Source organism: Brevibacillus sp. AG (assembly GCF_028369215.1).
Lineage (GTDB): Bacteria > Bacillota > Bacilli > Brevibacillales > Brevibacillaceae > Brevibacillus > Brevibacillus porteri.
In genome coordinates this window covers 288,358-346,028 of record NZ_JAQMYO010000005.1, presented here as the reverse complement: position 1 = coordinate 346,028, position 57,671 = coordinate 288,358, and the positions used below count along the sequence as shown (strand labels likewise).

Annotated in this window: 54 protein-coding genes, 2 tRNA genes, 1 pseudogene and 1 riboswitch (2 of these 58 only partly in view); of the genes and pseudogenes, 41 read left to right on the top strand and 16 right to left on the bottom strand. The window is 47.6% G+C overall.

The annotated features are described in order from the left end of the window. The 18 genes from POF51_RS15515 to POF51_RS15430 all read left to right on the top strand — a co-directional run. Positions 1-185, top strand: the 3' end of a protein-coding gene (locus tag POF51_RS15515) for a DMT family transporter (protein ID WP_069847991.1). It extends 766 nt beyond the left edge of the window; the window shows 185 of its 951 coding nt (coding positions 767-951); its start codon lies beyond the left edge, outside the window; it ends in the stop codon at positions 183-185. Between the two features lie 189 nt (positions 186-374). Further along, complete coding sequence (locus tag POF51_RS15510; RefSeq protein WP_069847989.1) at positions 375-1,361, top strand: ABC transporter ATP-binding protein; 987 nt, start codon at positions 375-377, stop codon at positions 1,359-1,361. Between the two features lie 44 nt (positions 1,362-1,405). Then, positions 1,406-2,209, top strand: a complete 804-nt coding sequence (locus POF51_RS15505) for an ABC transporter permease (RefSeq protein WP_052168366.1) — start codon at positions 1,406-1,408, stop codon at positions 2,207-2,209. After that, positions 2,206-3,003: an ABC transporter permease gene (locus POF51_RS15500; RefSeq protein ID WP_017252039.1), complete on the top strand. Its 798-nt coding sequence runs from the start codon at positions 2,206-2,208 to the stop codon at positions 3,001-3,003. The genes POF51_RS15505 and POF51_RS15500 overlap by 4 nt, the downstream gene beginning before the upstream one ends. 61 nt (positions 3,004-3,064) lie before the next feature. Further along, the gene (locus POF51_RS15495) at positions 3,065-4,120 is read left to right on the top strand and encodes an ABC transporter substrate-binding protein (protein WP_069847987.1); all 1,056 of its coding nucleotides are present in this window, start codon (positions 3,065-3,067) and stop codon (positions 4,118-4,120) included. Between the two features lie 150 nt (positions 4,121-4,270). Next, complete coding sequence (locus POF51_RS15490) at positions 4,271-5,746, top strand: spore germination protein (protein ID WP_069847985.1); 1,476 nt, start codon at positions 4,271-4,273, stop codon at positions 5,744-5,746. Positions 5,747-5,764: 18 nt separating this feature from the next. Next, positions 5,765-6,868, top strand: a complete 1,104-nt coding sequence (locus POF51_RS15485; RefSeq protein ID WP_069847983.1) for a GerAB/ArcD/ProY family transporter — start codon at positions 5,765-5,767, stop codon at positions 6,866-6,868. Then, positions 6,865-7,968, top strand: coding sequence for a Ger(x)C family spore germination protein (locus POF51_RS15480; protein ID WP_069847981.1), 1,104 nt, complete (start codon positions 6,865-6,867; stop codon positions 7,966-7,968). The genes POF51_RS15485 and POF51_RS15480 overlap by 4 nt, the downstream gene beginning before the upstream one ends. A 65-nt stretch (positions 7,969-8,033) precedes the next feature. Then, positions 8,034-8,855 (top strand): alpha/beta fold hydrolase, encoded by an 822-nt coding sequence (locus tag POF51_RS15475; protein WP_271755690.1) that lies wholly within the window; start codon positions 8,034-8,036, stop codon positions 8,853-8,855. A gap of 162 nt (positions 8,856-9,017) precedes the next feature. Beyond that, complete coding sequence (locus POF51_RS15470) at positions 9,018-10,304, top strand: copper resistance CopC/CopD family protein (protein WP_069847977.1); 1,287 nt, start codon at positions 9,018-9,020, stop codon at positions 10,302-10,304. Positions 10,305-10,319: 15 nt separating this feature from the next. Beyond that, a complete protein-coding gene (locus tag POF51_RS15465; protein WP_069847975.1) occupies positions 10,320-10,943 on the top strand; it encodes a YcnI family copper-binding membrane protein in 624 nt (207 codons plus the stop codon). Positions 10,944-11,219: 276 nt separating this feature from the next. Beyond that, entirely contained in the window at positions 11,220-12,461 is a 1,242-nt protein-coding gene (locus POF51_RS15460) for an MFS transporter (protein WP_069847973.1), read from the top strand. 154 nt (positions 12,462-12,615) lie between these two features. Next, positions 12,616-12,840: a WYL domain-containing protein gene (locus POF51_RS15455; protein ID WP_244195713.1), complete on the top strand. Its 225-nt coding sequence runs from the start codon at positions 12,616-12,618 to the stop codon at positions 12,838-12,840. Positions 12,841-12,938: 98 nt separating this feature from the next. Continuing rightward, a complete protein-coding gene (locus POF51_RS15450) occupies positions 12,939-13,193 on the top strand; it encodes a hypothetical protein (RefSeq protein ID WP_271755689.1) in 255 nt (84 codons plus the stop codon). A 243-nt stretch (positions 13,194-13,436) separates the two neighbouring features. Further along, a complete protein-coding gene (rsgA, locus tag POF51_RS15445) occupies positions 13,437-14,522 on the top strand; it encodes a ribosome small subunit-dependent GTPase A (RefSeq protein ID WP_017252029.1) in 1,086 nt (361 codons plus the stop codon). 138 nt (positions 14,523-14,660) lie between these two features. Next, positions 14,661-14,762: riboswitch (purine riboswitch) on the top strand. A 228-nt stretch (positions 14,763-14,990) separates the two neighbouring features. Next, complete coding sequence (locus tag POF51_RS15440) at positions 14,991-15,581, top strand: xanthine phosphoribosyltransferase (RefSeq protein ID WP_017252028.1); 591 nt, start codon at positions 14,991-14,993, stop codon at positions 15,579-15,581. 32 nt (positions 15,582-15,613) lie between these two features. After that, positions 15,614-16,924, top strand: coding sequence for a nucleobase:cation symporter-2 family protein (locus tag POF51_RS15435; protein WP_017252027.1), 1,311 nt, complete (start codon positions 15,614-15,616; stop codon positions 16,922-16,924). A gap of 597 nt (positions 16,925-17,521) precedes the next feature. After that, the gene (locus tag POF51_RS15430) at positions 17,522-18,658 is read left to right on the top strand and encodes a VanZ family protein (RefSeq protein ID WP_069847966.1); all 1,137 of its coding nucleotides are present in this window, start codon (positions 17,522-17,524) and stop codon (positions 18,656-18,658) included. Between the two features lie 175 nt (positions 18,659-18,833). Here POF51_RS15430 and POF51_RS15425 read toward each other — a convergent pair whose 3' ends face one another. After that, complete coding sequence (locus tag POF51_RS15425) at positions 18,834-19,058, bottom strand: hypothetical protein (RefSeq protein ID WP_271755688.1); 225 nt, start codon at positions 19,056-19,058, stop codon at positions 18,834-18,836. 35 nt (positions 19,059-19,093) lie between these two features. On the opposite strand from POF51_RS15425, the gene POF51_RS15420 reads away from it, so the two are divergent. Continuing rightward, positions 19,094-20,197, top strand: coding sequence for a hypothetical protein (locus tag POF51_RS15420; protein WP_069847962.1), 1,104 nt, complete (start codon positions 19,094-19,096; stop codon positions 20,195-20,197). A gap of 5 nt (positions 20,198-20,202) precedes the next feature. On the opposite strand, the gene POF51_RS15415 is transcribed toward POF51_RS15420, so the two are convergent. The 3 genes from POF51_RS15415 to POF51_RS15405 form a co-directional block, all read right to left on the bottom strand. Further along, the gene (locus POF51_RS15415) at positions 20,203-21,924 is read right to left on the bottom strand and encodes a protoglobin domain-containing protein (protein WP_069847960.1); all 1,722 of its coding nucleotides are present in this window, start codon (positions 21,922-21,924) and stop codon (positions 20,203-20,205) included. 154 nt (positions 21,925-22,078) lie between these two features. Beyond that, positions 22,079-22,504 (bottom strand): metallothiol transferase FosB, encoded by a 426-nt coding sequence (fosB, locus tag POF51_RS15410; protein WP_069847958.1) that lies wholly within the window; start codon positions 22,502-22,504, stop codon positions 22,079-22,081. 99 nt (positions 22,505-22,603) lie between these two features. After that, a complete protein-coding gene (locus POF51_RS15405; RefSeq protein WP_007722024.1) occupies positions 22,604-22,828 on the bottom strand; it encodes a hypothetical protein in 225 nt (74 codons plus the stop codon). A gap of 135 nt (positions 22,829-22,963) precedes the next feature. Here POF51_RS15405 and POF51_RS15400 point away from each other — a divergent pair, with 135 nt between their 5' ends. From POF51_RS15400 to POF51_RS15365, 8 genes are all read left to right on the top strand, one after another. After that, positions 22,964-23,470, top strand: a complete 507-nt coding sequence (locus POF51_RS15400; protein ID WP_069847956.1) for a hypothetical protein — start codon at positions 22,964-22,966, stop codon at positions 23,468-23,470. Positions 23,471-23,586: 116 nt separating this feature from the next. Further along, a tRNA-Pro gene (locus POF51_RS15395) sits at positions 23,587-23,663 on the top strand. 17 nt (positions 23,664-23,680) lie between these two features. Continuing rightward, a tRNA-Leu gene (locus POF51_RS15390) sits at positions 23,681-23,763 on the top strand. Between the two features lie 165 nt (positions 23,764-23,928). Continuing rightward, positions 23,929-25,044, top strand: a complete 1,116-nt coding sequence (locus tag POF51_RS15385; protein ID WP_139135930.1) for a response regulator — start codon at positions 23,929-23,931, stop codon at positions 25,042-25,044. A gap of 190 nt (positions 25,045-25,234) precedes the next feature. Next, the gene (locus POF51_RS15380; protein ID WP_334312667.1) at positions 25,235-25,477 is read left to right on the top strand and encodes a 23S rRNA (pseudouridine(1915)-N(3))-methyltransferase RlmH; all 243 of its coding nucleotides are present in this window, start codon (positions 25,235-25,237) and stop codon (positions 25,475-25,477) included. Between the two features lie 45 nt (positions 25,478-25,522). Next, positions 25,523-26,092 (top strand): GNAT family N-acetyltransferase, encoded by a 570-nt coding sequence (locus tag POF51_RS15375; protein WP_139135928.1) that lies wholly within the window; start codon positions 25,523-25,525, stop codon positions 26,090-26,092. A 143-nt stretch (positions 26,093-26,235) separates the two neighbouring features. Then, positions 26,236-29,331, top strand: a complete 3,096-nt coding sequence (locus tag POF51_RS15370) for a hybrid sensor histidine kinase/response regulator (RefSeq protein WP_318533229.1) — start codon at positions 26,236-26,238, stop codon at positions 29,329-29,331. Positions 29,332-29,357: 26 nt separating this feature from the next. Continuing rightward, on the top strand, positions 29,358-29,882 hold the full coding sequence (locus tag POF51_RS15365; protein ID WP_069847950.1) for a type 1 glutamine amidotransferase domain-containing protein: 525 nt from the start codon (positions 29,358-29,360) through the stop codon (positions 29,880-29,882). Between the two features lie 69 nt (positions 29,883-29,951). Here the strand turns inward: POF51_RS15365 and POF51_RS15360 are convergent, their stop codons facing one another. The 4 genes from POF51_RS15360 to POF51_RS15345 are packed head-to-tail and all read right to left on the bottom strand — an operon-like array spanning position 29,952 to position 34,018. After that, the gene (locus POF51_RS15360) at positions 29,952-30,104 is read right to left on the bottom strand and encodes a hypothetical protein (protein ID WP_167403199.1); all 153 of its coding nucleotides are present in this window, start codon (positions 30,102-30,104) and stop codon (positions 29,952-29,954) included. 4 nt (positions 30,105-30,108) lie between these two features. Continuing rightward, positions 30,109-31,344, bottom strand: coding sequence for a Ger(x)C family spore germination protein (locus POF51_RS15355; protein ID WP_017250687.1), 1,236 nt, complete (start codon positions 31,342-31,344; stop codon positions 30,109-30,111). Further along, the gene (locus tag POF51_RS15350) at positions 31,337-32,443 is read right to left on the bottom strand and encodes a GerAB/ArcD/ProY family transporter (protein WP_069847946.1); all 1,107 of its coding nucleotides are present in this window, start codon (positions 32,441-32,443) and stop codon (positions 31,337-31,339) included. The genes POF51_RS15355 and POF51_RS15350 overlap by 8 nt, the downstream gene beginning before the upstream one ends. Beyond that, on the bottom strand, positions 32,444-34,018 hold the full coding sequence (locus POF51_RS15345) for a spore germination protein (protein WP_017250685.1): 1,575 nt from the start codon (positions 34,016-34,018) through the stop codon (positions 32,444-32,446). A gap of 210 nt (positions 34,019-34,228) precedes the next feature. Here POF51_RS15345 and POF51_RS15340 point away from each other — a divergent pair, with 210 nt between their 5' ends. Both POF51_RS15340 and POF51_RS15335 read left to right on the top strand, forming a co-directional pair. Beyond that, positions 34,229-35,899, top strand: a complete 1,671-nt coding sequence (locus tag POF51_RS15340; RefSeq protein WP_069847944.1) for a dynamin family protein — start codon at positions 34,229-34,231, stop codon at positions 35,897-35,899. Further along, positions 35,896-37,863: a dynamin family protein gene (locus POF51_RS15335; RefSeq protein ID WP_271755687.1), complete on the top strand. Its 1,968-nt coding sequence runs from the start codon at positions 35,896-35,898 to the stop codon at positions 37,861-37,863. The genes POF51_RS15340 and POF51_RS15335 overlap by 4 nt, the downstream gene beginning before the upstream one ends. A gap of 1,312 nt (positions 37,864-39,175) precedes the next feature. Here POF51_RS15335 and POF51_RS15330 read toward each other — a convergent pair. Next, positions 39,176-39,595: pseudogene (locus tag POF51_RS15330) on the bottom strand (DUF4280 domain-containing protein); the annotation flags it as partial. Between the two features lie 215 nt (positions 39,596-39,810). After that, positions 39,811-40,380: a GNAT family N-acetyltransferase gene (locus tag POF51_RS15325; protein WP_069847938.1), complete on the bottom strand. Its 570-nt coding sequence runs from the start codon at positions 40,378-40,380 to the stop codon at positions 39,811-39,813. Between the two features lie 114 nt (positions 40,381-40,494). On the opposite strand from POF51_RS15325, the gene pdxR (POF51_RS15320) reads away from it, so the two are divergent. Next, positions 40,495-41,916 (top strand): MocR-like pyridoxine biosynthesis transcription factor PdxR, encoded by a 1,422-nt coding sequence (gene pdxR, locus POF51_RS15320; RefSeq protein ID WP_271755686.1) that lies wholly within the window; start codon positions 40,495-40,497, stop codon positions 41,914-41,916. Here the strand turns inward: pdxR (POF51_RS15320) and POF51_RS15315 are convergent. The 3 genes from POF51_RS15315 to POF51_RS15305 form a co-directional block, all read right to left on the bottom strand. After that, on the bottom strand, positions 41,911-42,156 hold the full coding sequence (locus POF51_RS15315; RefSeq protein WP_271755685.1) for a DUF3951 domain-containing protein: 246 nt from the start codon (positions 42,154-42,156) through the stop codon (positions 41,911-41,913). The two genes, pdxR (POF51_RS15320) and POF51_RS15315, sit on opposite strands and share 6 nt — an antisense overlap. Before the next feature lie 142 nt (positions 42,157-42,298). Further along, positions 42,299-43,762, bottom strand: a complete 1,464-nt coding sequence (gene putP / locus POF51_RS15310; RefSeq protein WP_170831593.1) for a sodium/proline symporter PutP — start codon at positions 43,760-43,762, stop codon at positions 42,299-42,301. 186 nt (positions 43,763-43,948) lie between these two features. Next, entirely contained in the window at positions 43,949-44,428 is a 480-nt protein-coding gene (locus tag POF51_RS15305; RefSeq protein ID WP_017250677.1) for a hypothetical protein, read from the bottom strand. Positions 44,429-44,552: 124 nt separating this feature from the next. Here POF51_RS15305 and POF51_RS15300 point away from each other — a divergent pair, with 124 nt between their 5' ends. After that, positions 44,553-44,759, top strand: coding sequence for a cold-shock protein (locus POF51_RS15300; RefSeq protein ID WP_069847928.1), 207 nt, complete (start codon positions 44,553-44,555; stop codon positions 44,757-44,759). 116 nt (positions 44,760-44,875) lie between these two features. Here the strand turns inward: POF51_RS15300 and POF51_RS15295 are convergent, their stop codons facing one another. Both POF51_RS15295 and pdxR (POF51_RS15290) read right to left on the bottom strand, forming a co-directional pair. Next, on the bottom strand, positions 44,876-45,076 hold the full coding sequence (locus POF51_RS15295) for a hypothetical protein (protein ID WP_007728714.1): 201 nt from the start codon (positions 45,074-45,076) through the stop codon (positions 44,876-44,878). 117 nt (positions 45,077-45,193) lie between these two features. Continuing rightward, positions 45,194-46,633 carry a MocR-like pyridoxine biosynthesis transcription factor PdxR gene (gene pdxR, locus POF51_RS15290; protein WP_271755684.1) on the bottom strand — a complete coding sequence of 480 codons (1,440 nt, stop codon included), beginning with the start codon at positions 46,631-46,633 and terminating at the stop codon, positions 45,194-45,196. Positions 46,634-46,740: 107 nt separating this feature from the next. Between pdxR (POF51_RS15290) and POF51_RS15285 the strand changes: the two genes are divergently transcribed. From POF51_RS15285 to cimA, 7 genes are all read left to right on the top strand, one after another. Further along, positions 46,741-47,535, top strand: a complete 795-nt coding sequence (locus POF51_RS15285) for a thymidylate synthase (protein WP_069847924.1) — start codon at positions 46,741-46,743, stop codon at positions 47,533-47,535. Beyond that, entirely contained in the window at positions 47,532-48,008 is a 477-nt protein-coding gene (locus POF51_RS15280; protein WP_174226112.1) for a dihydrofolate reductase, read from the top strand. The genes POF51_RS15285 and POF51_RS15280 overlap by 4 nt, the downstream gene beginning before the upstream one ends. 153 nt (positions 48,009-48,161) lie before the next feature. Next, positions 48,162-49,160 carry a histidinol phosphate phosphatase domain-containing protein gene (locus POF51_RS15275; RefSeq protein ID WP_271755683.1) on the top strand — a complete coding sequence of 333 codons (999 nt, stop codon included), beginning with the start codon at positions 48,162-48,164 and terminating at the stop codon, positions 49,158-49,160. A gap of 75 nt (positions 49,161-49,235) precedes the next feature. Beyond that, positions 49,236-50,429: a M20 metallopeptidase family protein gene (locus tag POF51_RS15270; protein WP_271755682.1), complete on the top strand. Its 1,194-nt coding sequence runs from the start codon at positions 49,236-49,238 to the stop codon at positions 50,427-50,429. 117 nt (positions 50,430-50,546) lie between these two features. Continuing rightward, positions 50,547-51,653, top strand: a complete 1,107-nt coding sequence (locus tag POF51_RS15265; protein ID WP_271755681.1) for a YheC/YheD family endospore coat-associated protein — start codon at positions 50,547-50,549, stop codon at positions 51,651-51,653. Between the two features lie 88 nt (positions 51,654-51,741). Further along, entirely contained in the window at positions 51,742-52,581 is an 840-nt protein-coding gene (locus POF51_RS15260) for an alpha/beta hydrolase (protein WP_271755680.1), read from the top strand. A gap of 118 nt (positions 52,582-52,699) precedes the next feature. Further along, on the top strand, positions 52,700-54,322 hold the full coding sequence (gene cimA, locus POF51_RS15255; protein WP_271755679.1) for a citramalate synthase: 1,623 nt from the start codon (positions 52,700-52,702) through the stop codon (positions 54,320-54,322). Between the two features lie 337 nt (positions 54,323-54,659). Here the strand turns inward: cimA and POF51_RS15250 are convergent, their stop codons facing one another. Next, the gene (locus POF51_RS15250) at positions 54,660-55,523 is read right to left on the bottom strand and encodes a helix-turn-helix transcriptional regulator (protein WP_271755678.1); all 864 of its coding nucleotides are present in this window, start codon (positions 55,521-55,523) and stop codon (positions 54,660-54,662) included. A 135-nt stretch (positions 55,524-55,658) separates the two neighbouring features. Between POF51_RS15250 and fabF the strand changes: the two genes are divergently transcribed. The 3 genes from fabF to POF51_RS15235 form a co-directional block, all read left to right on the top strand. Further along, entirely contained in the window at positions 55,659-56,891 is a 1,233-nt protein-coding gene (gene fabF, locus POF51_RS15245) for a beta-ketoacyl-ACP synthase II (RefSeq protein ID WP_069847909.1), read from the top strand. Positions 56,892-57,016: 125 nt separating this feature from the next. Beyond that, positions 57,017-57,565, top strand: coding sequence for a sigma-70 family RNA polymerase sigma factor (locus POF51_RS15240; protein WP_069847907.1), 549 nt, complete (start codon positions 57,017-57,019; stop codon positions 57,563-57,565). After that, positions 57,540-57,671, top strand: the start of a protein-coding gene (locus tag POF51_RS15235) for a DUF4179 domain-containing protein (protein WP_271755677.1). Its footprint extends 942 nt past the window's final position; 132 of the gene's 1,074 nt are visible here — the first part of the coding sequence; it begins with the start codon at positions 57,540-57,542; its stop codon lies beyond the right edge, outside the window. The genes POF51_RS15240 and POF51_RS15235 overlap by 26 nt, the downstream gene beginning before the upstream one ends.

The following is a 57,671-nucleotide window of genomic DNA, read 5'->3' as shown; positions in this document are numbered from 1 at the left end:
TGTTTAACAATTTGTCTACGTTGGTTACCATCGTGGCAGGCGTCATCTTTTTGCAGGAACAACTGGCGTACTACCATCTTATTGGCGCGGTGATGATTGTTATCGGGGTGATTGGGACGAATTTCCTAGGGGCAAAAGCGAAGAACCAGAATCGCACGCCTCAACCAAAATCCACTTCTGTGTGAGAAAATAAAATGGATAAGCAACAGAGCGAATGTTTATTCATTGGCTCTGTTTGTTTTTGTGGAGGAATCTCTCATCCTTGCTAGTCGCAAAAAAATCATTCTAGACTTGGTGAAACTGTTTACAAATCGTATCATACACGATATAGTTACCTAGATTGTGAGTATAATGACATATGGTGAGATGACGGAATGAAAAAAATTATACATCTGGATTCGATTGAAAAGAGATTTGTAGATACTGTCGTCGTCCCCTCTTTTTCTCTCTCCATTGAAGAAGGGGAGTTTTTGACGTTACTCGGCCCCAGTGGCTGTGGGAAAACGACACTGCTTCGAATGATTGCTGGCTTTGAACAGCCAACGACTGGGGAAATTTTCCTGGACGAAAAACCACTCAGCCATGTGCCGCCGTATCAGCGCGATATGAACATGGTGTTCCAGCAATATGCTTTGTTTCCACACATGACAGTGGAGCAAAACATCCTGTTTGGTTTGAAAATGAAAAAAGTCAAAGCAGATGAACAACAAAAGCGTTTGGAGGAAGTACTTCAGTACGTCCAACTGACAGAATTGCGGAAGCGCACGCCAAAGCAGCTGTCTGGCGGACAACAGCAACGCGTAGCAATCGCACGGGCGATTATTAACAACCCACGCGTTCTGCTTCTGGACGAGCCTCTAGGTGCTTTGGACTACCAATTGCGAAAAAGCTTGCAGCTTGAACTGAAAAACTTGCAGAAAAACTTGGGAATAACGTTCATTTACGTCACACATGACCAAGAAGAAGCGATGGCGATGTCCGATCGAATCGCGGTTATGAACAAGGGACGAATTGAACAGATTGCTTCTCCAGCAGAGATTTACAACTCCCCGCAAACCTTGTTTGTGGCTACCTTTATTGGGGAAAACAACATTTTCCGGGAAAACGGAACGAATGCAGCCGTACGTCCAGAAAAGATCAAGTTGTACCCGATTGACTCCGACAAGGATAAGCACAAGAAGCTGGGCACCATTGCTGACGCGGTGTTCCTCGGCAATTTGCGCAAGGTATTTATCCGCCTCGAGGGGCAGGATATGACCGTAATGGCACACCAGTACGCAGGTGACGGTCTGGACTGGCAGGTGGGAGACCAAGTGGCCATTGGCTGGGCACAGACGGACGAGGTGATTCTTCCTTGTTAAACAAGAAGCCGGTAAAACTGCTCGCGCTTCCCGCCCTTTTGTGGATGGGTGCGCTTTTCGTCCTGCCTATGCTTATGATCGCCGTACTGTCTTTCCTCAAAAGAGGCACGTACGGGCAAGTTGTCTATGAATTTACGTTGAACAATTACATCCGTATTTTCGATCCGCTGTATGGTCAAATTTTTTGGGATACGCTGGTCGTAGCGGTTTTAACAACGGTATTTTCGATTTTGTGCGGTTATCCGTTAGCGTATTACATTTCACGACTGGAAAAATCGACTCAGCAAATATGGCTTTTGCTCGTGATGATTCCGTTTTGGATCAACTTCTTGGTCCGTTCCTATGCGTGGGTAATCATCCTACGTTCGCAAGGCGTAATCAATACGTTCCTGCAATCGCTGGGCATTATTTCGGAGCCGTTGCCGCTCCTGTACAATTCGGGTTCTGTCCTGCTCGGGATGGTGTACACACTCATGCCATTCATGGTCCTGCCGATTTATGTGTCACTGGAGCAGATGGATCGTCGTAAGCTGGAAGCAGCGTATGATTTGGGCGCAACACCTTGGAAAGCTTTTTGGCACGTGACTCTGCCGATGACCAAGACAGGTGTCGTCACTGGATCGATCCTCGTATTTGTTTCTTCCATCGGGATGTTCGTCGTTCCGGATGTCATGGGAGGAGCGAAATCGGCTCTGATCGGAAACGTCATTCAAAATCAATTTTTGTCCGCGCGTGACTGGCCGTTTGGTTCTGCCTTGTCCATCGTGCTGATGCTATTGTCCATGCTGTTGATTCTTCTTTATTTCCGCGCTACCAAAGCGAGTGAGACAAAGGAGGGATCAGCATGAAAACATTACGTCGAAACGCACTATCTGGATACTCGTGGCTGATGCTGGTCTTTTTGTATCTGCCAATCTTGATCCTTGTCCTTTATTCGTTCAATGATTCACGGATCAATGCTACGTGGACTGGTTTTACGTGGAAATGGTACGTTTCTTTGTTTGAAAACAGGCAGGTCATGCAAGCGCTGATGAACAGTATGACGATCGGGGTTATCAGCAGCGTCATCGCAACGGTTTTGGGTACGGCTGCCGCTCTGGCGGTCAAGCATTATTCGATTCGTTGGAGCAACATCTTCAACGGGCTGATGTACTTGCCGATCGTCATCCCTGAGATCATGATGGGATTGGCTATGCTCGTGCTTTTTAGCCAGGTACAGATGGAGCTGGGGAAAGTGACCCTGATCCTGGCGCATGTTACGTTTAGCATGCCGTATGTGATGGTCATTATCTCAGGACGTTTGGCTGATATGGGCAAAGAACTGGAAGAAGCATCTCAAGATTTGGGAGCAACTCCATGGGAGACATTGCGCTATGTGACGCTGCCTCTGATCATGCCAGGGATCATCGCAGGCTTCCTGATGGCGTTTACCCTGTCGCTGGACGATTTCATTATTTCGTTCTTCGTGGCTGGTCCGAATTCGACCACATTGCCACTCTACATTTATGGGTTGGTAAAACGAGGCGTCTCGCCAGAAGTGAATGCACTCTCGACACTTTTGATCGTGAGTACTGTGCTTTTGGTTGTGGTGGCAGAGATTTTCCGCCGTAAAGACTCGAAAAATAATCAATCTATCTTTTAGATCCATCATGGAGTTTTCATAAAAGCAATCCCATAACTGATTTGGAGGTTGAGAGGAAAAAATGAAACGTTTCAAGTCCTTGATGATCGGCGCTTTGACCGCCGTACTTGCGGTGACTGCTGTAGGCTGCTCATCGTCATCTGAGCAAGAGCAACAAGTATTGAATATTTATAGCTGGGCAGACAACTTCGACCAAGACGTCATCAAAGATTTTGAGCAAAAATTCAACGTCAAGGTTAACTATGATGTATACGGAAGCAACGAAGAAATGCTGGCAAAAGTTCAAGCAGGTGCATCCGGCTACGACCTGATTCAACCTTCCGACTACATGGTAGGCACGATGATTCAGTTGGGCCTCCTGGAAGAGTTGAACAAAGCCAACATCCCGAACATGGGCAATATCGTGTCTACGTTCAAGACACCTCCTTATGACAAAGAAAACAAGTATTCACTCGTATATACATGGGGAATAACCGGGATCGCTTACAACAAGAAATATGTAAAAGAAACCCCGACAAGCTGGAACGATCTGTGGAATGAAGCTTACAAGGGCCGTGTCATCATGCTGAACGACCCGCGTGAGGTTATGGGAATGGCACTGATCAAGAATGGCTTCTCCAATAGCACGACGAACACAAAGGAACTGGAAAAGTCCTTTGCTGATTTGAAAAAGGTAGTACCGAATGTTGTTGCCTTTGATACAGACAACATCAAGCAAAAGATGATTGCTGAGGAAGCATGGATTGGAACGGTTTGGTCTGGTGACGCCGCTTTCATTCACGCACAAAATCCAGATGTTGAGTACGTCATCCCGAAAGAGGGCGCAACGATCTGGGCAGACACGCTGGCAATTCCAAAAGGCGCTAAGAACAAGGAAATGGCTGAGAAGTTCATCAACTACCTGATGGACCCAGAGGTCAGTGTGAAAAACTACGAGTCGATTGGCTACAGCAACCCGAACGAAAAAGCATACCCACTGCACAGTGAAGAATATCGTTCCAATAAGATGGTCTTCCTGGATACAGCAGACATTGCCCGTGCAGAGTGGCTGGTGGATGTAGGAGAAACCTTGCAGCAATACGACCGCTACTGGACTGAAATGAAGAGCGGTAGATAAATAGTGGTGAATGAACCGAGATGGAGTATTTCCGTCTCGGTTTTTTTGTGTTCATTTTGTCAGGGAGCTTACTCTTTGGCTTGAAAGGGGAATAGAGAGAGGGCATTGGAAAAATAATAAGGGGACACCATATATTGGGGTACACATAAGATGACAACTAACTTGATTACTGAATCCGTTAGCGAGACGCGAGAAAGATTATGGGATCACATGCGAAATCCGCGATTGGTGTTTCGTAACCTTTCTTGTGGAACCAATAGCTTGTTGCTAGTCTACCTCCCCTATCTAGTGGATACGGTAATTCTCCAGCAGGTGTTGCTTCCCTATTTCGAAAGATTACCTGACGAGAAGATCGTTCCTGACACGATTATGGGAACTGTTCCGGTTGCTCATGTCACTCAAACCACGGATTACAGACAAATCAGCGATTATCTCGTGAGGGGATGGATTTACCTTCAAATAGAAGGAATGGCGTGTGGGATTCTTCTCTACGTAGCAAGAATACCGAGTCGTTCTTTGGGAGAGGCTCAGGTCGAAACCCAGATTTTCGGTCCCCAGGTTTCTTTTACGGAAGCCTTGGAAACCAACTTAGGGGTTTTACAGGGATATCTGTCGACTGATTTGCTTACCAACGTATCCATTACGATTGGGAAACGCAGCATGACGAATGTGGAAATATGTTACATGGAGGAAGTGGCTGCTCCTGAAAATGTTCAAACCGTCATTCAGCGTATAAGCGATCTAGATATAGACGGCGTGATTGACAGCGGAAAATTGGTTCAACTGATTGATGACAATACGTTTTCTATTTTTCCACAGCTAATCCTAACAGAACGACCTGATCATGTAAGTGAAGCCCTGTTAGAAGGAAAGATTGTCGTGTTTGTGGAGGGGAGTCCATTTGCTATCGTCGGTCCCAGTTCCTTCGTTGACTTTTTCAAGTCCAATGAAGATCTCTATATCCGGTGGCAAATGGCTTCCTTCATTCGATTGTTACGTTTCTCGGCCCTTTTTGTCTCTTTGTTTTTTACAGCTACCTATGTGGCTGCACTTACGTTCCATTATGAAATGATTCCATCTGCTCTCCTTGTATCGCTAGTAAAGTCTCGTTCTAAGGTACCTTTTCCCCCGTTGTTTGAAGCATTGCTGCTTGAGATGATTATTGAATTCTTACGGGAGGCTGGAGCAAGACTTCCTTTCAAAGTTGGGCAAACGATAGGGATCGTCGGCGGTATCGTAATTGGACAGGCGGCCGTTGCAGCGGGTTTTACCAGTAACATCTTGATCATGATTGTGGCACTCAGTGCATTAGCTTCGTTTACTTTTCCTTCCTACATGATGAGTACGGCAGTACGCATCCTCCGCTTTCCGATTATCCTGTTAGCTGGAATTTGGGGAGGTTTTGGTATTATGCTTGGCGCGTCTTTTCTATTGATACACATCCTACGTCAATCAAGTCTGGGACGTCCGTTTTTTCTACCCTTCTTTCCTTTTCGCTTGCAGGATTTTAAAAACAGTCTGATCCGGTTTCCTTTTGACTCTCTCGGCAAGCGTCCGGTTATGACACGTTCTCCTGACGATACCCGTGTGCCTGATGAAGCAGGGAAAAAAAGACCAGTTCAGTAGGTTAGGTGTTGAATGTGAATGTCACTGTCCACTTTTCGTCGGAATAGCCATATGGCTATCAGCGTATCGCTTGCGCTATTCATGGTTCATGGCAATCAGGTTGGAATCGGCATAGCGGGCGTACAACGGTTTATTTATGACAGGGTGCAACAAGACGCTTGGATTGCGGTCATAATAGCTGGCATTATGACCCATATAGCAGCTTGGTTCATGCTAAAAATCCTAGCGAAATTCAAAGACATGGATTTGTACGACATTCATCAAAGGGTGTTTGGAAAATGGCCAGCTCGCGTACTCAATTTCATCTTTATCGTATATATCATGGGCTCTGCTTTAACGATCTTGAGAGGGTACATCGAGATCATTCAGTCATGGATGTTTCCAGAAGTGCCTTCTTGGATATTAAATGCCTCCTTGCTTTGCCTGACCATTTATGGAGTGACGGGTGGCATTCGGGTGTTGGCTGGAATTAGCTTTTTTTCTGTTGGATTGACGCTTTGGCAGCTACTTCTCATGGTTTACCCCATGCAATACGCCGATTTTCATTTATTGCAGCCAGTATTTCATCACGACATTGGACAGTTGATGGACGGGGCGAGGAAGATGTCTTTTTCCACTATCGGATTTGAGATTATTTTGTTCATCTATCCGTTTGTGAAGGAAAAGAAAATACTACCACGGTATGTACATGGTGGGTTGTTTATGACCACCTGCTTGTATGTTGTCGTCATGTTGGTTACACTCTTGTACTTTCAAGGGGAACAGCTTCAGCATCTTATCTGGGCAACGTTCATGATGATGAAAATTGTAGAGTTTCCGTTTTTGGAGCGTTTTGAGTTTGTGTCCATTTCACTGTGGATGCTCGTCATGCTGGATAATTTGCTGATGGACTTGTGGATAGCCATGCGGGGGGTTCACCATATTAGTGGGGTCAAGGAAAGAATGGCACTTTTCGGGATTGTTGGTGTCATGTTTTTTGCTAGCAACTTTTTGGAAACACGCCAGTCGATTAATCTCATCACGGATATTTTCGGTGGAGTAGGCTTCTATATCATTTTTATTTATCCCATCGTGCTTTATGTAGTGATTCGGCTGTTTCGGAAGGGAGCGGTCCGGACATGAGAAGGTTACGGTTGCTTATTCACTACTTATTAGTGGTCGTGTTATTGAACGGCTGTGGGGAGCAGCACGTATTAGAAAAATTGGGACTGGCGGTTGCAGTGGGGTACGATCTTAGTAAAGACGGAAAGTTGTTAGGTACCACGGTATTTTATCAAATTGATCCGGAGGCACGTGAGTTGGTCACTGTGATTTCTGGCACAGCGCATACAAGCAAAGGACTTACCGTTGCACAGAACAGGGAGTCTTCCAAAAAAATTGTAGGCGGTCAAATTCGCGTCGTGGTCTATCACGATGAGCTAGCGCGTAAAGGGATCCTGTCTCTTGTGGAAAACTTAACGCGTGATGCCTCCATTGGAAGTAATGTTTATTTAACTGTAGCCAAAGGACGAGCTTATGATATTTTGACACATCGCTATCCCGAGAATAGCAACATTGGAATTTACCTCTATCAAGCCATACGACAGAATGTCGAAGGAGAGAATATGATCTCTTCGAAACTTCATGAGTTCATGAAAGATTATTATGCAGTCGGGAAAGATGCTGTGATGCCTTACATCGAAAGAGTAAAGAATGAGTTGCATATTAATAAAATTGCTCTGTTTCGAGATGATAGATTGGTGGCAGAGATTACAACAAGGGAAGGATTTTTCCTCAAGATATTACGTGAACGCTACAATAAGGGAGAATTGGAAATAAACATTTCCCTCGATAAAAAGCGTCTTTTTACTGTCATTGAACATATCTCAAGCAAAAAGCAAATAAAAGTGCTGGATTTGGAGAAACCCAGGTTTTCTGTGAAAGTAAAGATGACAGCGCAGATTCAGGAAATGGCTGAAAAAATTGATTTATCAAAGCCTGAGCAGTTGAAAAAGGTACAAAAAGCAATCGAACTGGCGGTGAAAAAAGAGACGGAACATCTACTGGAAAAGTTAAGAAAACACGATGTAGACCCGGTAGGATTTGGGGAAATCTACAATATAGCCATTCAAAAGAGCGGGAAAAAGAAATTGAGTCAAGAGGAAGTCCGTGAAATCATGAAAAGGGCGAAATATGAAGTGGATGTCGAGATCAAGATTTTACGTACAGGCGTCATTGGGTAATCGAAACAAAAATAAATAAACACGCAACAATCCGGGGTGAGATAGTGAGGGAGAGGTGAGAAAAAATGGAAAACAAGCAGGCTGTACAAACAGGCTTTCTCGAAGCGAATGGCGCACGTATTTACTATGAAGTAGCAGGGGAAGGCGAACCGCTCTTATTGATCCACGGCTTCAATCTGAATACGAGGCTATGGGATGCCCAGCTGCAAGCTTTTGCACAGACGTATAAGGTTGTTCGCTTTGATATCCGCGGGTTCGGTAAAACACTGGCGACTGACGTTCCTTTTACCTTGTACGACGACGTGAAAGCTGTTCTGCTAGGACTTGGTATCGAAAAAGCACATGTGGCTGGGCTTTCGTTTGGGGGAATGGTCGCGCAGGAGTTCGCCCTTGCTTATCCGCAGATGGTGAGTAGCTTGATTCTAGTCGCATCCGGCCTGTTTGGTCACCCAAGAAGTGAACAAAGGTTGCACGATGTGGAACGATTCAATCAAGTATGTCAGCGTGGCACGACAGAGGAAGCGTTGGAAATGACGACGCAAATGTGGTTTGACGGTCCTGGTCAGCCGGTAAATGAGCAAACTGTGGAAGCACGTAACCGCTTTAAAGAAATCAACAGACACGCCTTTTCGCTGCCAGAGTTTGGCGTTGGATTGGAAACGTTATCCCCCTCACCAATCGAGCGTTTGGAAGAAATCAAAGCCCCGACACTCGTTATTGCAGGAGCGCGGGATTATCCCGATTTTTTACAGATCGCCGATGTATTGACTGACGGATTACAGGCGCACAAAAAGTCATCCTGCCTGACTCAGCCCATATCCCACCGATGGATCAACCAGAGGTATTCAATAAACTCGTCCTGGAATTTCTCACACAAAGCATGGTAAGATCTTCCTAATACCGTTTGAAAAGGCATGGAACGGAGAGATTTTCCGCTCATGCCTTTTTTGTTTTCAACACTTTGCCACATCAGATAGCCCGATGGAGCCATATAGATTCTCGTACTATTTTGATAGGATTAAGGACGAAATAAGGAAGCAGGTGACAGGGTGACATACAACATCAGACATTATGCGGTTTTGGTTTTACTCGCCTTCTTACTTGTACTGACAACGGGTATGACAACTGCTTACGCCCATGCTGGCTTAATGGGCAGCTCCCCACAAGATGGTGAGGTACTGAAGGCGAATCCAGGAAAAATATCTGCGTTGTTTACCGAAACATTGGAGCCTGATCTTGTTAACGTGCGTTTATTTGACTGGAATGGCAAGGAAATAAAAGTGGAGCGGCCGACATTGCAGCCGGGTGATGCCTCGCAGTTAAATGCGAATCTGCCGAGCGATTTGGCTGAAGGGACGTATTCGGTTATCGTGTCTGTCGTTTCCGAGGATGGACATCCAATTGAAGAGAAGCTCACGTTTTCCATCGGACAAAAAAGTGCGGTCGTGGTTCCGCCAAGTGAGCAAAAAGCAGATTCAAGCTACTTGATCATGTACCGCTATTTAGCGCAAGGGATTATTCTCGTAGGTGGCGGCTTGTATCTGGTAGCGTGGGCAGCACAGCGTCATGGCTTGCCTTCGCTTACCCAGCTCATCGGGATTGGCAGACAAATCGGATGGAGTTTGGCGATAATCGGACTTATATTTTTGTGGTTCTTGTATGACGAAGCGTTAACCGCTGTATCACTTACGCAAGCACTGTGGCAGATGGACGGGAACTTGCTCAGTCAGTCTCCGTTTGCGATCATGCTGCTGGTGTCCTTTGCATTACTGCTCTTGATGGCGATCCCCAATATGGTGTCTGGCTGGTATGTGGGAATCTGGATTCTCGCGATCAGCGCACAAGCTTTTGGTGGTCATGCATGGGGCATTGCTCCTGTCTGGCTGTCCATTTTGCTGAGACTGTTGCATGTATTGACGGTCGCCGTGTGGATGGGGGCACTTGTCTACTTGCTCCTTACAGTCAAAGTGGCGGAAAGAGGACAGGAGTCGTTCAAGAGGTTCTTTTTGCAGACAGTTGCTGTGGCGGCGGTGCTTGCCGTCGTGACGGGTGTTGTCATGCTCATCGTGCAGACGGATGTCATGAGTATTTTCCAGAGTACAACGGCATGGAGCTATCTGTTATATGGAAAAATAGCAAGTGTCTGCCTCATGCTTCTTCTAGCCTTTAGGCAAACAAGACGTTGGCGGACGAAAAATACCTTGCAGCCCGCTTACTTGCGTTGGGAAATAATATTCGGGATTATCGCTGTTCTGGCTGGACTTTGGATGAGCCAGATCAACTACCCGACTGCGACGACAAATAATCAGGCCGTGATTCAAAATGATAATAACTAGGGAGGATTTCATACGATGAAAATGACAAAATGGATGAGCAGTGTACTGGTAGCAGGTGCAGTTTTGACATTGGCGACAGCAGCACAAGCACATGTGAACGTATATCCGAAAGAGACTACTACAGGCTCCTATGAAAAATACTCAGTGCGTGTCCCAGTAGAAAAAGACGTCAATACGACAAAAGTGAAGCTGGAATTCCCGGCAGGTGTTAAGGTAAATACTGTACAACCGATTCCGGGCTGGACCTACGAGTTCGAAAAAGATAAAGACGGTGTGAACACAGCGCTTGTGTGGACAGCAACAGAAGGCGGAATCAAGGCGCATGAGTTCCAAGAGTTCACGTTTGTAGGGGCAAACCCGAAAGAAGAGGGCCAATTGGCTTGGAAGGCTTATCAGACCTATGCAAATGGCGAGGTTGTGGAATGGACAGGGGACAAGGATTCCAAAACGCCAGCGTCTGTCACTACCATTAAGGCTGGTGTAGGCGAAGCAGGGCATGAGCATGGACAAGAACAAAAGCCGGCAACCGCTCCTGCCGGGGAAGCGGCTGGTGCAGGCAGCAACAATACCTTGCCATTGGTACTTTCTGGTTTGGCGTTGCTGATTTCCATCGTTGGTCTGTTTAGAAAAAAAGCGTAAGTGCTTCATAATCAAGCTGTGCAGTGTGTTCAATCATGCTGCACAGCTTTTTTCCATTGTATGACAATTAAAATCATTCTATAATAGCTGTAATTACTTTCGGAGGTGCATATCACATGTTAAAAACACTATTCAGAGCAAGCAAGTACACAGAAGGAAAAATAGGAACGGCAGCTTGACGCGTACGCATTTTGCACAGTAGAGAATTGTAGAGTAACAATCAGTATGTGAAAACGGAACGCGTCATCTGCCTAAAAAAAGGTGGATACTGCTTCCATGTCTATGAATGCGACAAAAGTATATACGATCAAAAGCTTTTTGACTTCCCTGGCCAATACGACCATGTTCACGACCTATGCGCTTTACTACATCGTGACACTGGGTTTTAACCCGTTTGAATTGCTTTTGATCGGGACGGTATTGGAGTTATCCGTGTTGGTGTTTGAAGGGATAACAGGAGTCGTTGCGGATACGTACAGTCGCCGTCGCTCCGTCATTATCGGGATGTTTTTGCTGGGAATCGGATTTGCGATGCAGGGGATCGTTCCCACGCTTGATGCTTGGGTACCGTTTATTTCTGTCTTCGGCTTGATGCTGTTTTCGCAAGTCGTCAGTGGTCTCGGGTATACGTTTATCAGTGGAGCGGATACTGCATGGATTGTGGATGAGGTCGGAGAAGAGAAGATCGGTACGATTTTCATGAAGGCCAAGCGCTACTCTTTGTTTGGGAATCTGCTCGGGATTGCACTGAGTGTGGCATTGGCAACACTCGCTCCCAACTTGCCTTACCTCATAGGTGGCCTCATGTATCTGGGGCTTGGTGTCTTTCTGATTCTGTTCATGAAGGAGACCGGTTTTATTCCTCGTGAGCGTGAGCAAGGTGCTTCCCACGTGAAGGAAATGATTCAGACGTGGACTTCGGGTGCCAAAGTGATTCGCAGCCAGCCGATTCTGATGTTGATCTTGTTCGTGACGCTATTTACGGGTGCAGCTTCTGAAGGGTATGACCGTTTGTGGGAAGCGCATTTGATCGCAGAAATTGGCTTTCCAGAGCTGGCTGCTATTTCGATGCCAATGTGGTTCGGGATCATTGCCGCACTCGCAAGCTTACTCGGCCTCATCGTCGTAGGCGTTGTGGAAAAAAGGCTGGATGTGAACAAGGAGCGGGTTGTCCTTGTGGGCATGTTCACGTTGACGGGTCTCAAAATTGCAGCGATGATTGCTTTTGCTTTTTCCCCTAGCTTTAGCTGGGCGTTAGTAGCATTGCTGTTGATCGGTGTGATCCAATCATTAAGCAGTCCGCTGTATGATACGTGGCTGAATCTGAACATTGAGAGCAGTGTGCGAGCGACGGTTTTGTCGATGATGGGTCAGTCCAATGCCTTGGGACAAACGGCAGGTGGGCCGGCTGTCGGATGGATCGGGACCCGGTTTTCGATTCGCGCTTCGCTGGTTGCGGCGGCCATCTTGTTGGCACCGATTCTGATTGTGTTCGGACGTGCGCTTAGAAGGCGCTGAGTTGTAACAAGCATAAGGCATGTGTCCATTTTGAGGGCGCATGCCTTTTTTGTTGAGGGAATAGTTGGGTGTTGAAAACAAACTTGCGAACGAATGTTCTCTTTTGGTATGATGATCTCAACAACAAGAAGACACATTTTGTGGTGGTGGCAGCATGATGATTTTGGAGTTGAGAAGGTACGCGGCCCGGCAGCAAGCAGTGGAGATCATCTATTTGAAGAAGAATGGAGAGGCTAGCAGGCGTACGATCCGTATTGTGCATATTGATGAGAGCAACGGGAGCTTGAAAGCATACTGTTATAGGAGGAAGGCGTTTCGCGTGTTTGTGTTGGATAACATTTTTGCGATCGCACCTGTGTCTGGTCATTTTGCCGGATGAAAAGGAATCATCCTCCACGCCCCCAGCCTGTTCCAGCCGTACTATGTTATACTAAATAGGTAAACAACTTCAAAAAAGAGGAAGGGCGGGGACAAATCATGGAGTTCTTCATTGTCATCGTCATCATGTTTTTGATCGTAGTATTTGTCTTGGCGTCCAAAGCTGCAAAAGGCGGAAATGGGCGCTCTCATTCCTCTTCAGACAGTGGGGGCGGAGCCTTCTATGTCGACAGCAATCACCATCATCGAAATCACGACTCAGGCGATCGTTGGGATAGCTATGACAGCGATAGCGGAAGTGGTGGAGACAGTGGTGGTGGCGGAGATAGCGGAGGCGGCGGCGGGGGAGATTGACGCTGTTGCATTTTGTTTCATTATGGTACAATAATTGGGAAATATGATTCCAAACCTGAATGGTAGGTTTGCTAAAGGAGAGATGTTTTATGGTAGTCATCAAATTTGTTCAGAGTGTCGTAGTCGGGGTCACAGGAATCCTCCTTTCAAGCGAACAGTAATATCGTTCACCAAATGAGGATTCGACTGTGACTGGTTCTGGCTGATAGCCATATATTTAACCAATTGCAGGGGGAATCCGCAGTGAATCAACTAACCAATCAACAAGTATTGCAATCTATGGGCTGGAATGAGTATTTTGCTAATCATTTTGCCCCTTATGCCGAGCAAGGCTACAGTGTGGGACGTATCACACTCGAACATAAACGTATTTATCGTCTGTGGAGTGAGCATGGTGAACTCTTGGGCGAAGTAACGGGTAAGCTTCGTTATGAAGCCATCGGACGAGAAGATTTTCCGGCTGTCGGGGACTGGGTAGTGATCAGTGCCCGTCCTGAGGAAAAGAAAGCTTCCATCCACGGACTTCTTCCACGTAAGAGCAAGTTTTCCCGCAAAGTAGCTGGGGATACAGTGGAAGAGCAGATTGTGGCTGCAAACGTCGATACCGTTTTCCTTGTGAATTCCTTAAATAATGATTTAAATCTGCGCAGGATAGAACGCTATCTCATTCTTGCGTGGGAAAGTGGAGCCAATCCGGTGATTGTGCTATCCAAAGCAGATTTGTGTGACGATTTGGATGCATGTTTGGCAGAGATAGAATCAGTCGCAATCGGAGTGCCTGTTCACGTAGTCAGTGCTGAGCAGGGAGAAGGACTGGATCAGCTCGACCCTTATCTGGGCGAGGGCCAGACGATTGCCTTGATGGGTTCCTCTGGTGTTGGCAAATCCACGTTGATCAATAAATTGAGCGGAGCGGAAATGCAAAAAGTCAGTGGCGTGCGTGAAGGTGATGACCGTGGCCGCCATACGACGACCCATCGCGAACTGTTCCGATTGCCGAGTGGTGCTCTGATGATCGATACACCGGGCATGAGGGAGCTGCAGCTCTGGGAGGCAGATGAAGGCTTCCGCGGTGCCTTTGACGATATCGAGTCCATTGCGGAAACATGCCGTTTCAATGATTGTAAGCATATGCGAGAGCCTGGCTGTGCTGTTCAAGCTGCCATCCAATCTGGATCATTGGAAAAAGCACGCTTTGACAGTTACCTGAAGCTTCAACGCGAATTGGCACATCTGGCGCGCAAAGAAGACGCAAGGCTCGCAGCCGCTGAAAGGGATAAATGGAAAAAGATCAACGTTCAAATGCGGGAGAAAAAACCGAAGCGATAAACACGAGAGCCCTTGAGAAATCAGGGCTCTTTCCTTTATTCGGATAAGTAAGCGCTTCCTTTTGTTTTCAAAAATTAACGCTTGCTCATAACGCGAGAGTTATGATAGATTTGGTCAATACTCGTTATTACACTTCGAAATAAATAGATATAGGTAGCTCGTATAATTTTGGGAATAAGGCCCATCCGTTTCTACCAGGTGACCGTAAATCACCTGACTACGAGTGAAAGTGCGTCTAGGGTTCCGTTTCTTTCCTATTCGAATAATAGGGTTGGAAGATAGCTGGTCCGAGCGACGCAGGCACGATTCATGTGTCACACCTAAGGGATAAAAGCCCAGAGGGACAGTTTCACTTGGCGTTGGTTTGTTACGTAGCCCGCTTGTGACACTGTCCGCTCTGGGCTTTCTATATTTCAGCAGGCTACAGATATAAAAGTGGCCGGAAACATACCCGAGGAGGAAGAATTGATGAAAGAATTACAAGAGCGCATCGTACAGGACGGTAAGGTACTGTCGGCATCCGTTTTGAAGGTGGATGCGTTTTTGAACCACCAGGTAGATCCACAATTGACGATGAAGATCGGACAGCGCTTTGCCGAGCTGTTTGCTGGTGAAAAAATCACAAAAGTCGTGACGATTGAGGCAAGTGGCATTCATTTTGCTATGGCGACTTCCTTTGCGTTGGGTGTTCCCTTTATCTACGCGAAAAAGAAAAAAGCTGTCACGTTGACAGAGGAAGTATACTCTGCTCCTGTTCATTCTTTTACCCGCCAGGAAACGTATCAAATCAGTGTTTCCCGTCAGTATTTGTCTAAAGAAGACCGCGTATTGATTGTTGATGACTTCTTGGCTACGGGAGCTGCTCTGGTGGGACTTACGAATATTATCAAAGATGCCGGTGCTCATCTCGTCGGGGTTGGCGCTGTTATCGAAAAAAGCTTCCAGGAAGGCCGTGGTCTCTTGGAGCAAGCTGGCGTACGAATCGAATCATTGGCACGTATTGAATCGATGTCACCAGAAGGCATTCACTTTATTGAAGAAGAGCCTGCACGCGTATAATCAAAAAATGAATAGGAGGTAAGGGTTCACTCATGCTAGCCAAACATAAGATTGTTACTTTGGGCTTACAGCACATTCTCGCCATGTATGCAGGAGCAGTCGTCGTACCGTTGATTATCGGTGGTGCTCTGAATCTGACTCCTACGCAAATCGCTTATTTGATTGCTGCCGACCTTTTCACATGTGGAATCGCGACGCTCTTGCAAGTCCTTGGCACTCGTTATACAGGGATTCGCCTTCCCGTTGTGCTAGGATGTACGTTTACAGCAGTAGGACCGATTATCGCGATTGCTTCTACGAGCAATTTAGCGACCGCTTACGGTGCCATTATCATATCGGGTATATTCGTTGTATTGGCAGCTCCACTGTTTGGCAAGCTGCTGCGCTTTTTCCCAACCGTGGTACAAGGTTCAGTCGTTACGATTATTGGACTGTCGCTTATTCCCGTTGCGATGAACAACGCCGCTGGCGGACAAGGCATGCCGGACTTTGGACAACCGCACAATTTGCTTTTGGCTTTAGGAACGTTGGTTATCATTTTGCTTATTAATCGTTTCTTTACCGGATTTATTCGTGCGATTTCCGTATTGCTCGGGTTGATTGTCGGTACGGCTGTAGCTTACATGATGGGGATGGTCAGCTTCGCGAGTGTAGCGGAAGCCTCTTGGTTTAGCGTGGTCGAACCGTTTTACTTCGGTACACCACAGTTCAGTATTGTCGCCATTGTTACCATGATTCTCGTCAACATCATCAGCATGGCTGAGTCCACAGGCGTTTACTTTGCACTCGGTAAAGTGACCGATACAAAAGTAACAGATCAAGATGTAGTCAAAGGATTGCGTGGGGAAGGGGTCGCAATTGTACTGGGCGGCATTTTCAACGCATTCCCTTACACGGCTTTTTCGCAAAACGTCGGTCTGGTTTCCCTGACTGGCATTAAATCGCGCGATGTGATGATTGGTGCCGGTGGAATCCTGGTTGTTCTCGGACTACTGCCGAAGCTGGCTGCTTTGACAACGGTCATTCCTAACGCGGTATTGGGTGGAGCGATGATCGCTATGTTCGGGATGGTTGTTGCATCTGGTATTAATATTCTCTCGCAGGTTGACCTGAACAAAAACGAAAATCTGCTGATCGCTGCTTGCAGTATCGCTGTTGGGCTAGGCTCTGCTGCAGTTCCAGCGATGTTTGATCAACTGCCTACGTTGGCAAAAATGATGCTGCAAAATGGTATCGTGACAGGTTCTTTGACTGCCGTCATCTTGAACATCTTGCTCGTTCATACGAATAAAAAAGCATCTCAGACTGCTCCGGCAAATGTAACTGTTTCGGAAGCGTCTTAACCTTATCAAACAATGAACCGCCATTTCCTGGTTAGACAGGGAGTGGCGGTTTTTCCTTTTATCGTGGCTGCGGTGGAGAGAAGAATATTTCCAGTCTAGGCTCCAGGCTCCGTCCTGCTGGGGGCCAAGACTGCCCGCGAATCCCTTCTCCGCTCGGTAGGACTCCACAAGTCGCTACGTCTGGAAATATTCTTCTCTGGCGTAACTGATCAGATTCTTCAATCTTTAAAACCCGTTTAACAGGGAAAGCTCGTAGAGGAAACAGGAGAAAACAGCGAAGATCTTTGGGACACCTGGTATTATCCCCTCATGGTAGACAGTAAAAAAAGAGAAACAAGCTTTTAGCGTCCACCTCTGAGACGCCTCCTGAATGGACCACTTTGGACGCGGGTTTCGCTTTTTTTCATGGAGCCGGGCAGTCAATCTCACAGGGGTGGCCCAAGAAGCTGAGCGTTTTCTCCTGTTTCCTCCCCATCACTACAGCAACAACTTAAGGTTCCTCATGTGAATAATTTAGTGGGAAATGGAAGAAAGATAGAAGGAATCGGATGATGAAAATTGCTGCTGTTACCCAGCTATTCAAAAAGGAGTTCTTGCATGTCTCCGTACGTTTTTCCCATTCAATATGCTTTTCTTGTTTTTATGTTAGGGTGCTATGTCTTATTTGTTCCCTGGCTTATTTACACCTATAGAAAAGATGGGTTTTTCAGTTGGTGGCGGTTCATTTTAAGCTCTTCCTTTCTGTTTTATTTGCTATGCGCTTTGTTTTTGGTGCTGCTTCCTTTGCCAGCTACAAGGGACACTTGCGCCATGCAAGCAGAGAATACCGTTTATTATTCGTTGATACCGTTTACCTTTGTCCGTGATATTCTCAAGGAAACTTCGTTTGTATGGTCACAGCCATCCAGCTATATTCAGCTCGTGAAAAAGCAAGCATTCTTGCAAGCCGCTTTTAATTTTTTGCTATTATTCCCTTTCGGCGTCTACCTTCGCTACTTTTTCCAGAAGCGGGAATATTGGAAACGGGCTTTGGGGCTCGGCTTTGCGTTGTCACTGTTCTTTGAAGTCACACAATTAACAGGGATCTATGGAATTTATCTTTGTCCGTATCGACTGTTCGATGTCGATGATCTCATACTCAACAGCAGCGGTGCTTTATTTGGTTTTTTCGTTGCACCGATTATACTGGCCTTGTTTCCGTCTACTAAGAGTATAGAAGCGAAAAGAGCCAGTGTGATGGAGAGTGATATCGTCCTCCCAGTACCGCAGTTGCTGGCGTTGTTGATCGACTGTATCGTAGTCCGGTTTATGTCCGGTCTATTTGACGTTTTTCTTCCGTTTGGCTGGCTGACAGAGCTGATCAGTACCTCACTCGGTATAGTGCTTGGCTTCTATTTCATTCCGCTATTATGGAACGGAAAGACGATTGGAACAGCGATTTTGCGGTTCAGACTGGTGAACGAAGATTCCGGAAAGCCCTCCGCAACGTCTTTATTCAAGCGATTTCTCGCCCTGTATTTCACATGGTTTATCATGTATACCTCGAATGCAATCAGTCAAATAGAAAGATGGATGGAGTCGGCCTTTTATCCATTCCTCATCCTTTTCACCTTTGGCGTCATCGTAGTAATTACGCTTGCACTCCTCATTCATGGTCTGCTCGTTTTGTTTTCCCGAGGCAGTCGCCGTTTTTATTTTGACTATGCATCCGGTCTTAGAACCAGTCGAAAATAGTGCTCGCTAGATTTTGGTTGATACGTCTGGAAAAATTCTTCTCTGGCGTAGCTTCTCGTTTATTTTCAATCTTTTAAAGCCCCTGAAAAAACCACCAGCTCGTCAGGAAACAGGAGAAATAAGCGAAGATCTTTGGGACACAGCCGAGGCGCAATGGAAAAAGAGAAACACGCACTTAAGCGTCCACCTCTGAGAAGCCTCTTTGAACCTCTACTTTGGACGCGGTTTCGCTTTTTCCATGGAGCCGTACAGTCAATCCCCCAAGCAGGTGGCCCAAGAAGCTGGAGCGTTTTCTCCTGTTTCCTCCCACCACGACAGCTCGAACAACAGGTTCTAAAAAAGGCTTCCCCGCAATGACAAGCGTCCAACAGTGCTGGCCAAGTTTTACATACGATGACATGTAAAACAAACTACCTCCAGAAAGGAAGGGGTGCCATGGCAACCTTTCAGGAAGCGCTCCTGGCCAAGAAGCATTTGGTCAAAAGGTGGAAGCGAATGCCGGGCGTAATTGGCATCGGGATTGGCTATGCAAACGGAAATAACAAAAAAGACGGCGCCTGCATTGTGATGTATACCGTAAATGCGAGTGCCGCCGTGAAGAAGGTATGCCCAAGTTGCGTCCGTGTCAAAAGTCAGGTGGCGACAGCCCATGTATCCGTTCCTGTTCGAACGGTCACCTCTGGACGGTGCCATTGTCATCCTGCTGTACGTCCCTCTGCAACGAATTATCGCAGCAGAATCAGACCTGTGATCGCTGGATACAGCATCGGCTATCCAGGGGCGTCCGGAACGGCTGGGTTAATCGTTGCGCGAGGAGGCCGACGGTTTGTGTTGAGCAACAATCACGTCCTGAATCGGAACAATACGAGTGGCTATACCGAGACCATCCAGCCTGGTGGAGCAGACGGAGGTCGTTCAGGAAGAGATCGAATCGGACGCTTGTATCGCTATGTTCGTCTTCGGAGAAATGCAGTGAATCGAATGGATGCAGCGATTAGTATCCCTACTTCCAATCGACTCCTTGCCCCTCGTTATGCAACAGTAGGCAGAGTACCAGGTGTTATTCGTTCGTATGGCATCGGGCGCAGATTGAAAAAAGTGGGCCGTTCATCAGGGCTGGCATGGGGAACGGTTGAATCGATCCACACCGATGTTGATGTCAGTTACGGAAACTACGGAGGGCTGGGGACCATCCGTTTTCAGAATCAGACGGTCATCAGAAGTACGGTTCCCATCTCCTTACCTGGAGATTCTGGCTCTGTTTGGCTGACTGCGGGCAATTACGCTGCAGCCGTGAATTTTGCTGGTTCAGCCAATGGCAGGCTCTCGATTTCGTATCCGGTTGTCTGGGCATTGCAAGCGTTGGGCGTCGGGGTAGCAAGATCAGCAGGGAGAACTGGCAGGTCAGTTGCCAAAGCCAAAAGAGTCAGGAGAAACAACGCTGGTACGAGACCACTGTCTGCCACTGAGTTAAACCGTGTCCAAACAAAAAAAGCTGCCTCCAAAAGGCAGCTGAGCAAGAAAAAGACGAATAGATAATAGCATTAGGGAACTTCTTTGGCTAACTGATCCAGTATGTGGAGAATGTGTTGTGAGATATCTTCTAGCGTATCAAACGCAGCTTCTGCTTCCTCTAGTTTTCCTTGCTTGACGAAGTAGTAAATCCGCCGAACAGTTTCGTGGAACTGTCGATGAGGCACATCTAATTGCTTGAAAGAGGGCAAGGTGCTCACGGATGGATTATTCAGGGCTTCGTCATACCAAATCCCCAAGCGGCATTGATGATGGTCGACGAGTTCTTTTTCATCAATGTGGTGGTATCCAAGCATGAAGTTGTACAGCCACCATCTCCATAAGAGATGGTCGGTTTTGACAATGCGCAAGTAATGCTTAGTCTTTAAGTGGCTCATTTGCGTGATGCTCAGCTTGTGCAGGCTGTTAATGCCAGCGCCAACATCATAGACGTTTTTACCTGCATTCGAGACGTGCGAAGAGACCTGCTCCATATTCGTCAGGACTTGAGATATGCGCATCGAAATATCATCTGTCGCAGCAGACTGCTCTTGGGCCAATGCTGCAATGTGTCCGGTGGAATGCCCGACAGTCTCAATATTTTGCACAATATCTCCTAATATCCCAATCGCATCACGTGTCTGATTCGCTTTATCGTTAAAATGGTCGCTCATGAGAGTGGCCGTTTCTTTTACCTGGACAGCCTCATTCTGAACATTGTTGATTGTGGCCGTAATGCTTTGAACGGATTGCTTGGTTTGTTCGGCGAGCTTTCGCACTTCATCTGCCACGATAGCAAAGCCGCGCCCGTGTTCGTTGGCTCGCGCTGCCTCAATCGACGCATTCAATGCAAGAAGATTGGTTTGATCGGCAATATTGCGTATGACTTGGACGACCTGGGAGACTTCTGCAATAGACGTCATTAACTGCGAAATTTTTGTTTGCATCTCTTGGAATTCATCTGCCATGGAAAGAAAGCTAGTCAATGACTCTTGGATAATATCTTTGCCAATCGTCGCTTGCTCGATTGTAGTGGAAGCACTCTCTGCAACGGAGACCGCTGATTGAGCCACTTTTTGCACAGATTCGCTTAGTTGTTCGGCAGCAGATCCCACATTGCCAGCTTCCTCAGTCGTATCCTCAAGCGTGTCCAGCACATGCTTGAATTTATCGATCTGAATCACTAACTCCAGAACTTCGCCCAGTCGATCAATAACTTTGTAATCATTATCCTCCTGATACGATTGGAGGACGATTTGCGAATCAAGCGTGATGATCTTCATGAATGCCAACAGGACGGAAGATAGTTCTTGGGGACGTTTCGAATAAGTGTTGACGATTGCGGGAATCAAAAATTCATAGACCCGCAAGTAAGAGCCCGTATACCATTCTGGCGCAAGTCCAATTTTGCTGTGGACCTCTCCGATTTTCTTACGCCCGGCTACATAGGCGTCGTCTAGCTTGGCATGTGGAAGCGATTGCAAATAGTGACGAAAGGATACAGCCAATCGATCAACCGTCGTATGCGTTTCGATGATTTGCATAAGATGGGGGTATTGGCGAAGCATGTGGTAATGACGCTCTGTAATGGCCTCTAGGTGTTGGGTTAGGAGTGGTTCAATTTGTTTCAACTGATCAAGGTCTGTCTGATTCATTTGCAAAAAATGAACTTTTCCCTGTAGCTGATCGGGCATTTGGACATCGCTTTTTTGAATTGAGGCGGTAACGGTTTGAGCGCCACGCTTACCAAACATAAAATCCCTCCATATTTTTACGAAAAACGGGCCTATTCATCAAAAGAATAGGCCGTAAGTGCTTTTTAGATTATAGCATTCACGAATGGAGTTGAATCTTTGGAACTATTGTGATTTTGTGAAAAGTATATTAAGAAATGGGCAGCGTCATCCATTATTCAAAAAAGGTCATGTGATGCTTTTCGTCCCGGTAATAAGCGAGGCGGTCCTGGAGAGCGCCTGTATGTAATTCGAACTTATGCCCATCAGGGTCGGTGAAATAAATGGAGCGCTTATCCCGCTCCGAACGATCCCGTCCATGCAAAATGGTAACGCCGTGCTTTTCTAAATGAGCGTACCACTCATCAAATGACTCTTCTGAGATCGTGAAGGCCATGTGTGTATAGGAGTGAGCGATTTCATTGCGTGGGATGTCTGGTTCCTCATTCAGCGCCAACCAGTAGCCATTCAGGTCAAAATAAGCCAGCTTGCGCCCTCGTACAAGTGGTTTGGCATGCAGGACATCCCGGTAAAAACAAAAAGATTTCTCCAGATCTGAGACAGAGAAAAGCAAATGATTCAATCCTTGAAGTTGCGGCAATACGTCCCCCACCTTTTTAGCAATAATCTTGCAACTATTGCTATTGTATGGGGAAAACAGGCAAACCACCAGTCTATCCCGGGTCTGCCTGCCATTTGTTTAGGATTGACTTTGTTGAGCTTGCGCTTGGGTTTGCAGCGTGGATTGGACTTGGGATACCATTGTTTGCGCTTGGGCAATTTCCTGAGACGCTTGCTTCAAGGCTTCTTCGGCGAGCTGTGGATTGGCTGCAGATTGCTCAATCGCTTGCGTAATCATATTTTTTGCCAGCGTGGTGGCTACCTCTGCTTTTTTAAGCGAGTCGGTGTTAATTTGGCTAGGCATGATATACCTCCTGCGGGTTTCGATGATGGGAACACCGTATTAATTTACCCCGCACGCAACGGTTTATGTATTATAGATACGCGTCCAACCGTTTTCCTCCCGTGATGCATAGTCTGACAGGGGGAGGGACGTCAGATGAAAAAGCAATGGGTGCAAGTCATTCGATTGGCAGAGCAAGCTTTCTTTACGATTATTTTTTCAGCGCATAAGCGGGTGGGGGATCGCGGAATCATTTTGCCCAAGCGGTTTAATTCCAAGTTAAAAATTCGCCGTTTCCTGCAAAAATTCATGACCCCTTGTCTGGCAAATCGAGTGATCGGCAATCTTGATTTGCGGCGAATAAACGGACGACTCGCGATCCCTGTAGGTGATACGATCGGGGCACCACCGATTGTTAAATCAAAGGTCCTGTCTTCGGGCAGCAGGTGTGCGACGCTTGTGGTCTGGTTTGCCTTCGATTCAAGTGATCGATTTTTCCGTGTGTACCAGTTGAAAAAGCTGCCGAATGGGCGCTGGATCGTTGTAGGGCGTCATCCGCTGGACTATCCGTTTAACCTTCCGCAGGATTTCCTGAAACGACAAATACCATGTGGGAAAATCTGTACACCATGGAGAGAGAAGTTAAAAACTAGGAAAAAATGACTATCTTCCAAAAAAATCCGGTATTGATATTGGTTCAATTTGCCTGTATAGTATGTAAGTGTTGCAATACTTATCGGAAATTGTCGAATGAGAGAAGTTCCGATATGGCTGGAAATCGGGAAGTAGCTCAGCTTGGTAGAGTACTTGGCTTGGGACCAAGGGGTCGCAGGTTCGAATCCTGTCTTCCCGACCATGTTTTGCTTTGAATAGGCCGGTATGGCGGAATTGGCAGACGCGCGCGACTCAAAATCGTGAGGGAAACCGTGGGGGTTCAAGTCCCTCTACCGGCACCAGCAATCTATACATATGGTTTTCGTTATAAGGTGGGGAACAGTGAGTAGGCCTGTTTCTCACTTTTTTTTTGTTCTTACAATCATTGTCCATTATACCGACAATAGATAGGAAAGATTGCATGGAAGCAGCAGGACAAACAAAGCCTGCCAAAGGAGAGGACGACAGTGATTAAGGTAATGATAGTGGAAGATGAGAAACCCATCCTTGATCTCATGAAGCATGTCATCGGACAAAACGATTACTATACGATCGTTGGAGCATTCACACATCCACTAGAGGCTCTCGCTTGTCTGCCCGATCTGTGCCCTGATGTGGCGTTCTTAGATGTGGAAATGCCGAAAATGAACGGACTTGAGCTTGGAGCAAAAATTAATGAACTGTCTGAACATACAAAGATTGTGTTTACGACCGCCTACAAAAAATATGCCCTGGATGCTTTTAAGGTGTATGCATTTGATTACATATTAAAACCGGTTACACCAGCAGCTATTGAACGGGTCACTGATCGTTTGGTCAAACAGTTTCAAATCACACCACCGATCAAACAGTCAGAAAATAGTATGTCTATCCAATGTTTTGGCGGTTTGGATGTTCGCAATTCCGCTGGCGAAGTCGTTCGCTGGCCGACACGTAAGAGCGAGGAACTTTTTGCTTACTTTCTCTGCCATCCCAAGCAAGATATCAACAAGTGGCATTTGACAGATCTGTTGTGGTCAGAGATGGATGAGGACAGAGCAACGCATAATTTGCACAACACCATGTACAGATTGAAGAAGATCATGAAAGAGCAAGAATTGGGCATCGACATTCAAAAAACCAACGAGGGCTACATGTTTCACCCGATGGATCAAAACTATGATGTATGGGCATTTCAGCAATATGATTTTTCCTTTTCGCAAAAGTCGCAAAGTACAAGTGCAGCCGAAGCATTATGCGCCATGTACAAGGGACCGCTTTTGGACAGAAAGGATTATTTATGGAAAGCGCCTCTGGAGGAAGCGTACCGGAAAAAGTATACGACACTGGTAAGCAAACTCGTGGAGTTAGACTTAGCGTCACAAGAATGGCAGAGGGGCCTGCGAAAGCTAGAAGATTATTTGTTGATCTATCCCCTGCATGAAGAAATGAATACAGCATTGATGGACATTTACGCACGGTGCGATCAAAAACAAAATATTATCCAGCACTATGCCAAGTTCGAAAAGGCATATCGGCTGGAGTTGGAAATGGACCCGCCTCGACAGATCAGGAATTGGGTAGAGAGGGTGATTGGTGAGTAAGACAGGAAGAGATCATTCTTCCTGTCTTTTTTATTCGATGATCCATGTGAGAAGTTTGGGAGAAGCAATTGCTATGATCTAACGAAAAGGAAGTGGGCGAATACATGCAATTCACTATTTTGTTTGTGGGGAAAATCAATAATGATTGTTTGCTGGGGGTGGAGGAATACAGTAGACGCCTTGCTGTTTATTGCAGTGCCGTGGACCCCCAGGAAGCTATCTGTGCAAATTGAAAATTTGTCTGGTACAGGGAGAGATGAAATTCTCTTTGTTTATTGGTGGTGCTTTTGGATTATCCGAGGAGGTCTTGGAAAGGGCAAACGAGCGACTGTCACTGCCCAAGAAAGAATATCCATACCAGTTAGCACGAATTGTGGTAATGGAGCGATTGTACAGGGCGTTTCGAATGAGCTTGGGAGAGCCGCTTTGGTAGGAAGAACTGGTCTTTGTGAGAATTTTGGGAGAGCAGCTTGATAGAATGCAAATACAGACGAATCGAGCACCCTTAGAGCAAAAAGCAAGGCAATCACTGCTTAACGGGGGAGATGAGTTTATCGTCATGTCACTGAAAGAATGGTTGCATGTTGTAGCGGCTACTTCAGAGGATCAGTCTTTCCAGTATCAGGTTTATGCTAGCACGAGAGTGGATGAAATCGATGGTTGGGGTTGGGGGGAAGCGCAGCAGGAGGCATTTCTTCGAATGCAGTTCGCAATGCAGCAGCAAGCGTATCAGTTTCAGTTCCCAAAAGCCCATTACCAACTGATTGTCGCAGACACAAAACGTGTAGGTCATTTGCTGATTGATAGGACGGAGCATGAGTTGCATCTCGTGGATATTGCTTTACTGCGCGAATACCGTAACAAGGGGATTGGCACGTTTGTCATGAAGAAGCTACAGGACGAGGCTGCACAGCAGGGTAAGCCATTGAAGCTTCAGGTGATGAAATTGGATGTGGCCAGTCATCTTCTCTATGAAAGGCTGGGGTTTGCATGTACAGGTGAGTACGGTATGCACATCGAGATGGAATGGAGTAAACGAGGTTCCTGAACAAAACGATAGGAGGAGTCTCGTAATCGCGGGAGTCCTCTTTTTTCTTTGAAAAAACATTGTGAGTTTTTTGTGAGGAATAAATGGTAGTCTTAGGCTAGATGATGGTACATATTCGAGTTCTTCTGGAAGGGGATACATTTTTGGAGCGAAGAAAATTCCTGATGCCTGCCGGGATTGGATTGGTTTTTTTACTTTCGATAGCGGTATTCGTCGGGATCTACATACAAACCTTTCCTAGTCGTGACATGCCAGTCGCGAAACGGGGAGTGCTTGATTTGTCAAACTGGAATTTTCAGAGCAAGGGCTTGGTTAATTTAGATGGGGAATGGGAGATATATCCAGGGAAAATGCTTTCACCAGAAGATTTTAGTCGAGGGCGGCCCGCAGACGTCTCTTATCTAGTCGTACCTGGAACGTGGAAGGGAGAAAGCCTCATCGACAGTATCGACCGCAAAGGCTTCGCTACCTATCGATTACAAGTAAAGCTTCCAGAAGATAAGCAAATCTATGGGCTGAAAACAAAAAGCATTCGCATGTCGCATCGGCTGTACATCAATGGAAAACAAGAAGGCGAGAGCGGGCACCCTGCCGTAGAAAGCGAAGCCCATCAGCCTGGGAATACCCCGTATACCGTGTTTTTTTCTCCGGATGACAAACACATGGAGATTGTCATTCAAGTGGCGAATTACATGTTTTTCACTGGGGGGATTGCGAGCTCGATTCAACTGGGCTTGGACAAGGATATTGCCATTTTAAACAGTACCTTGCTCGGAACGGATATTGCTTTTGTCGTAACACTGGGGATCATGGCGGCGTACCATCTCAGTTTTTATTTTCTCCGTATGAGGGAGAGAACCTATTTGTTTAGTGGTAGCTATATGGCTGCTCTTGGTATCTATCACTTGGTTTTTGGCGAGAAGGTATTGCTGCAGCATATGCCTTCCATTCCGTTTGCCATTGCTTACAAGGCACAGGATGCGTCGTTATTCGTCAGTTCGATTTTGCTAGCCCTGTTTTTCTGTTCGATTGATAAAAGGGTTCTATCTCGAACCTGGCTGATCAGGCTGACTGCTCCCATTTTTCTCTATACCCTAATGATTCTCGTTTTGCCCTATTCGTTTTATACGAACCTGAAAGGCCCGCTATTGATTTATGTACAAATCTTTCATTTCTTTATTATGGGCAGGCTGATCTATTTATCCAGCAAGAGTCAGAGAGAGTCGTCCGACCGTAAAGAAATGTTACTTTTCATCGGGGCCAGCATATCTATGTCGGTTAGTTTAATAGACGGGCTATTATACGCAGAGAACCTCGTGCCAACCGATCTTGCAGGAAAAATTGGCATCTTGTATTTCATTACCTTTATAAACATTCTTTTGGCGGTACGATTCACTAATGCCTTTGAAAAGACGGAAACTCTCTCGCATCAACTGAAGATATCCAATCAGATCAAAGACGAGTTTCTCACACAAACCTCGCATGAGATGAAGACACCGCTGCACGGGATTATCAATATTACGTCCCATTTGTTAGAGGATGAACAAAATACGCTGTCGTCCAACCAAATGCAAAATCTTTGGCTCGTCAAAGATACATCGATCAAGCTGTCCATGCTGGTTGGTGATTTGCTTGATGTAACTCGACTGAAGCATGGTGAGCTACGCCTCCATTTCACGATTGTGGATATCAAGGTCATCACGCAAATTGTCTTTGACGTACTGCAGTTCGAATTGTTGGGCAAAGATGTTCGGCTGCACAATCAGGTTCCAGCGAACATCTGGGTGCATGCAGATGAGAATCGGCTTCGTCAAATCATGTACAACCTGGTACACAATGCAATCAAGCATACAAATGTAGGTCAGATCAAGGTAACGGCAGATGTGGTGGAGGGGCGTGTACGTATTTCTGTTCAGGATACGGGTACAGGGATTTCACCCGATAAGCATGAAGGCATTTTTGATTATTTTGAGCAGGTGGATCAATTATTGCCACAGGATGGATACACAGGCATGGGTGTGGGCTTGTACATCAACCGCAAGCTGGTTGAGCTCATGGGAGGAGAAATTTGGGTAGAGAATTCAGAGCTTGGCAAAGGCACATGCATGACATTTACGCTGCCGACGGTGCATCAGGCAATGGCTACGCAGGAGGTTGCAGCAACTGTGCAGGAGAAACCGCGTGAGGTCAGTGAAAAGATTCCTCTGGACATTCTTGATCAGCACCAATATACCATCATGATTGTCGATGACGAGGCCTCCAACATTCATACGTTACTGAACATCTTGTCGAGGCATCGCTATAATGTCATTTCGGCCTTTTCGGCAAAAGAAGCCATGAAGAAAATCAAGGAGCATCCACAACCTGATCTCGTCATTCTGGATGTGATGATGCCAGGAGTATCGGGGATTGAGCTGTGCCAGCTGTTGCGAACACAGTATTCGATTCTAGACCTGCCGATCTTGTTTGCATCTGTCAGAGATACCCCTCAAGACATTGCACTCGGCTATCGAGCAGGGGCGAACGACTATGTGACCAAACCGTTTGATGCGGAGACACTCATTGCTCGCGTGCAGACACTGATCTCGATGAAGACCTCCATTCAGGAGGCAATTCGCAATGAACATGCGTTTCATCAGGCTCAAATCAAGCCACACTTTCTCTACAACACTTTAAGCAGTGTCATTTCTTTCTGTTATACCGATGGAGAAAAGGCAGCGTATCTCATCACCATGCTCAGCCAATATTTGCGCTATATTTTGGATATGGATCGAACGACGCTGTTCGTTCCGTTATTTCGGGAAATGGAGCTCATCCATGCTTATGTAGAGATTGAAAAGGCTCGTTTTGGGGAAGGTTTCGATTTTGTGTGTCACGTAGATGATGGAATTCTTGACAAAGAGATTCCTTCCTTAAGCATCCAACCGTTCGTAGAGAATGCGATCCGACATGGATTGTTCGAAAAGGATGAAAAAGGTCACGTGACGCTTACAATTGTGGACGGAGGTCATTACATCAAGGTCATGATTGAAGACGATGGAGTCGGTATTGCAGATGATCTCCTGTATCAAATGTCAAAAGGCGAGAATCAAAAAGGAAGCATCGGCATCCAAAACATCCGCAGACGATTGGATACCATTCCTGGTGCTACGTTGAGTATCACCTCTGAAATGGGAAAAGGGACCAAAGTCGTCATGTATATTCCTACTCCTGAGGGGATGCATGCTACAATAGCGTAGTATAGAAGGAAAAGGAGGCGAGAACGTTGAGACTTGCAGGAAAACAAGTGGTTTGCTTCGTCGAAAGTGAATTTGAGGATCTCGAGCTCTGGTATCCAGTGATGAGACTGCGAGAGGAAGGCGCTAGCGTCCATTTCGTCGGCCCCAAGGCGAATCACGTCTACATAGGGAAATACGGTGTACCGTGTGAGGCTGACAAAGCGATGGCAGAGGTCGATCCTGCCGACTATGCAGGTGTACTCGTTCCAGGAGGGTGGGCACCTGACAAGTTGCGCCGCTATCCGGAAGTGCTGTCGTTTGTGGTTGCGATGCACGAGGCGAAAAAACCGATTGGGCATATTTGCCATGCGGGTTGGGTGCTTGCTTCCGCAAAAATTTTGCGTGGGGTAACCACGACATCGACGCCAGGCATTAAAGATGATATGGAGAATGCAGGCGCGATTTGGGTAGATGAAGAGGTCGTGGTAGACGGTCACATTGTGGGTTCCCGTAGACCACCTGATTTGCCTGCGTATGCCAAAGCGTTTGCTGATTTGCTGGCACAACAATAGGAAAAGAAGGAATAAAGGGCTTGCTCGAAATACTGAGTAAGCCCCTTTTTGACGTTGATAGAGGTTTTGTTACGAATTGGAGTCATTGCGTTTCTTCCACGGCGGATCGCCCAGCTCGTGAATCTTGTTATTGATTTTAAAAAAAAGATAGGGAATCAAAAACGCCAAGACCGTCCCTGTGAAGGTCAAATACGGAGGGACTACGCCTAAAAATTTGAACATGGGATCACCTGTTGTTTTGGCGTTCGGTACGGTTGATCGCACCGATATTGCGTAAATAGACTTTTGCTTGAATGGTTATCTCACTTTTTTCATACAGACGCTGCCCTGTTTCCCAGTCCTGCCGAATCTTTTTCCATAGCGAGAAATGATGCTGCTTCAGATAGCTGCCAAGCTTGATGACATCCACTTTCATCTGCTTATGGACCTTCCTGATGGTGTCATTACTCATTCGCTCAATTTCTTCGGCAAACACTTTTTCAAGCTTCTCCATTGCCGTGTTATTTAAGGAATCCATTATGGCGTAAGACTCGGCCAATGTGCCTTCACATTCGATTTCTATCGTGAATTTCATGTGCTGCCGATCGCGTAAATCTGCTTTAATACTATGCTTGATTCCTTGGATGTTCATTGAGACAAGGTTGTTTTTAAACTTGCCTTTTACCATCCCTCCGCTAACTTTTCCCGTGAGAAAATTCAGTCCCTCCGTCTCTTCTTCCCCGAGAAAACCTATCATCTGATTGTCATGAGTAAAAACAGCCGCACCTGCTAATTTTACCTCCTGCTCTTCAGGTCTGATGCGCGGAACCACAAAACTGTACGGACTGAGAAGCTCCTCGTGGACATCGCCCAATCGGACCTCTGGAAGCATGCGGGAATTTTTATTGACGTTTTCTCCAATCGAGTTGACGTAAATAGCGGGCAGCTTCTCTGTTTTCGGTTTGACTTCCAGTACTTCTTTGGCAGGACCATTTGAGATAAATACCTTGCTGCTTCGTCTGGAATCTGGATCACGCAGATAGAAATCCAGTGCTCTGGCAAAACCGTTTTTCGTACGGGCGACGTCTTCGGAGACGATCAGGATTTTCATATGCTGATAAAACGGAGTTCTGCTGGTCCGAGTAGCCAATTCGCGGGAAATCTCGAAAAGAGAATCCCCCTCGGATATGAGGTTGTGGTAAGCCTCATTGGCTGTGTTTTGACCACCACCACCGCTTCCTTGGCCGCCGGAGATCAATCCACCGGGGACGACGAATTGATGTGTGACGAGAAAGCGTTCTTTTACTTGAGGTTTGTCTGGAGCTTCTTGTTTGGCTTGCTGCTCAGCTTCTTTTGTACGAGGTTTATCAATCGCTACACCTACCACAAATCCTCGTTCCTCAATTTGAACCTGATCCCAGCATCCAGCTAGCAGTGTGGAAAGAAGCAAGCAGATGCTACAGACAATGAGTCGTCTATTCATTGCTTTTGACACCTCGCAAAATGGCGATTATGAGCAGCAATATGGGACATAAATAGACGACACCGATCCCGAAATAGGTGACACTGTCAGCGAACGTAAAGAAGTCGACCAGGTTTTGTGGAAGCATCGCGACAAAATAAATGACGGGAGAGAGGATCAGGACCCACACGGTTTTGTGCACATTAAAAAACATGGACGACAAGTTCAGCACCGTAATATCGAGCCACATTGCACAAGTGTTGAAGATCGTCATGATCCAGATGGTAAAGAAAATGGATTCCACCCGTTCAAAAAAGCCCCCAGGGATTTCTACCTCTTTTGCCAGCTCAATGGTTGGATAGGTCAAATTCGTTGCAACGTCAGCAGAGAATACACCGATGATGAACATGTAGATGGTCATGTAGAGCAGAATAGGGATCGAAAGACCTAACGTAACAGCCCGTGTACCTTCTTGGGGATTTTTCATCAGCATGGTATAGAAAAGAATGATTTCAAAGCCGGAATAAGACAGCCCGACATCTTTGGAACCTGCCAAGAGAGAGCGCCAGTCCGAAGAGAAGAAGGGACGTATATTTTCGACCTCAAATAACTGAGTCGTAAAAAGCAAGACAATGAACATGACGACAAGAACCACAGGCAAAAACAGCAGGTTGAGCCGCAGCATGGCAATACGTGATCCAACCACGGAATATTGAACGATCAAGAGAAAGGAGAGCGTGATCATTTCCACCGGGGTATTGTAGAACAGGTACTGCTTGGCGATGTTTCCGATTGCCCTGATTTCAAACGAGACAAATAGCATCGTGTAAATACAGACGAGAGAGGTCAAGATGTAGGCGATCGGTTTGCTCGCAATGATCGAGCTGTATTCAAAGAAGGTTTTTCTCGGAAACCGAGCCGCCAGCTTGGCAAGCAGCCAGCCAATCAGGCACGCACAAAGACCGCTGATCACGACGGAAATCCATCCATCGAATGCTCCGGTTGCCTTGGCTAAGGAGCGGGGAAAAGTCAGGATGCCGACGCCGATTGTGACTGAGGCAATGTTAATCCCCATATGATTTTTGCTGATCATTTTCTCCGCCAAGGTTTGTGCACTCACTTACGACCCTCCTGTATTCATTCGGTTTTCATCTTTTGTGTGAAGGGCATCTGGTCGGGTTTTCAAAAAGGTAACAGGTGCGCGCAAAATCATATCCTTCCAATCCCTCGGCATATGTGGAGCAAGAGGCGCCAAATAAGGGTACCCGATGCTAGTCAGATTGGATAAATGAATCATGATGGCAATCAAGCTTAACACCACGCCATATATACCAAAAATGGCTGCCATAAGCATGGCGAAAAAACGAATCATTCGAAAGGCGATGGCAAGGTGATAAGAAGGGATGGCAAAAGAAGCGATAGCAGTGAGGGCGACGACGATGACCATGACAGGACTGACGATGCCCGCAGAAACCGCTGCGTCACCGATGACGAGACCGCCGACGATGCCGATGGTCTGGCCGATCGGTTTCGGTAAGCGTATTCCGGCTTCCTGCAACAGCTCCATCGTCGTCACCATCATGATCGCTTCTACGAAGGCCGGAAACGGAACTCCATCACGTGTGGCTGCAATCGAGAAGGCGAGATCAGACGGGATCAAGCCAGGGTGAAAGGTGACGAGAGCGATATAGAAAGCGGGCGAATAGACGGCCAGAAAAGCTGCCAAATACCGCAACAGCCTAGCTAATGAACCAACAATCCAACGCTCGTAGTAATCCTCTGGTGAATGCAGGAGCAAGCCAATTGTCACAGGCAAAATGAGCACCATGGGAGTGCTGTCCACCAATATCGCAATGCGGCCTTGAAACAATGCTCCACTGACTTTGTCGGGACGCTCCGTATTATGAATCTGCGGAAAAGGCGACAGAAAATCATCTTCAATCCATTGCTCAATAAAACCAGACTCTTCTATCTCGTCAACATCAATCGTAGAAATTCGCCGTCTCACTTCATCCAGTAGTTCTGGATCAACGATGTTTTCAATGTAGGCGATGATCACATCTGTTCGGCTGCGTCTGCCTATGATGGACCCTTCAAAGCGCAAGTTCGGGTCTTTGATACGTCTGCGTATATGAACAGTGTTGTCCCGGATACTCTCCGTAAAGCCGTCCCGCGGACCTCGAACCAAGCCTTCGGAGACCGGCTCCTCAATGGAGCGAGTTTTCCATCCCTTGCTGTCGACAATAATGACTTCGGTCGATCCATCCACAAAAATGGCTGTATCCCCGGAAAGAATGCCTTCGAGTATTTTTGTCAAATCCGTTGCTTTCGATATTTCAACGACAGAAAGGACTTCTTCATAAAGCATCCGGACAATCTCATCTGGTTCAGTCGGTACTACTTTGGAAGCAGTCGAGATCATCAACTGGATTTGTCCGAGGACTTGCGTATCCAGCATGTCGCAGTTCGCCAATCCATCAATGGCAATAACGGCACAGGAATGTTTGGTGTTGCCGATCGTAAAGGAACGAATTAATAAATCGTGTGGGCTGCCCAGCACGGTCTTGAACGTCTCCATGTTTTGCTGCAAACTGGTCGATAGCGTAAGCGTAGGATCATTTCGCTGCTGCAAACGCTGTGCGATAAGAGAGGGAGTTTTCTTTTGGCGACGCTGGGACAAAAATCTGCGCATCATTTGAAGTTCCTCCCGTTCAGAATACGAATATCATGTTAGTGCGATTTTTTCCAGATGAGAGGAAAATTATGCGGAAGAATAGGCGAATGCTAAATCTTTCATAGTTTTAAATTGAACTCATCTGTGACCTATGTTACATTCGGCATGGTAGAATAGAGTGTAGTAAATAAGGAAGTTCATGAACAGGAATTAGTAGAGAGAGTAGGAAAGATGGAGAAGGGTGGAATAGAAGTGCTTGACAGTCAAGTATTGATCCGGGAAACGGACTTTTCCCGACTGGCACATACATGGGAAGAACTCGCGGAAGTCATGAAATCGCAGGGAGACGAAACTACGCCTCACAAGCTCATTCAACTGGCTGCGAAAACAAAGCGCGCTGAGCTGAATATTGCGTTTTGCGGACATTTTTCCGCTGGAAAATCAACGATGATTAACACGCTTCTGGGTGTCAATTTGCTACCGTCCAATCCGATTCCGACCAGTGCGAATGTTGTTAAGATTCGCGGCGGAGAAAAAGCGGCTCGCGTCTTCACCCTGAACAGCGGAGTCCTTACATTTGATCCAGATACGGAGATGGAGAAGCTCAAGCAGTTTGCTGTTGACGGAGATACGGTAGAATCCGTAGAGGTTTCCTATCCGGGAACATTCCTTGACGAATACGCCAGCTTGCTCGATACACCGGGCATTGACTCCACGGATGCGGCACACAAAATCGCTACGGAGTCTGCGCTGCATTTGGCTGACGTCGTCATTTACATGATGGATTATAACCATGTTCAAGCCGAAGAGAACTTCAACTTTACGAAGACGTTGAAGGACCGTGGCAAGCCAGTCTATCTGGTTGTGAACATGATCGATAAACATATTGATTTCGAATTGGATTTTGATAGCTATAAGGAAAGTGTCGAGGAGGCATTTGCGACCTGGAACATCCATCCGGATGGTATTTTTTACACGTCGCTTGCGGAACCAGATCATTCTGAGAACATGTATGAGGAATTCAAGGGCATGCTTGCGCAGTTGATCGCTGATCGTGAAAAGCTGGTTGGCACGAGCGTTCGCAGTGCTGCCGAGCATTTGATCGACGAACATATCCAAGTAGTAAGAACAAGCCAGGCAGATCAACGCCAGCAGTGGGAAGCCCAGCTGGATGGTCTGGAAGTAGAAGGCATCGACAGTCGTAATGCAAAGGCTGTGCAGGTAGCGCTTGAGCAGGAGGAAGCGACAGCAGCGGCTCTAGAACAGCGTGCCGAGGATGCCCGAATGCAGATGGAAAAAGAGCTGAGTGTACTTTTGGACAATGCTCGTTTGACTTATTTCAGCACGAATGAAGCAGCACGAAGCTACTTGGAGAGCCGCAAACCAGGCTTCAAGGTGGGGTTGTTGTTTGCAGGCAAGAAGACAGAGGAAGAACGCGCACGTCGCGAAGAAGCCCTTCTCGTCGAGTTCCGCGAAAAAGTGGCGGGAAATCTCGACTTCCATTTCAAAGAATGGCTCGGCAAGCAGCCGCAAGTGTTTGATTTGCGGAGCGAAGAATATCACGCCAGCGTTCACGCCACCAAGATCGAGATTACGGGCGAGTTCCTGAGCAAGCACATCAAAGAGGGTGCTGCCTCGAGTGAGTACGTTCTGAACTACTGTGCGGATATTTCCAACGGGATGAAGCTGGAGTACAGACGCGTGGGTCTCTCCTTTATTGCACAAGTGGTTGAGATGATCAAGGAGCAGGTGCGTGTAGAAAGTGCAGCTCAAGGCGAGCGCCTTGGCGTATTGCGTGATATGGCTGCGCTGCATCAAAAGCTGGCAGGACTGGCAGCGAGAGAAGAAGAAACCAAGGGTCGTCTGTTGGCGATTATGCGTGGAGGAGAACAAGTAGCATGAATCAACTACGAGACAAACTAATTGCGGCAGCAGAGCGTCTGCGGCGCGCAAGTGAAGAAGTCGTTACCGTACCAGGAATGCAAGCACAGGCACAAGCGATGCTGGATCGAGCAGATCGCCTGACAGCCAATCGTTTTACTGTCGCACTGTTTGGTGCATTCAGTGCAGGGAAATCGTCTTTTGCGAACGCCTTGATGGGCGATCTCGTGCTGCCAGTGTCACCGAACCCGACAACAGCAGCGATCAACAAAATCATGCCGCCTACGGATACACACCCGCATGGCACTGTTCGTGTCGTCATGAAAGAGCGTGAAGCCATTGAGCAGGACGTGATCCGTTCCCTTGCTGTCTTTGGTATGATCGCTACTGATCTCGAAGGGGCACTGGCAGAGCTGGGCAAGATCGACGTCGCCCAAATCCCTCCGACGGCAAAACCGCATTACACCTTTTTGAAAGCTGTTACAAAGGGGTTGCCAGAGATGTCGGCTCATCTGGGCGGCGAGCTGCTGGTTGATATGCAAGCGTTCAAAGGGTTTGTGGCAAAGGAAGAAAAAGCTTGTTTCGCAGAGTACATCGAGCTGTTCTATTCTTGTCCATTGACTGATCAGGGAATTGTTCTGGTAGATACCCCTGGTGCTGACTCCATTAACGCACGTCACACAGGTGTGGCGTTCGAATACATGAAAAACGCGGATGCGGTCCTGTTCGTGACGTATTACAACCATGCCTTTGCACAGGCTGATCGCGAATTTTTGCTGCAAATGGGGCGCGTCAAGGATACGTTTGAAATGGACAAAATGTTCTTTATCGTCAATGCTTGTGACCTCGCAGCGAATGAAGAAGAATTGCAGGGTGTCCTTACCCACGTAGAGAAAAACCTCCTCTCGTGCGGCATTCGTCTCCCACGTATTTATCCAGTGTCCAGCCAGACTGCTCTGTTGGCACGGATGCATGAAAAAGGCAAGCTGGCAGCTTCTGCGGAGAAAGTATACCGCCAGCGCACGAATACGGCTGAAGGCGAGCCGCTGATGCCGGCAGATGAAGCATTCAAATTCTCGGGAATGGCTTCGTTTGAAGCAGAGTTCCTCCGCTTTACGATTGAAGAGCTGACGCAAATTGCTGTGAATGCTGCAATCGGTGAAATCCGTCGTGCCCACGATACCTTGGCAGAATTCATGCGTATGGCACAGTCCGGAGAAGACGAGCGTCAATTGCGCAAAGAAGCAGCAAGCACAGCCAAGACACAGGCTCTATCAGCTGTTGAAGCACTGTCTACCGCTTCGTTCGAGCGTGACTTGGCAAAAGAGCGCGAGGAGCTGCTCTACTACGTTCGCCAGCGCTTGTTCTTCCGATTCAACGAATTGTTCAATCTCGCTTTTAACCCGGCTGTCATCAAGGAAGATGGACGCAACATGAAGCAAGCACTGCAAGGATGCTTGACTGATCTTCTGCGTTCGATCAGCTACGATTTGGCGCAGGAACTGAGAGCGACTACCCTTCGTTTGGAGAAATTCACGAACAAGCAGGGGACATCACTTGTTGCAGCGTGGCAAAAGGATGCACAAGGCTACGCAGCAGGGTTGACCTTGGCACCATATCAGCAGCGACAGGTGGAAACACTGTCCTTTGCTAACGAACTGCCAGTAGCCGAATCTGCATTTGCATCAGCGATTTCCTTGTTCAAGAACACCAAAGACTTTTTCGAGCAGGATGGCAAAGTGAAAATGCGTGAAGAACTGGAAAAGCGCATGCAAGAACCAGTGAGCGGGTATGTAGAAATCGGAAACAAGCAGCTGGATGAGCAGTTTTCTACGCTGTTCCAAGAGCTGGTGGCGCATGAGCGCAATCGCGTCATCGACCAGATCAACGAGTATTTCACAGGTCTGTTTGCAGCTCTGGAGATGAACATTGATCTCGACGAGCTGGTGGCAAAAGTGAGTCGTGTAGCGGCTGAGTTGGCGTAGTTCCGGTTTGGTGGGAAAATGAAAAGGGCAGTTCCCAGGTCTTTTAAAGACGAGGGGATTGCCCTTTTTTCTTTTTAAGATGGTAAGTGGAGCATGTTACATGTAAAGAAAGGAAATTATTCAGTATAGGAGATAGTAGAGGGCCGATTAAATAATGAATACATGCAATACTTCACCATTACGATTCATTCAAGTTGACTAGTGTCTTCCCTATTAAATCCTCAGCCCGATAATCTCCAGGCTCAAGTTGAATTGTTATTGATTCAGTTGGACTTATGAACTCAGTCCTATTGACTAACGCAACTCCCTTAACATTGTATAATTTCAACTTATCATTAGCATCATATAAAATCTTAGAGCTAAGGTTACCATGTGGTTTCCCTTCAATTGCGACAATATTTGCTACCTTAATATAAAACGCTGCTTTTACCTCAATAGAAAACATATTCTTCGCCTCAGTCCTCTAATGTCTTAAATTCTTTTCTCATTTTCCTTAATCTATCTATAGTAGCTGTAGTTTCGATATTAGGAATTCCGTAAACCTTTCTAAATTTAATTAATTTTTCAGCGCTTCAATCTCAACTGTTAGTACTGTCCTTGGCCGTTGATCAGGAATTTTGCCTGCTCTGTATTGTGCAGTATGAATAAATTCTTCAAATACTGCTGATGTTGTAGGATTCTGCCTCAATTGGATTGTCTTTTCGTTCCAAGTCACAGCTTCTGCTCCACGATAATCTAAATATCTAATAGCTTCTTCAGATTGGTCAATGACACCACCCTGTTTTTCAAAAGCTTTTTTCATCCTATCAAATTTAACTGGATCAATAGAATCAGAAGATTGACTAGTGTTTCTTGTTAGACCATAACCTTTGCTTTTATTTCCTTTTCTTGCTGTTTCCACTATTTTTCCGATGTTCTTACTTCTCCCAAGCGTAAGTGCATGCAGGGCAAGCCCACCGATTGCAAGTCCATCCGCGATATTGATTTTATCGTCCCGCAACGTATTTAAGTCCTCTTGCATCGGCTCAATATAGCCTTCCCTTACAAACACATTCACGCCCTTAGGTAAACCCTCTGCCGCCTTCTGAAAACCTTTTGGCAAATCATTTGCAGCTTTTTCTAGGGCCCCAGGCAGTTCACTTGCCGCTTTTTGCATGTCAGCAGGAACGTCTCCCAATTTTGATATTCCTTTGACGAAATTGTCCCACATGGTTGGCTTTTCCTGTGGCTTCTCGCAAGCTGCTCCTTGTCCAAAAATGGCGGCTGGTGGTCCACTATTTCCTGACGACCGATGCCCTGTCGTAACACCACCCAAATCCTGCCCGTCGTCTTCAATCTTGATGAGTCCGCAATGGAAACACATATTTGTGGATTTGTTCAACAATGCGGGGTGTCCACCGACCATTTTGTCCGGTTTGCCATCTATCCATGGCATGTTCATCACAGGTGTGCACGGCATCGGCTTTAGTACACCATTATTAGCTGCGGTGGCAGAAGCGACGGCGGGATTCTTCAAGTTATTGCACTTTCCAAATGACATGATATTGACGTTTGGAACGAAGTCCATAATGTTCATTTGCGGCTTGCCTTTTACAAAAACACCATGACTGAAGGGCATTTTTAGCCGACTTAACTGACTTCCGCTGCTGCACGATAAAATGGCACCAACAACCACGTAGCTCTTGCGTTCGGCATTCGACTTTTGGACGGTGATATCTTCAATATGTGGCATTCAGTCTCCTCCTCACAGGCAGTTTCCTATACAGATGGAAGATGCTCATGGTGAAAAAAGATGAATGATATCCAATCTATATATAAAAAGGGAATAATACCCACACATTGAGATATCGGATTGGAATTGGTCACAAGTCATAGATAGAAAGTTGCGAATACTGGAAGTATTTATAGGCAATAAGATCTATCTGTGTATTCCTGTTATAAATATTTTTATTTCCGATTCTCCCATTCCTCTCGCAATATCCCCATCTTAATCGCATCGAAATATTCACCGCGTACAATCCTTGCTTTGCGTACTCGCGCTTCTTCCACCATTCCCATGTGAGCAGCCAGCTTGATCATCCGTTCGTTGCCGGACCACGTACCAATGCCTAAACGGACAGTATCCATGTGGGTGAACAAGTAATCGATCCACATCCGAAAGGCTTCCCGGCCATAACCATTCTGCCAATAGCGGGAGTCATAAATAACGATTCCAATTTCGCACCAGTTCGTCTCCTCAGATACCCAGTAGCGACCGACACTGCCCTTTAGCTCGCCGTCAATCTCAATCATCAGTTCGGTTCTTGGTGCACCTGTCCCAACGAGAGCAAGAGACTCCTGATGGCGTGGGAGGTCGCGATACTCTTCTTTTGTGTACGGATCAAGAGGTTTGTAGGGGCCATTCCAATTGAGATGTTCACGATCCTCTGCTTCGTACTTCCAATAGTAGATGGTATCCAAATCTTCTGCTCGAATATCCCGCAGAACGACCTTTTCTCCTTGCAAATGAATACGCATGACTTGTTCTCCTTTCGTATGGGTGAATCTGGTACAATCATTGTAAAAGAGAACTGCTCCTATACACAGTGACAGTTTAAAAGAGTTAGATGGGAACAGATTGGAGGGCCGCTGATGGAGTACATGCCGATCATGGATGCACAGAGCAAAGAACCTCTGTATCAACAGCTATACAAGCAATTGAGAAAACGGATTGCATCAGGAGAGATACGGTCCGGAACCAAGATGCCGTCGATCCGTCAGTTGATGAAAGCGAGCGGAGTCGGAAAAAATACGATTGAGGCAGCCTATCAGCAACTGCTCGCAGAAGGCTACATCGTGAGCCGGGAGCGGAGCGGCTTTTTTGCTGCCGAGATCGAGAGATGGTCAGAGCCACTGGATCAGGATGAGGAAATTGCCTTGTATTCGTCCATCTTGAAAAAGAAAAAAGGGGAGCATCTCACCTGTCGCTACAACTTTCATGGCTCTGTCATCGATACGAAGTCCTTTCCTTACGCTGCATGGCGTTCTTGCATGCTGGAAGCGCTAGATATCTATCCGGAGGACTTTTCTTTTTACGGGGATGATCAAGGAGAGTGGGAGCTCCGAGAAGAGCTCAGTACATATTTGCGCAGAGCACGTACGCTCATTTGTCGGCCTGAGCAAATCATCATCGGCACCGGATTACAGCAGGCTCTCAGCTTTTTATGTCTGCTCTTGGCAGATCGGCATCGTGTGGTGGCGATCGAGGAGCCTGGCTATGCAGATGCACGGATCGTCTTTTCCCATCACGGCTATGAGGTCGTGCCCATCCCGCTAGCGGAAGAGGGCCTGTCCATTGAAGCTTTGGAGAAAAGCAAAGCAACGGTCGTGTACACGACGCCTGCCCATCAATTTCCGTATGGGATGGTGATGCCAGTCGGTCAGCGTCAGCAATTGCTGCAATGGGCAAAGAGAAAGAACGGAATCATCATCGAAAATGATTACGATGGCGAATTCCGCTACAATGTACACCCTACGCCATCTTTGCAAGGGATGGATCGGGACGGATGTGTTGTTTATATCGGCAATTTTTCCAAAGCATTTTCTCCAGCACTTCGCTTGGATTATACGGTACTTCCGAGGCAGTTGCTCGGGCGATATTTGGAAGCATTCCAGGCGTATCCTTCTCCGGTTTCCCGCCATTTGCAACGAAGTATGCAGTTGTTCATGCATAAAGGATATTGGGAAAAGCATGTCCGAAAAATGCGCACCGTCTATCACCGCAAGCACGATGCACTGCTTCGGGCGATACAGACCTACATGCCCCGGGAAGTCCGAGTTTTGGGACAGTCAGCAGGGCTGCATATTTTGCTCGAGGTAGATACTTCCCGAACGGAGAAGGAGCTGATCGACCTGGCGCGTGCGGCCGATGTTCGCGTTTATCCGAGCGGCCATAATTGGGCCAATGATCCGACAAATGCACGACCGCGAATCATCGTTGGATTTGGCGGAGTGGAGGAACAAGACATTGCGGTAGGAATCGGTCGTTTGGCAGAAGCTTGGTTTTCATTATGATCTGCGCTTTTGCCGAATCTTCTCGTTCTTATCCTTGTCATCCCCTTCTTTTTCCTCTGATTCTTTCTTTTCGATCTTTTGCTCATGGAATTCAACTGGCGTTTGCCCGAACACGCGATCTAGCGGGGTGTAGTAATGCTCGACTGGTTTCTTTTGCACAAAAAAGCGGTAGCAAGCCATCCCGAGCATGCCAAAAATCAAAAGGGATACGCCAATAATCAAGCCGGACATCATCATCATTCGTTTTTTGTCCCTCCTTTTTGTGGGGTTATGGATGATTTACGATGAGGGTCCCAAATCGTTTCAACAGAAAAAAGCAGCCTATGGCGTGGGACAGGGCAGTTGTCCAGCGCATAGGCTGCTTGGCATTTATCGGCAAGGATTATTTCATGCTTTTTTGGTACTCATCAAACTGAGAGGTTACTTCATTTGAAGGCTTGCTGGTCAAATGGCTGACAACTACGATGGCGAGCAGGCTAATGGCAAAGCCGGGAACCATCTCATAAAGGAAGTCCTTCAGTACATCAAAACGAGTCCAGATGATAACGGTAAGTGCGCCAGCGACCATACCCGCGAGAGCACCCCATTTGTTCATGCGCTTCCAATAGAGGGAGAGCAGAATGACAGGCCCAAACGAAGCGCCGAATCCGGCCCACGCATATCCGACGAGATCGAGGATCGTGTCATTTTTATTCAAGGCGAGTAAAAAGGCGACGACAGATACGAGCAAGACGGACAGGCGGCCAATCGTGACCAGCTCTTTGTCAGTGGCAGAACGCTTGAAAAAGGTTTTGTAAATATCCTCGGTCAAGGAGCTGGACGTGACGAGCAGCTGAGAGGAAATCGTACTCATGATTGCTGCCAAAATCGCCGCCAGCAAAAAGCCGGTAATGAGTGGATGGAACAGGATCGTACCCAGCTGGATGAAGATCGTCTCAGGATCGCTCAACGTCCAGCCTTGCTTGGAGTACAGGGCGATACCGACCAGACCTGTCAGCATGGCGCCAGCGACGGAGAAAATCATCCAGCCCATACCGATGCTGCGTGCTTTTTTGATCTCACTCGTGGACGTGATCGCCATAAAGCGAACGATAATGTGCGGTTGTCCGAAATAGCCGAGTCCCCATGCAAACAAGGAAATGATGCCGATCAGGCTCGTCCCTTTAAAAATATCGAGCAAAGAGGGATCGACAGCGTGGATCTCCGTAAATGTTTCTCCCAATCCGCCTGCGGTAAGAACGGTCACAAGCGGAACGAGAATGAGTGCGATGACCATAATGAGTCCTTGTACAGCGTCCGTCCAGCTTACAGCGAGGAAGCCGCCAAACAATGTGTAAGCAATGGTGACCAATCCGACAATCCATAGTCCGGTTTGATAACTCAGGTGGAAGGTGTTTTCAAACAACACGCCTCCAGAAACGAGACCAGATGAGACGTAAAAAGTAAAAAAGATCATAATAACAAGAGCCGAGACAAGACGAAGCATCCGAGACGCATCTCCGAAACGATTTTCCAAAAAAGCAGGAATCGTAATCGAGTTGTTGGCAACCTCCGTATACGAACGAAGGCGGGGAGCGACGTACAGCCAGTTGGCATAAGCGCCGAGAGTCAGACCGATCGCAATCCATGATGCGCTAAGACCTTGGGCAAACATGGCACCTGGTAAACCCATCATCAACCAGCCACTCATGTCGGATGCACCCGCGCTGAGAGCGGTTACAGTTGGACCCAGCGATCGACCACCAAGCATATAGTCAGTCAGATTGGAGGTACGTTTGTAGGCATAATAGCCGATTAACAGCATACCTGCCATGTACACAATAATAGATGCGAGCAGCATATTCATTGGCATCACCTCTTTGTGTTTAGTATTTATGAATTTTATATGAACATCTTACACGTTATCATGCCCAATTATAAAAATCTATAAGGAAACACAGAAAATTATGTAGAGCCTCAATAAAAAGTTTTTTAATAACACGAAAAAGCCCGCGAAGATTGATCGCAGGCTTTTCTTGAAATGTTTTCCAAATTACTGTACTTGAACCTGACCGTTTCCGTCGAGTGTTACTTTGAATTCCTTTACGACAGTAGGCTCCGCACCCTGATTGTTCAAATCGTGCTTAAGCACTTTGAAAGTACCATCGGCAGAGAGCGTGCCTGTATATTCAACACCAAACATGTCAGATTTGTAAAAGCTGAAGTTCGCTAGCTCGGTCTTTTGCAATTCTTCCACGAGCAACTGACCATCTCCGCTGAACATGGCATTACGCAATGCCTCAGAGGATTCGTATTTTTGCTGGAGGTATGTTTGTAGTTGTTTGGCGACTTCAGACTCAGCCAGTTGCTTGCCGGCTTCGAGAACTTGTTGTCCCGCTTCGACAGCCTGTTTGCCTGTCTCAATCGCTTGCTGTCCTGTTTCTACTGCTTGCTGGGCGGTTTGGACGCCTTCGGATATTTCGGAGCAGGCAGTGAGCAGCAGCGCGCATGCAACAATCAAAACTTTTTTCATGTGGTTCACTCCTTTCTGGCGTGACGATTCTTACTTTATTTATTTTACCGTATATCCACTGACTTCGCATCCGCATATGATGAGGTAAGCGTAAGAGCTGCATTGATTACAGGGAGGAAACACAATGATTCAAGGGAAAGTAAAATGGTTCAGCAAAGAAAAGGGCTATGGGTTTATTGAGCGCGATGGAGGACCTGATGTATTCGTACACTATTCTGCGATCACGGGGCAAGGTTACCGGAATTTGGAGGAAGGCGAGCAGGTGATTTTTGAGATTGTGAATGGACAGCGGGGGTTACAAGCAGCCAATGTAGCGAGGAAAGTCGTGTAAAAAAGGTATCATCTTCTAAACACACATGACGAAGGACTTCCTTCGATTCAAAAACGCCGTCATACCTGTACAAGGCAGACGGCGTCTTATTTATGTCATGTTGCGATCGGGATTGATCAAAGGTTGTTGTAGAGAAAGACTGACAGTGCAATGACCAGAGCGATCGTAATGATGCCGTAAATGATCAACAAATTGCGGGAGCGTTGTTTAAAGCCTCGTACTTTGGATTCAGATGGGTTAATTCCGATTTTAATCGTAACGACCAGACCTATAAGAACAAGTACAATAATAGCAATAATGAAAGGCAAAATACTCATAACAGCCAGTCCTTTCTGTATGGCACAGTCATCCTGCTGGATATACACGAGGATGCATACGGTAGCCTACTTCGATCATATACCGACCGTACAAAAATGTTGCCATCCACTTGGGGATTATTTTGCCCATCCACTTGCCATGAATGCATCCGCTAAGCGCGAAACTGCCTCAGGGATCTGATCTGTGGTAGCTCTGCCAAAGGTGAAGCGGACATATCCTTGCTCTGCCCCGAAAAGATGTCCCGGAACGAAGACAACTCCCCGTTTGACTGATTCTGTGAGAAGAGTTTCGCCGCTCCATTCCCCTTTGAATTTACACCACAAGTGAATGCCTCCTTCTGAACCGACCATTTCTACTTGGTCACCGAACTTGTCTTGAAGCGAGGAGACAAGCTGATCGTGCCGCAAGGATAGCTCTGTTCGCAGAAGATCGATGTGACTCACAAACTGAGGTGATCCGAGAAAGCGATTCGCGAGCCATTGCGGAAAAATGCTGTGTCCAAAATCAAACTGCTGTTTCGCATCTGCCAGTCTTTCCATGACAGTAGGCGGCCCTACGATCCAGCCGATCCGCAGACCTGAGGCTACGATTTTGGTCAAAGAGCTGATGTAGAGTACTGTTCCGTGTTGATCCAGCGATTTTAAGGTTGGGACGGGCTCTCTTGAAAAACTGGTCAAGCTATATGGATCATCCTCGATGATCGGAATCCCGTTTTCATAGGAGAACGCGAGCAATTCCTGGCGACGCTCTAATGAAAGCAGTGTCCCTGTCGGGTTTTGATAATTCGGATTGAGAAAAACCATTTTGATGCGGTGCTGGCGGTGCAGCTGTGCCAAGTGCTTTGGGTCGATTCCGTCCCGGTCGACAGGCAGTGAGAAGGTACGCAAGCCAGCGGAATGAAAAAGCGGCAAGGAATAACAGTAAGACGGCTCCTCAATGGCTACCGCATCTCCTGGCTTTAACAAGCATTGAACGACGAGGTGAAGAGCCTGCTGCGCTCCTGACGTGATCATGATCGAGGTAGCAGGTGCTGCGATGCTTCGCCATGTTTTCATATGGAGACTCAATGTCTCTCGCAAAGCCCAATTGCCCTGCGGATGCTCATAGCCGAGATGAGTGGGGAAGTCATCGGGGGTCATGAGCTGCTGAAGTGTTTGATTGGGGACGAGATCGGTCGAGAGCTCGCCACTCGCCAAATCAATCAACTCATTTTCCTGTGTTTCACGACGGATTTTGCGAATCAACGGTAAATTCGGGCGAAACGACCCTGACTCCGTCAAATGACGCCAGTTCGGAACGCGTGTCCGTGCGAGTCCCCAAATATCTTGGCTGACAATAGTACCACTTCCTTGAATGCGCTCGATCATACCTGCTGCTTGCAACTCATCGTATGCCGCGACGACGGTCGAACGGTTGACGTTCAGTTCCTTGGCCAGGGTGCGCTCCGAGGGCAAATAGCTGCCAGGACCGAATTCACCACTGCTGATTCTTTGCTCGATTTGCACTGCTATTTGTTTATATAAGGGCTTTATAGCCGTAGAAGATATACCTTCCATCCCGAATCCCGCTTTCTACATTTATCCATTTATTATATCATGACATTCCGATCTTTCATTTTCGTCTGGGTCAGGTAAAATAGATGAGATGGAAGGAGAGATGGACGATGAAACAATACCTGGATTTGTGCCAGCGCATTTTAGATGAGGGTGTCACAAAAGAGGATCGGACAGGCACCGGAACGACCAGTGTTTTTGGGCATCAGATGCGTTTTGATCTGAGTGAAGGCTTTCCAATGGTCACAACGAAAAAGCTGCATATGAAATCGATCATCCACGAATTGCTCTGGTTTTTATCAGGCGATACCAATGTCCGCTACTTGCAGGAAAACGGCGTGCGGATCTGGAACGAATGGGCCGATGAAAACGGAGATTTGGGCCCGGTATACGGAAGCCAATGGCGTTCCTTTGCGGGACGCGACGGCAAAACAGTGGACCAGATTCAATGGGTCATTGATGAGATTAAACGCAATCCGGACTCTCGCCGCTTGATCGTTAGCGCGTGGAATCCGGCTGAATTGGACAAGATGGCATTGCCGCCTTGTCATCTGTTGTTCCAGTTTTACGTAGCGAATGGCAAGCTATCCTGCCAGCTGTATCAGCGCAGTGGCGATACATTTTTGGGTGTGCCGTTTAATATCGCTTCCTACGCATTGCTGACGCATATGGTGGCGCATGTCACTGGACTTGAAGTGGGCGATTTTGTTCATACGATCGGTGATGCTCATCTGTATCTCAACCATATCGAGCAGGTCAAGCTCCAGCTCACTCGTGAGCCGAAACCACTGCCGAAGCTCGTACTCAATCCAGAAGTGACTTCGATTTTTGACTTCAAATACGAAGATATTGAAATCGTCGGCTACGAATCCCACCCGCACATCAAAGGCGAGGTGGCCGTATGATCAGCCTGATTGTTGCCTATGCCCGCAATCAAGTCATCGGAAAAGATGGGGACATGCCGTGGCACCTACCTGCAGACTTGAAAAATGTGAAGGAATTAACGACAGGCAAAACGATCGTCATGGGACGCAAAACGTTCGAATCGATCGGCAAGCCGCTGCCTAACCGCAGAAATGTCGTCCTGACACGCAGCCAGGACTTTCACCCTGAAGGTGTAGATGTCGTCCATACGAAGGAAGAAGTGCTCGCACTGGGTGATGTCATCATCTTTGGTGGCTCGGAAATTTATCGTCAGTTCCTCGATGTTGTTGATCGGCTGTACATTACGGAGATCGATTTGGAAACTGAGGGCGATACGTTTTTCCCAGCATGGGATCGCGATGCTTACACCTTGGTGGACAAGCGTGAGGGTATCGTGGATGAGAAGAACGTTCATCCGCATGCGTTTTACGTGTATGAACGAAAAAATAGCTGATAATCGAAAATGCCTCGTTGCTGAGGCATTTTTTTGTTCTTTTTTCACCTCTTTTGCTTAGTCGTTCGTCATGTGAATACTCGACATATGTATGGAACCACAAGCATATAAACGATAGAAAATAGCAGGGACGAACCCAAGGAGGTGATCGGGATGAAGGTAGACTTTCACGTCCATCTGGAGGAAGGGCCGTATTCGCTGGACTGGTTGCTCAAGCAAGCGGAATCATTGCGTCCCCTTGTGGAGCATGCCGAAGTGAAGGGGAGCCGAAAATGGGCTAGTATGCTGACCAATGGGTTGGCTGAGCGCCTTCAACAAGGCCCGTATTCACGGGACTGGCTTGAATTGTATCGATTACGTGCCAAACAGGCGGGGATTCAGCAAGTTTGCGTGGTGGAGCACTTATATCGTTTTCTTGAGTATCGGCCGTACTACGAGCAGCATGTGCACATCGGCGCTGATCGCTTGGGGACGGCGCAGCGCAAATGGCTGAGTCAGGTCGCAAATGACTCTCTGGACAGCTTTGTTGTTTTCATGCAAAAAGAGCGGCTTCGTTGGGCGGAGGACGGGATTGACCTGCGTGTCGGGATTGAACTGGATTATTTTTCAGGTGGAGAAGAGACACTGCGTCATGTCATCAATCAATATCCTTGGGATGTGTGCATAGGGGCCGTACATTTTCTGGAAGGCTGGGGCTATTCGATCCAGGATGCACGAGAACGCTTTGGAAGACAGGAACTAATCGGATTGTACAGCCTTTATTTTGATAAGCTGGAGCAGGCGATCGAATCGCAATTATTCGATGTCATTGCCCATATCGATGGCATCAAAGCGTTTGGTGTGCGACCGGATGAAACGGCACTATTGCCGTATTATCAGCGTGTGGCTCGAGCTCTTGGACGCAGGGAGATTGCGACGGAAATCAATACAGGCTACGGTCTGGCGAGTCAGTTCCGAGAATTTTCGCCCAGTTATCGCTTTCTGGAAATTTTGTTCCAGAATGAGGTGCCCATTACCTTGGCGTCTAGCGCTACTGCACCTGAGCAAGTCGGTCAGCAGTTGGACGAGGCTCGAGCGCAGTTGAAACGAGTAGGCTATACGAGCTTTGCGGTTTTTGAGAAGCGAAAACGCAGCATGCTCGCTCTGGATTAGTCAAGCTCCCCATTTGGCCCATGATTCTGCTATGATGAAAGAAGAATGGTGCATCCAGTGGGAGGAATAAAAACCATGGCCTTGCAGGAACAATTAAAAGAGCTGCTCAAAGAGATGGAGCCGCAAATCATTAGCTGGAGGCGTCATCTGCACCAGCATCCCGAGCTTTCCTTTCAAGAAGAGAAGACCCCAGCCCTTATTGCCGAAATATTGAGAGGACTTCATTTTGATGAGGTTCGCACAGGCGTGGGCGGTAGAGGAGTCATCGGCGTTTTGCGCGGAGGTCGCCCGGGAAAGGTCGTCGCGTTACGTGCGGATTTTGACGCATTGCCGATTCAGGATCAAAAAGAGGTGCCGTATAAATCTACCGTACCTGGCGTCATGCATGCGTGTGGACATGATGCGCACACTTCTCAGCTGTTAGGACTCGCTTCTGTGTTGGCAGCACATCGTGAGCAGTTTGCCGGAGAAATTCGCTTTGTCTTTCAGCATGCGGAAGAGGAAAATCCGGGTGGAGCTACCCAAATGGTTCAGGATGGTGCTGTAGATGGCGTCGATGCGATCTTTGGCGTTCATCTCTGGTCGATGTTCCCTGTGGGCAAGGTGTATATTAGTGCAGGTCCGCTCATGGCGAATACGGACGACTTTTCCATCGAGATCAAAGGAAGAGGAGGACACGGTGCTGTTCCAGAAGAAACCGTCGACTCCATTGTGATTGGTTCACAAATTGTCGGTCATCTCCAAACAATTGCCAGCCGCAACGTCAGCCCATTAGAGAGTGTGGTAGTAACCGTGGGGACGTTCCATGGGGGAGACAGTACGAACATCATCGCAGATAGCTGTCGTTTGACAGGGACTGTCCGCACCTTTTTGCCAGACGTCCGCGATCGTGCGGAGCAGCGCCTGACAGAAATTGCGGAGGGGACAGCTGCCATGATGGGAGGCAGCGCTACGGTTGTCTACGATCGAGGGTATCCAGCCGTCATTAACCATGAAAAAGAAGCAGCGATCGCACAGGAGGCAGCCATTGCTGCATTCGGAGCTGGTCGCGTGGAATCGATGAAGCCGTTGATGGGTGGCGAGGACTTTTCTTACTACTTGGAAAAGGTGCCCGGCGCTTACTTGTTCGTAGGGGCAGGCAATCCGGAAAAATTGGCGAGATATCCACATCACCATCCCCGCTTTGATATCGACGAGGATGCCATGCTGATCGCAGGCGAGCTCTTGGGACGAACAGCGTTGCACTATTTGGAAACACATCAACAATAAGAAAACTCATGAAAGATGCGCTTTTGCCTACATAGGACAAAGGCGCTTTTTTTGCTTTCAACCATAAGCTATACGAGGCTAGCTAGAAAATTGAACAAGGGAGGGAGTGGCCTTTCGGTGAGAAAACGGATAGGCGTACTGACCTACCGAGGAGAATCAGGCTTTGTCGAGCCCGGCTTTTTACGAAGGCTGGTTGAGGAAGGGAGAGAAATGGGGGCAGAGGTTTTTTTGTTTAGCCCACAAGATGTCCAGTTTGCAGAAAAGCGGATCAACGGTTTTGTACCAGATGGCACGAAGTGGAGACGAGAGTGTTTTGCCTGGCCCGATATTGTCATCGACCGTTATCGCTACTACCCATTGCCCAAGCATCGTGCCTATTTGCCATTTCGCAAGCAAGACTGGTTTCGTTATGCGAATAACCGCTTCTCGAACAAATATGTCGTTCATCAGATTTTGATACAAGATCCTGAGCTACAGCGCTGGCTTCCCGAAACACTCCCCTACGACAGAAAAACGCTTGATGCGATGCTTGCCGATCATCGTCTGGTTTATCTCAAGCCGACAAACGGCACAGGTGGCAGAAGCATACTGCGTGTGGAGAAACGAGCAGGTCGCTACCTTTTGCATGGCAGGACCAAGAAGCAAGCCAAAAGCTGCGAAAAACTGGCGACGCTCACAGAGGTGTGCGAGCGGCTGGAGCATTGGATGAAGAATGAGAAGAGCGGAAACGAGCAGTTTTTTCTTCAACAGGGGCTACGGTTGTCACTGGTTCCCAAGCGAACAGTTGATGCTCGCCTACTCGTGCAAAAGGACGGGAAGGGTCAGTGGTGTTTGACCGGGATGGGCATTCGCGTTGGGCCGTTACAATCGTCCACCTCGAATTTGCATGGAGGGGGAACCGCTTTACCTGCTGTTTCCTTTTTGGTCAAACGATTTGGTCAGGAAATGGCAGAGCGGATTGTGCTGGAATGCAAGGAGCTCGCGAGCAAGACTGTCACACGCATTGAAGAGCATTTCGGCCTGATGATGGAGTTTGGCTTTGATCTGGGGATTGATATTCACGGGAAGGTGTGGATTATCGAAATCAATCCGAAGCCAGGCAGAGAAATTTTCAAGCAGATGCGTCAGCACAAGCGATATAAGATGGCGGTTCGACGGCCGTTGGAGTATGCGTTGTATCTCGTTAATAAAGAGAAGTCTGAGCGACTGAGGGATCTTCCATAGAGGAAGGTCTCTTTTTTTGGTATTTCCGTTTCTTTTCAGAGGGGGACACGGCATAATAATAAAAAAATGCACAAGAGGTGAAACGCACATGCAAAAGCAATCATTTTCCATCGCACTCGACGAGGAGTTGACGCTGCGAGGAGACATTCATACGGAGGAAGCGGCGGGTTCAGCACAGCCGCTACTGCTATTTTGCCATGGCTTTAAAGGCTTCAAGGATTGGGGAAGCTTTCCCTTCGTAGCCGATGAGCTCGCCAAGCAAGGCATTACCACGATTCGCTTTAACTTTAGCTGCAATGGCGTAGGGGAGAGCTTGACGGAGTTCGATGAGCTGGAGAAATTCGGGCGCAATACGTATGCGCGTGAACTGGCTGATTTGCAAGCGTTGACGGAACGGATTTTGTCAGGCGAGCTTCCTGTACCCGATTATGTGGACAAAACGAAGCTGTACGTATTGGGACATAGCAAGGGCGGCGGTGATGCGATTTTATTCGGAGCAAATAACCCGCATGTGGCAGGGATTGTGACCTGGAACGGAATCGCCCATGTCGATTTGTTCGACGAGAAGCTGCGCCAACAAATAGAAGAGACAGGCGTCGGATACATAGCGAATGCGCGAACCGGTCAAGATATGCCAATCACGAGAGTCGTGATCGAGGACGTGGACAGCAATCGCCAACAATACGATATTTTGGAACGTGTTTCTACGATGGAACAACCACTGAGCATCATCACAGGAGAAAAAGATTATGTCCGTCTGGTAGAGGGTGCAAAAAGAATTCATCAGGCTGCCAAAAACAGCGAGCTGCACTGGATAGAAGGCGGAGATCATACATTTAACACGCGTCATCCGTTTGCAGGAACATCGGCTCCGTTGGAAGCTGCGATCAAACAAACCGTCGCATTTGTCCGCACCCCACGGACATAGAAAAAACCTCTATTTTCCTGCGTTTTCTTTCCATTTGGGCTGTGGTATACTGGGTATCGTCTAACGGTTTGAATGATGTGATTATTCAGAAAAATAACAGAACAGGTGGAGAAGAAACATGAATAGCAAGGTGTATCTGTATGATACGACCCTGCGAGATGGTACGCAGGGAGAAGGGATCAGCCTGTCGGTAGAAGACAAGATAAAGATCGCACTGCGGCTGGATCAGTTTGGTATCGATTTTATTGAAGGCGGTTGGCCAGGCAGCAATCCAAAGGACATGGCTTTTTTTGAGCGTATCCGGGAGATTCCGCTGCAGCACGCAAAGGTAACGGCTTTTGGCAGTACCTGTAGACCGAATGTAGCAGCGGCGGATGATGACAATCTGCAAGCGTTGATCTTAAGCGGGGTAGGCGCGGCGGCGATTTTCGGGAAATCATGGGACTTGCACGTGACGGATGCTCTCAAGACGACATTGGAAGAAAACGTGCGCATGGTCGCTGATTCGGTCGCATTTTTAAAAGAAAACGGACTGACGACTCTCTTTTTGGCAGAGCATTTCTTCGATGGGTACAAGGCGAATCCGCGCTATGCATTGCGGGTGCTGGAAGCGGCAGAAGAAGCTGGAGCTGACTGGATTGTTCTCTGTGATACAAATGGTGGGACACTGTCGCATGAAGTCTATGATATTGTCAAAACGACTGTGGGCCATCTACGGACGCCTGTAGGCATCCATCCGCATAATGACAGCGGAGTGGCAGTTGCCAATGCGCTAGCTGCGATTCAAGCGGGCGCACAGCAAGTACAAGGAACCATTAATGGCATCGGTGAGCGCTGTGGGAACGTCAACCTGATCTCCGTGGTTCCGAATTTGCAGCTCAAGCTCGGCTTTCACTGTGTGAGCACTGATCAATTGCAGGAGCTGACACAGCTGTCGCGCTATGTAGCGGAAATTGCCAACATGACGATGCCGAACAACCAACCGTTTGTCGGTTATAGTGCTTTTGCTCACAAGGGTGGTATTCACGTAAGTGCCGTGATGCGCGACCCGAAAACGTACGAGCACATCGAGCCAGAAAACATCGGCAACAAACGTCGCGTACTCGTCTCAGAGCTCGCAGGACAAAGCAATTTGCTCGCCAAAATGGAAGAGCTGGAGATCGATCTGTCGCTGGATCGCGAAAAGGCGAGAGAAATCATTACACACATCAAAGAGCGCGAATTCCAAGGCTATCAATACGAAGGAGCAGAGGCTTCGCTAACACTGATGCTGCTGGAAGCCTCTGGAAAGATGAAAAATCTGTTCAAGCTGGACTCCTTCAAAATCATGCTGGAAAAGGCAGCCGTCCAATCGATCACGTCGGAGGCGACTGTGAAGCTGCGTGTGAACGGGGAGTCTGTCCATACGGCAGCTGATGGCAATGGTCCGGTGAACGCACTGGACAATGCCATGCGAAAAGCATTGGAAGGCTACTACCCGTGCATTGCAAAAATGCAGCTGGAAGATTACAAGGTGCGTGTCTTGGATGAAAACGGCGCGACTGCCGCAAAAGTACGTGTCCTAATCGAATCCTCGAGCAACGGCGAAAAGTGGAGCACAGTCGGCGTCTCCACCAACGTCATCGAGGCGAGCTGGGAAGCGCTGGCAGACAGTATCCGTTATTTGCTTTGGAAGGAAGGTTGCGAGGAAGTCGGAAGCCTTGCTTCCTCCGGGACGCGCGTAGGAATTGTGAATCATTAATAAAGAGACCAGCCCTGGCATTTGCCGTTGGGCTGGTTTTCCTTTTGCGTGCAAGTTTTAGAAGGCCTCGATCTACGGACAAGGCTAGTGAGAAGAAAAAGCACAGGGCTCGCAGACCTTGACAACGCCTACCCAGTCGGAACTTCAAAAAGGGGACCACGCTTGTCGAACACTTCTTCCTCGAGAACCTTCCGCTCGTAGGGTGGCTTTGGCTCGACGGCCCCCTTTTTGAAGTGTAGACGGACAGTCAATCCCCCATGCAGGCGTGTCAGAGTCGAAGAGAACTGTGCTTTTTCTTCTCCTCCACTATGTTAACTCAAACTAGAAAGACCTTCGGTCACGGTTTGGTAGAAGAACCCGGCCGATCAATCAGTTGCCGCAGCTTTGTCTCCGTTGCAGAATTCGGGTCAGGCGTGTAAATGCTGCACTGCAAATCCGCGCTCCCGGAAACTTGCAGCGAAGTCAGATCAAAGAGCATTTTCCCTGCCTTTGCATGACGGAATTCCAGTAAAACCTCCGGGGCTGAGCTGACGCGGCTTTGCTCCCATAGATCGTGAAAGTCGGGATGAACCTGCCGCATTTCGCTTAAAAACGGCTCATACCACTCGTCCTCCACATACTGACCATAATTCGCGCGAAAAATTGCGAGAAAGCCGCTGACGAAATGCTCCCAGTTAACGGCCAGCCGTCGCAATTCTTTTCGCGTAAACACTAGGCGGATCAAATTTCGCTCTTCATAAGGGATTTGTTCAAAATCGAGAAAGACATGTGCGGCTGCCTCGTTCCAGCCCACAATATGACTGCGCCGATCTGAAATGATGGTTGGACACGAGCGCAACTCTTTTAAGATTCGTTTCAGGGCAGGATTGATCTTCGGCGGTTCATCTTTTGGCAAACCTTGCCCGACTCCCGTGCCTGTCTCTAGTGCCAGCGCATACAAATATTTGCGCTCATCGACGGTGAGCTGCAAGGCTCTCGCTACCGCATCCAGAACAGAAGGCGAGACCTTGATGTCGCGGCCTTGTTCCAGCCATGTATACCAGGTGGAGCTGACCCCCGCAAGCTGAGCAACCTCTTCTCTACGTAGCCCGGGTGTTCTTCTGCGCGTCCCAGGAGCCAGCCCGACCGATTGTGGCAGGATTTTGGCGCGCTGCGCTTTCAAAAAAGTAGACAGTGCTTGCAAACGCGTTTGCTGATTCATGGTACACTCTCCATTTCCTCAACTGGTTAAGATTGTTAGACTAGTACTCATTATACTAGGATAAACAACAACTTGTAATAGGATAACCCGTGTGACAAGATGATTCCCATAAGGCACTTGAATAGGAGGCTTACCATGGAAAAAGTCGTTGTTACAGGTATGGGAGTGATTTCCCCAATAGGGAATACAGTAAAGCAGTTTTGGAACAGTCTCGTCCAAGGGAAGTCTGGAATCTCGCATATTGACACTTTTGATACAGCACGTAATAAAACGAAAATCGCCGGTTTGGTGCGAGATTTTGATCCGGTAGAGCGGTTTGGGCGCAAAGAGGCGCGACGAATGGATCGCTTTTGCCAGTTTGCCCTTGCTGCTGTAGAAGAAGCGCTAGAGGATGCAGAGCTTCGGCTGGACGAGTTGGACCGCGAGCGAATCGGGGTATATGTAGGTTCTGGCATTGGTGGGGTAGAGACGCTCCTTGAGCAGCATGATGTCCTGCGTGAGCGAGGTCCAGAGCGGATTAGCCCGACGCTAGTTCCCATGCTCATCTCCAACATGGCAGCAGCGATGATCAGCATCAAGTACGGTCTGTACGGGCCGACGATGTCCCCTGTTACTGCTTGCTCGATTGGGAATACGTCCATCGGCGAGGCTTTCCGGCTCATTCGATCGGGCGGGGCGGATATCGTCATCGCAGGGGGGTCTGAGGCCGCAGTGACGGACATATCTCTCGCCAGCTTTAGCAATGCGACGGCATTGTCAACGAGAAATGATGATCCAGCAGGAGCGAGTCGGCCATTTGATTCCAAGCGGGATGGGTTTGTCATGGCAGAGGGTGCTGGAATTGTGATTTTGGAATCAGAATCACACGCCAAGAAAAGAAACGCCCGCATGTATGCCGAGGTGATTGGCTACGGGGCAAGCTCTGATGCCTATCATATGGTGGCGACACATCCAGAAGGAATCGGTCCCTATCGCGCGATGAAATGGGCCCTCCAGGAAGCAGGGGTGCAAACGACAGATGTGGATGTCATCAGTGCGCACGCTACCAGCACAGAAATCGGAGATCGCTCCGAGACATTGGCGATCAAAAAGCTGTTTGGCGAGGATGCTTACCGTGTACCGATCACCGCCAACAAATCGATGACTGGTCATATGTTTGGTGCAGCCGGGGGTGCGGAGGCGATCGCCCTGATTAAGAGCTTGCAGGAAGGAATCATTCCCCCGACGATCAATCAGGAGGAGCAAGACCCGGCCTGCGATCTGGACTATGTGCCAAATACAGCCCGCAGAGCTACCCTCACCATCGGCATGTCCAATTCCTTTGGCTTTGGCGGTCATAACGCAGTCATCGTGTTGAAAAAAGTGTAACGGATAGAGTCTGTTTCCGTAGTCTCCGGTAGACTATGAGAGCAGGCTTTTTTCATTTCGGTAAAAAATGTGAAACGTTTTACAGTCCTGATTTCTCTAACTGGGGAGAAAAGGAGGGGAACAGATTGAACAAAACGCTTGGTCTCGTTGCACGCGCCAAGACCGGTGATTCAGAGGCATTCCAAATGCTCATGCACCAGGAAAAAGCCAATCTGTACAAGATGGCTTTCGTGTACACGCGCAACGAAGAGGATGCGCTGGAGGTTTTTCAGGAAACGGTCTATAAGGCTTTGATCTCCATTTCAACCGTAAAGGATGATCAATATTTTACGACATGGCTGACGCGAATTTTGATCAACACGGCGATTGCCTATTTGGCAAAAAAGCGAAAGGTAATTTCGCTGAGTAAAGACATGATCGAAAATATACGAGATACAGAAGGTGTAAGGCTGGAAGAACGAATCGACCTTTTGGAAGCAATGGGAGAGCTCGAAGAAAAGTATGTAACGGTTCTCTTGCTGCGATTTTATAAGGACTATTCTGTAAAGCAAATCGCAGCCTTTCTAGATTGCCCGGAAGGCACCGTGAAAACGAACATACACAGAGGTCTTACTCTATTAAGGAAGAAGCTGAAAGGGGAGTATTTCCATGAGAGAAAAAATTCATGCCTATAAAGAGCAAGTAGATCGCATTCCGGTCCCTACAGAGAAGCTGGACGACATTATCACCAAAACGGTTCGAGAAGTAGCGCCACAAAGAAAACGCCTAAACAAAACGAAG

What these genes read in the sequence shown, in the direction of transcription:
- POF51_RS15450 (WP_271755689.1), top strand. Translation starts at nt 12,939, where the DNA reads ATGGAGTTCTTCATTGTCATCGTCATCATGTTTTTGATCGTAGTATTT.
- POF51_RS15360 (WP_167403199.1), bottom strand. Translation starts at nt 30,104, where the DNA reads ATGTTCAAATTTTTAGGCGTAGTCCCTCCGTATTTGACCTTCACAGGG.
- POF51_RS15285 (WP_069847924.1), top strand. Translation starts at nt 46,741, where the DNA reads ATGAAACAATACCTGGATTTGTGCCAGCGCATTTTAGATGAGGGTGTC.
- POF51_RS15340 (WP_069847944.1), top strand. Translation starts at nt 34,229, where the DNA reads ATGGAGAAGGGTGGAATAGAAGTGCTTGACAGTCAAGTATTGATCCGG.
- POF51_RS15280 (WP_174226112.1), top strand. Translation starts at nt 47,532, where the DNA reads ATGATCAGCCTGATTGTTGCCTATGCCCGCAATCAAGTCATCGGAAAA.
- POF51_RS15250 (WP_271755678.1), bottom strand. Translation starts at nt 55,523, where the DNA reads ATGAATCAGCAAACGCGTTTGCAAGCACTGTCTACTTTTTTGAAAGCG.
- POF51_RS15260 (WP_271755680.1), top strand. Translation starts at nt 51,742, where the DNA reads ATGCAAAAGCAATCATTTTCCATCGCACTCGACGAGGAGTTGACGCTG.
- POF51_RS15475 (WP_271755690.1), top strand. Translation starts at nt 8,034, where the DNA reads ATGGAAAACAAGCAGGCTGTACAAACAGGCTTTCTCGAAGCGAATGGC.
- POF51_RS15490 (WP_069847985.1), top strand. Translation starts at nt 4,271, where the DNA reads ATGACAACTAACTTGATTACTGAATCCGTTAGCGAGACGCGAGAAAGA.
- POF51_RS15455 (WP_244195713.1), top strand. Translation starts at nt 12,616, where the DNA reads ATGATGATTTTGGAGTTGAGAAGGTACGCGGCCCGGCAGCAAGCAGTG.
- POF51_RS15415 (WP_069847960.1), bottom strand. Translation starts at nt 21,924, where the DNA reads ATGTTTGGTAAGCGTGGCGCTCAAACCGTTACCGCCTCAATTCAAAAA.
- POF51_RS15420 (WP_069847962.1), top strand. Translation starts at nt 19,094, where the DNA reads ATGGCAACCTTTCAGGAAGCGCTCCTGGCCAAGAAGCATTTGGTCAAA.
- fabF (WP_069847909.1), top strand. Translation starts at nt 55,659, where the DNA reads ATGGAAAAAGTCGTTGTTACAGGTATGGGAGTGATTTCCCCAATAGGG.
- POF51_RS15400 (WP_069847956.1), top strand. Translation starts at nt 22,964, where the DNA reads ATGAAAAAGCAATGGGTGCAAGTCATTCGATTGGCAGAGCAAGCTTTC.
- POF51_RS15325 (WP_069847938.1), bottom strand. Translation starts at nt 40,380, where the DNA reads ATGCGTATTCATTTGCAAGGAGAAAAGGTCGTTCTGCGGGATATTCGA.
- cimA (WP_271755679.1), top strand. Translation starts at nt 52,700, where the DNA reads ATGAATAGCAAGGTGTATCTGTATGATACGACCCTGCGAGATGGTACG.
- POF51_RS15345 (WP_017250685.1), bottom strand. Translation starts at nt 34,018, where the DNA reads ATGATGCGCAGATTTTTGTCCCAGCGTCGCCAAAAGAAAACTCCCTCT.
- POF51_RS15435 (WP_017252027.1), top strand. Translation starts at nt 15,614, where the DNA reads ATGCTAGCCAAACATAAGATTGTTACTTTGGGCTTACAGCACATTCTC.
- POF51_RS15315 (WP_271755685.1), bottom strand. Translation starts at nt 42,156, where the DNA reads ATGATGATGATGTCCGGCTTGATTATTGGCGTATCCCTTTTGATTTTT.
- POF51_RS15355 (WP_017250687.1), bottom strand. Translation starts at nt 31,344, where the DNA reads ATGAATAGACGACTCATTGTCTGTAGCATCTGCTTGCTTCTTTCCACA.
- POF51_RS15510 (WP_069847989.1), top strand. Translation starts at nt 375, where the DNA reads ATGAAAAAAATTATACATCTGGATTCGATTGAAAAGAGATTTGTAGAT.
- POF51_RS15375 (WP_139135928.1), top strand. Translation starts at nt 25,523, where the DNA reads ATGCAAATACAGACGAATCGAGCACCCTTAGAGCAAAAAGCAAGGCAA.
- pdxR (WP_271755686.1), top strand. Translation starts at nt 40,495, where the DNA reads ATGGAGTACATGCCGATCATGGATGCACAGAGCAAAGAACCTCTGTAT.
- POF51_RS15405 (WP_007722024.1), bottom strand. Translation starts at nt 22,828, where the DNA reads ATGCCTAGCCAAATTAACACCGACTCGCTTAAAAAAGCAGAGGTAGCC.
- pdxR (WP_271755684.1), bottom strand. Translation starts at nt 46,633, where the DNA reads ATGGAAGGTATATCTTCTACGGCTATAAAGCCCTTATATAAACAAATA.
- POF51_RS15430 (WP_069847966.1), top strand. Translation starts at nt 17,522, where the DNA reads ATGTCTCCGTACGTTTTTCCCATTCAATATGCTTTTCTTGTTTTTATG.
- POF51_RS15500 (WP_017252039.1), top strand. Translation starts at nt 2,206, where the DNA reads ATGAAAACATTACGTCGAAACGCACTATCTGGATACTCGTGGCTGATG.
- POF51_RS15495 (WP_069847987.1), top strand. Translation starts at nt 3,065, where the DNA reads ATGAAACGTTTCAAGTCCTTGATGATCGGCGCTTTGACCGCCGTACTT.
- POF51_RS15305 (WP_017250677.1), bottom strand. Translation starts at nt 44,428, where the DNA reads ATGAAAAAAGTTTTGATTGTTGCATGCGCGCTGCTGCTCACTGCCTGC.
- POF51_RS15460 (WP_069847973.1), top strand. Translation starts at nt 11,220, where the DNA reads ATGTCTATGAATGCGACAAAAGTATATACGATCAAAAGCTTTTTGACT.
- POF51_RS15440 (WP_017252028.1), top strand. Translation starts at nt 14,991, where the DNA reads ATGAAAGAATTACAAGAGCGCATCGTACAGGACGGTAAGGTACTGTCG.
- POF51_RS15465 (WP_069847975.1), top strand. Translation starts at nt 10,320, where the DNA reads ATGAAAATGACAAAATGGATGAGCAGTGTACTGGTAGCAGGTGCAGTT.
- POF51_RS15480 (WP_069847981.1), top strand. Translation starts at nt 6,865, where the DNA reads ATGAGAAGGTTACGGTTGCTTATTCACTACTTATTAGTGGTCGTGTTA.
- POF51_RS15300 (WP_069847928.1), top strand. Translation starts at nt 44,553, where the DNA reads ATGATTCAAGGGAAAGTAAAATGGTTCAGCAAAGAAAAGGGCTATGGG.
- POF51_RS15425 (WP_271755688.1), bottom strand. Translation starts at nt 19,058, where the DNA reads ATGTCATCGTATGTAAAACTTGGCCAGCACTGTTGGACGCTTGTCATT.
- putP (WP_170831593.1), bottom strand. Translation starts at nt 43,762, where the DNA reads ATGAATATGCTGCTCGCATCTATTATTGTGTACATGGCAGGTATGCTG.
- POF51_RS15505 (WP_052168366.1), top strand. Translation starts at nt 1,406, where the DNA reads ATGGGTGCGCTTTTCGTCCTGCCTATGCTTATGATCGCCGTACTGTCT.
- POF51_RS15270 (WP_271755682.1), top strand. Translation starts at nt 49,236, where the DNA reads ATGGCCTTGCAGGAACAATTAAAAGAGCTGCTCAAAGAGATGGAGCCG.
- POF51_RS15275 (WP_271755683.1), top strand. Translation starts at nt 48,162, where the DNA reads ATGAAGGTAGACTTTCACGTCCATCTGGAGGAAGGGCCGTATTCGCTG.
- POF51_RS15485 (WP_069847983.1), top strand. Translation starts at nt 5,765, where the DNA reads ATGTCACTGTCCACTTTTCGTCGGAATAGCCATATGGCTATCAGCGTA.
- POF51_RS15335 (WP_271755687.1), top strand. Translation starts at nt 35,896, where the DNA reads ATGAATCAACTACGAGACAAACTAATTGCGGCAGCAGAGCGTCTGCGG.
- POF51_RS15295 (WP_007728714.1), bottom strand. Translation starts at nt 45,076, where the DNA reads ATGAGTATTTTGCCTTTCATTATTGCTATTATTGTACTTGTTCTTATA.